Here is a 55,309-nt window from a genome sequence, read left to right on the forward strand (position 1 = left end):
GCGGGCGCCCGGGTGAACCGGGCCCGGCGCGGGCCCGGAGTCCCGCGACGGGCGGCCGAAGAGCTGGCTCCACGGGGCGTACTGGTGATACGCCCCGCGGGTCAGCCCCTTCCGGTCATCACCAGGGCCAGAGCGGTCACAGCCGTCAGCAGCTCCACCCACGGCGTCACTGTTCGGGCCACGCTGCGGACCTGGTTCCTGTCGACGGGCGCCTTCGGCCTTCTGTGCTGCACCTTGTGTGCGCCTTTCCTCGGACCACGAGACCCGCCGGCCGGCGAGACCCTGAGAGAGCCCTCGGGTGCGGCAGCGCTGCCAGCCCCGCCCGAGACCCCTGGGTGAGGCCCCGACGCGACAGGTTGACCCGACGTCAGCGCTGGTACGGCACAATGTGACTTTATCTGCGAAGCACCCGAATGCGGGGCATTTGGCAGATGAACGTCGGCGAGTCCCCTCCTCCGCAGGAGTGGAATCGCGGCCCGGACGTCTCAGGAGCCGCGCGGCGCGGGAGCGACGAAGCCGGTGTCGTAGGCGAAGATGACGGCCTGGACGCGGTCGCGGGGGGGGGCGAGGACTGGACGGATCCACCGGGCGCGGCTGCCGTCACCGGGCAGGCGACGGACACCGTGCATGCCCGGGGGAGCCGGGTGCGTAGCACCACGGTCGGACGCGGAACGATTCCGCTGACGCAACCGGATATATGCACCGATATGGACCGTAAATTCCCCGCCTCGAGGGTAGCCGGGAGATACGCCGTCTCCGGGAGAAACAAGACCCGAGCCCCCTTCCGCTTCGAGGCGGCCTTCGGTGAACCTTCTTGTCACGAAGGCCGGTTGCTCCGGTCTGCCCCGGACCCAGTCGGAAGAGCCTCACCGTGAACGATGTGCACACCACCCATTCCGGATCCGCAGAAGGCCCCGGTTGGTACGTGGACGACCGCTGCACCGACTGCGACGTCGCCCGGCAGCTCGCGCCGAGCCTGATCGGCGAGGCCGGCGGGCGCTCCGTGATCACCCGTCAGCCCGGCAGCGAGGAGGAGGAACGGCAGCTGTACGCGGCGGCGTTCGCCTGTCACACCCGTTCCGTCCGCACCTCCTCCGGCCGGCTGGATCCGGAGCTGGACCCTTTCCCCCTGCCCCTCGACGACACCGTGTACCTCTGCGGCCACAACTCCCCGCACACCGCCGCGGCCAACTCCTATCTCCTGCGGCGGCCTTCCGGGGCGCTGATGATGATCGACACCCCGCGGTGGAGCGAGCAGCTGGCCGCGCGCTTCGAGGGGCTCGGTCCCGTGACCGACGTCCTCCTCACCCACCGCGACCACGCGGCGCACGGCCCGCGCTACGCCGGGCGGTTCGGCGCCCGGCTGTGGGTCCACGAGGGCGACCTCGCCGCCGCTCCCGGCGCCGACCGCGTCCTGCGCGGCACGGAAGCGGTGGAGATCGCCGGCGGCGTGGTCGCCCACCCGCTTCCCGGCCACACCGAGGGGAGCGTGGTCTACGTCGCCGACGAGCGGTACTGCTTCAGCGGGGACAGCTTCTACTGGTCGCGCTCGGCGAGCGACATCGAGGTGGCGGAGAGCGTCACCTGGTACTCCATCAGGGAGCTGGCGGCGTCGCTGGCCCGGACCGCCGGCCGGCTGCGGTTCGAGTGGCTGCTGCCGGGCCACGGCGACCGCATGTTCCTGCCCGCCGCCGCCATGGCCGGAAGGATGAGGGACCTGACGGCGCGCACCCAGCGCATGGAGCAGCGGCCGGTCGACTTCACCGCGGTGCGGTGGTGAAGCGCGGGAGCTGACCTCCGGACCGGTCCCGCATCCGGTCCGCTGCTCTCCGTAACGCTGCTTTCCGTGACGCTGCTCGGGCCGAGCCCCTCGGTGTGCCTTGCCCGGCCGGGTTCGCTGGCGGAGAAGGCCGCGGCGGCGCACCATGAAACCGGCGGGCCGGAGAGGACCGCGCCCGCCGGTGGCCGGCAGAAGGAGGCCTGAGGTGCCGAGCGGGACGGATGGTGCGACGGACGGTGCGGGGACCACACGGGCCTGGGTCGTCGACCGCACGGCACCGGCCGCCGAGCACCCCCTGCGGCGCGTGGAGCGCCCCCTCGACCCCCTGGGGCCCGCCGGGCTGCTCGTCGAGGTGCGGGCCTGCGGCGTGTGCCGCACCGACCTGCACCTCGCCGAAGGGGACCTGGCGCCACGGGTGCCGCACTGCACCCCGGGCCACGAGGTCGTGGGCCGGGTGCTCGCCACGGGCCCCGGGGCCGGGGGCTTCGCCCGGGGCGACCGGGTGGGCATCGCCTGGCTGGCGGGCACGTGCGGGACCTGCCGGTACTGCGCGGCCGGCCGGGAGAACCTGTGCCCGCACTCGCGGTACACGGGATGGGACCTCCACGGCGGCTACGCGCAGCACGCCGTCGTCGACGCCCGTTACGCCTACCGCCTGCCCGAGGGCCTGCCGGACGAGGAGCTGGCGCCGCTGCTGTGTGCCGGGATCATCGGCTACCGGGCGCTGGAGCGCGCGGAACTGCCGTCCGGCGGGCGCCTCGGTGTCTACGGGTTCGGCGCCTCCGCTCACCTCACCGCCCAACTGGCCATGGCCAGGGGTGCGACGGTCCATGTGATGACCCGCGCCGAGGAGGCGCGGCGCCTGGCCCTCGGCCTCGGGGCCGCCTCCGCCGCGGGCGCGTACGACGCGCCGCCCGAGCCCCTCGACGCGGCGATCCTCTTCGCCCCGGTCGGTGACCTGGTCCCCGTCGCCCTGGCCGCCCTCGACCGCGGGGGCACGCTCGCCGTGGCCGGCATCCACCTGACGGACGTCCCGGCCCTGAACTACCAGCGGCACCTCTTCCAGGAGCGCACCCTGCGCAGCGTCACCGCCAACACCCGCGCCGACGGCCGCGCGTATCTTGCCGAGGTGGCGCGGCACCGCCCCGTCGTCCACGTCCAGCGCTATCCGCTGAGCAGGGCGGACGAGGCGCTCGCCGACCTGGCGGCGGACCGCGTCACCGGGGCGGCGGTGCTCATCGCGGACTGAGGTGCCGGGGCACGGCCTCCCCCGTGTCCTCCGGAAGCGGGGACACCGGCAGGTCCCGGGTCCGCCCGACGGGGGAGAGGAGCAGGACCAGCCCGGCGAGCGGGACCCCCGCGGTCGTGATCCACATGGCGGTGCGGATGCCGAGGGCGTCACCGAGCGCGCCGCCGAGCAGCGCTCCCAGCGGGATGGTCCCGTAGTTGAGGAACGCCGTGGTCGCGGTGAGGCGGCCGAGGAGTCCGGGCGGGCAGTAGCGCTGCTGGAAGCTCGCCTTGACGACGTTGCCGGCCACGACGCCGGCGGAGACGCAGAAGCCGCCCGCGACGTAGAGCAGGACGCCGGCCCCGCCCGTGGTCAGCGGGATGAGCAGCGCGCAGGCGGGCACGCCGAGTTCGAAGAGCAGCATCGCTCGTGCCGTGCCGGCCCGGGCGGCGACCCTGCGCGCGACGAAGGCCCCGGCGATGCCTCCGCTGCCGGCGGCCGCGACGACGGCGCCGACGGTTCCGGGAGCCAGCCCCACGGTGCGGACGAGGAAGACCACCAGTATCGACTGAAACCCCATCAGGGCCAGGTTGGAGGTGGCGCCGAACAGCGTCAGCGTGCGCAGCCAGGGGTCCCGCGCCACCAGCCGCAGGCCCTCGCCGATCTGACCGGTCAGGGAGCCGGGACGACGCGCCGCCCCGGTGGTGCGCGGCTCGCGGTGCCGGATGCCCGACAAGCACAGCAGGGACACGAGGAACGTCGCGGCGTTGGCGAACATCCCGTTGACCGCGCCGGCGAACTGGGCGATCAGGCCGCCGGAGCCGAGCCCGGCGATCTGTGCGGCGGACGCGCTGCCGTGCAGTTTGGCATTTCCCTCGGGCTGGTCGGCGGGCTCCAGGATGCTGGGCAGGTAGGCGCTGTAGGCGGTCTGGAAGAACACCGCGGCCGTGCCCGCCAGGAGCGCGACGGCCAGCAGCAGGCCCGTGCTCAGCTGCCCGGTCCGGGCGGCGACCGGGACACCGGCGAACAGGACGAGGGAGACCGCGGCGGCGCCCGTCATGACCGGCCTGCGCCGGCACCGGTCCACCCAGGCGCCCACCGGGAGGCCGATGATCAGCCACGGGGCCCAGGAGGCCGCGGTGAGCAGGCCGACTTCGAACGGGCCGGCGTGCAGGTCGGAGACGGCGATCAGCGGCATCGTCACCCCGGTGACGGACGCCCCGAACTTGCCGGCGGTCTCCCCGCACCACAGCAGCCGGAAGTCCCGGTGGCGCCGCAGGAGGCCGCCACGTCCGTCCCCGGTCATGCGGTGCCACGCTCCTTGCGGGGGAAGGACTGGAGCTGGATGACCACGGGGAGCGCCTCCGGGGCCTGCTCGGCGTCCGCGGCGGGGGTGTGGCGGGCGATGACGGCCATCAGGTCCGCGTTGAGCGCGGCCAGCTGATCGGGCGTCAGCCGAAGGGTGCTCCAGTCCGAGACCGTACCGGCGTTCCGCCACCGGTCGTCCCACTCTTCGGTGAAGTAGCGCGTGACCCTGCCGAAGTGCTGCTGCGTCAGTTCGTGCAGGTAGACCGAGAGCGCGCCACGGCTGTCGGGATCGTCGCGGAAGTCGGCGGTGTCGAGCCGGTTGGCCGTGGCGACCCTGCGCCACCAGCGCTCCCGTTTCGTGCCCCGCCCGGTCTCCTCCTCGATGAAGCCGTGTTCCGCGAGGTGGCGCAGGTGCCAGCTGACGGTGCCCGTGTTCTCCCCGAGACGCTCGGAGAGCCCCGTGGCGGTGGCGGGGCCGTCCAGGCTGAGCAGTTCGAAGATCCTCATCCGCAGCGGGTGGGCCAGGCCCCGCAAGCTGCGTGCGTCGATGCGGCGTTCGGGCCTCGCGGGTTGCGGGACGTGCTCGTGCTCGGGTTCTTCAGGCATGCCGGCATCGTAGGTTGCAGAGGGTTCTCTGCATAGAGGTCTCTGCAGAGAACCCTCTGCAACTACGGAGGTTCGCCCCCGGCGTCATCGCTCATGCGCCACCGGATAGGGCACGAACGTGCTGCTGTTCTCGTCGACGGCCAGGGCGCGGCCGAGCGGCGGTACGGCCCGTTGCGGGCAGTCGAGGCGTTCGCAGATGCGGCAGCCCATGCCGATGGGCGTGGCGGCGGAGGCGTTGCCCAGGTCGAGGCCGTCGGAGTAGACGAGCCGGCCGGCGTGCCGGATCTCGCAGCCCAGGCCGATGGCGAACGACTTGCCGGGCTCGCCCCAGCCGCCGCGCTGCCGGGTCACGGTGCGGGCGGTCCACAAGTAGCGCTGCCCGTCGGGCATGGCGGCGATCTGCACGTGGATCCGGCCGGGCGCGGCGAACGCCTCGTACACGTTCCACAGGGGGCAGGTGCCGCCCGCGCGGGAGAAGTGGAAGCCCGTGGCCGACTGCCGCTTGGACATGTTGCCGGCCCGGTCGACGCGGACGAAGGAGAAGGGCACGCCGCGCAGCCGCGGCCGCTGGAGGGTGCTCAGCCGGTGGCAGACGGTCTCGTAGCCGACCCCGAAGTGGTCGGCGAGCCGCTCGATGTCGTAGCGCAGCTCCTCGGCCGTCGTGTGGAAGGCGCGGTAGGGCAGGATCAGCGCGGCGGCCACGTAGTTGGCGATGCCGATCCGGGCGAGCGACCACACGGTGGAGTCCTCGGGGTAGTCCTCCGAGGCGAGGGCGGAGATCTCGCCGGCGCATTCGAGGAGGGCCAGCTGCGTGGCCATCCGGAAGGCCCGCTGGCCGGGGCGGAGCCGGCCGGAGAGGTGCAGGACCCGGCGCGCCGGGTCGTAGTGGTGCAGGCGGCCGGAGTCCGTGGCCAGTCGCACGGCGTGCCGTTCGGTGAGCCGCGCGGCGAGGGCCGGGAGCACGCCGCCGGGCCGGATGCCGAGGCCGGCGGCCAGGTCCTCGGCGGCGAGGTCGAGGTCGTGGAGGTAGTTCCGGCGGCGGTAGAAGAACTCCCGGACCTCCTCGTGCGGCGTGCGCGGCACGGCCGGGCCTCCGTCGCCGCCCCGGCCGTCCGCCGTCTCGGCCAGGCGCTCGGTCAGGGCCTGGTTGCGGCGGCCCAGGTCGAGCAGGACGGCGGCGACGGAGGGCAGCCGGGAGGCGAGTTCGGAGAGGTCCGACGGGGAGACCCGGGCGGCCGAGAGCTCCTCGGCGAGGGCTTCGCGCAGGTCGGCGACGACCCTGGCGGTGCCGAGCCCGGAGAAGAAGCCGGGTTCCACGCCGAACTCCTCGGTCAGGCGCAGCAGGACGGGCACGGTCAGCGGCCGGGAGTCGTGCTCCATCTGGTTGAGGTAGCTGGGGGAGATGGCCAGGACGCGGGCGAACTCGGCCTGGCTGAGCCGCCGCTCCTCGCGCAGCCTGCGCAGCCGTGCTCCCGCGTACGTCTTGCTCACCATCGGCTCCTGTCCGTGTGCGAGGAGGAAAACGAAGGGAGTTGAACCTTCGCAGACTTGGCGGAACGCGGGGAGAAGATTCGCAAGAATGAGCAGAAGGCCATGCTTGATGGCACTCAGTGCCACTGTCAGAGTCTTACTGCGGCCCGCAGGAACCAGCGGCGAAGCGCCCTTCGCGCACCGGTGAAGGCACGGCGGGCCATGACATCCGAGGGAGAGCGACTCCCTTAGCAGGATTGACAGAACGTCGACAGCAGGACCGACGGAACTTCGACGCGGTCCGGAACGCGACACCGGGAGACGATCATGGCTCAGGCACAGACGGCGGCGGAAGCACTGGCGGAGCGGTGGGCCGCCGACCCCCGCTGGCAGGGCATCGAGCGCACCTACGGCGCGGAGGACGTCATCCAGCTGTCCGGCAGCGTCCGCGAGGAGCACACCCTCGCCCGGCGCGGCGCCGAACGCCTCTGGCGGCAGCTCCACGACCGCGACTACGTCCACGCCCTCGGCGCGCTCACCGGCGGCCAGGCCGTCCAGATGGTCAGGGCCGGGCTGCAGGCGATCTACCTGTCCGGCTGGCAGGTCGCCGCCGACGCCAACCAGGCCGGGCACACCTACCCCGACCAGAGCCTGTACCCGGCCAACTCGGTGCCGCAGGTGGTGCGCCGCATCAACAACGCCCTGCTGCGGGCCGACCAGATCGCCACCGCCGAGGGCACCGACACCGGCGTCGACTGGCTCGCGCCGATCGTCGCGGACGCCGAGGCCGGCTTCGGCGGCCCCCTCAACGCCTTCGAGCTCACCAAGGCGATGATCGCCGCCGGGGCGGCCGGCATCCACTACGAGGACCAGCTCGCCTCCGAGAAGAAGTGCGGCCACCTGGGCGGCAAGGTCCTCGTCCCGACCGCCCAGCACATCCGCACCCTCAACGCGGCCCGGCTCGCCGCCGACATCGCCGGCGTCCCCACCCTGATCGTGGCCCGTACGGACGCGCTCGCCGCGAACCTGCTGACCAGCGACGTCGACGAGCGCGACGCACGGTTCTGCACCGGCGAGCGCACGGCGGAGGGCTTCTACCGGGTCGAGAACGGCATGGCCCCCGTGATCGCCCGCGGCCTGGCCTACGCGCCCTACGCGGACCTCATCTGGGTCGAGACCGGCACCCCGGACCTGGCCCAGGCCCGCGAGTTCGCCGAGGCCCTCCACGCCGAGCACCCCGGCAAGATGCTGGCCTACAACTGCTCGCCCTCCTTCAACTGGAAGGCGGCCCTGGACGACGACCGGATCGCCAAGTTCCAGCGCGAGCTCGGGGCGATGGGCTACCGCTTCCAGTTCATCACCCTGGCCGGCTTCCACTCCCTCAACCACGCGATGTTCGACCTCGCCCGCGGCTACGCCGAGCACGGCATGACGGCCTACGTCGACCTGCAGGAGCGCGAGTTCGCCTCCCAGGCCGACGGCTTCACCGCCGTCAAGCACCAGCGCGAGGTCGGCACCGGCTACTTCGACCTCGTCTCCACCGCCGTCAACCCCGCCTCCTCCACCACCGCGCTCACCGGCTCCACCGAGGAGGAGCAGTTCCACTAGGAACGCCCCGCGCACCCGCGTACCCGCCCGCCCGCCCGCGCTCATGACCAGGTGAGGGCCGGACGACCTCCCCGTCCGGCCCTCACCGCTCCGCAGATGGAGAGCCGCATGCCCCTCACCGAACTGACAGGCCGCGTCGAGGTCTCCGGCCCGCCGGGCCACCGCCACGACGAGATCCTCACGCCCGAAGCGCCGGACTTCCTCGGCCGCCTCGACGCGGCCTTCGCCGGGCGGCGCACCGAGCTGCTCAGGGAACGGCGCCGCCGCGCCCTGCTCCTCGCCTCCGGCGCCGCTCTCGACTTCCCGCTCGTGACCGCCGCCGTCCGCACCGACCGCGTCAGGCGCGTCGCGCCGCCCGCGCCCGGCCTCCCGGACCGCCGGGTGGAGATCACCGGCCCGCCGACGGAGGAAGGCGTCCGCGCGAACCGCGCCGTCGCCCTGCGGTACCTCGCCGGCCGGACGGAGGTGCGGTCATGACGGCACCCATCCGGCGGGTCGGGGTGGTCGGCGGCGGTCAGATGGGCGCCGGGATCGCCGAGGTCTGCGCTCGCGCCGGCCTCGACACCGTCGTCTGCGAGGCGGACGCGACCGCCGCCCGCGCCGCGCGCGACCGCGTGACGGCCTCCCTCGAACGCGCCGTCGGCAAGGGCAAGCTGGACCGTACGACCGCCGAGGACGCCCTGGCCCGTATCGTTTTCACCGGCAGCCTCGACGAACTGGCCGACCGCCGGCTCGTCATCGAGGCCGTCGTCGAGGACGCGGACGTGAAGACCGAGGTCTTCGCCGCCCTTGACAAGATCGTCGAAGACCCGGCGGCGATCCTCGCCACCAACACCTCCTCCATCCCCGTCATGCGGCTCGGCATGGCCACGCGGCGCGCCGACCGCGTGGTGGGCCTGCACTTCTTCAACCCCGTGCCCGTCCTGCCCCTGGTGGAGGTGGTGGCGTCCCTGCACACCGCGCCCGCAGCCGTCACCGCCGTCGAGGAGTTCGCCGCCGCGCTGGGCAAGTCCGTCGTCCGCTCGCAGGACCGGGCCGGGTTCGTCGTCAACGCGCTGCTCGTCCCGTACCTCCTCGCGGCCGTCCGCATGGCCGAGTCGGGCTTCGCCGGTGCCACCGACGTGGACGCCGCCATGGAGCTGGGGTGCGCCCACCCCATGGGCCCGCTCAAACTGGCCGACCTCATCGGGCTGGACACCGTCGCCTCCATCGCGGAAGCCCTCTACGAGGAGTTCAAGGAGCCCCTCTACGCCCCGCCCCCGCTGCTGCAGCGGATGGTCCAGGCGGGCCTCCTCGGGCGCAAGACGGGCCGGGGCTTCCACACCTACGCGGGGACCGGCCGCGGGTCCGGCCCGGTGCAGGCGCCCAAGGGCTGGATGAGGGCGTTGTGAGCGAGTTGTCCGATGACGTGGGCGGTCCGGCCGGCGATCCGGCTCATCACGAAGACGGGCGTGACGTGGAGACGCCGAAGCCCCCTCAGGTGGTGGGCGAGGCCGGACGGGTAGTCCGGGTCGGGGTGGATGCCCTTGCGGCGGGCCACGGCGTCGCGCCCTCGGCGGCGCGGGCGTCGGTGCGGCCCGTCAGCAGGAAGTCCGGGTCGCGGCGGGCGCCGGCGGCGGCCCGCACCCGCCGGACCATGTCGGTGCGCGGCACCGCGGCCTTGCCGTCGAGGTGGCCGCACCGCTTGGGGTTGACCTGGTCCTCCAGGTGCAGGCCGGCCAGGCCCGCGTCCTCCATCGAACGGCGCGACTGCGCGCAGCGGGCCCGCCCGCCGGCGGGCGGGCGCCTGGCCGTGGATCCCGACCGGCGCGCACTGGCGCCGTATCCGGCGGTGGGAGCCGGCTGAGACGGGCAGGGGCCCGTAGCCGTCACCAGGCCAGGAGCAGCAGTTCGCTCGTGAGGCCCGGCCCGAGGGCGAGGAGGAGGCCGGCGGAGCCCGTGGCGGGCGGTGCGGCGAGGGTCCTGCGGAGGACGTCGAGCACCGAGGCGGAGGATACGTTGCCGTACTCGGCCAGCGAGTCCCGGGAACGCGCGAGCGCCCCGGGCGGCAGACCGAGGCCGCGGTCCAGGGCCTCCATGATCTTCGGGCCGCCGGGGTGGCAGACCCAGGCGGCGACGTCCTCCGTGCTCAGCCCGTGGCCCGCGAGGAAGCCGTGGACCTCGCCGGGGAGGTGTTTCTCGGCGAAGCCGGGGACCTCGGGGGAGAGGAAGGCGGCGAAGCCGCCGGTGCCCACACGCATGCCCATGAGGTGTTCGGTCCCCGGGTGCAGTCGGCTGCGGGCCGCCACCAGCGCCGGGCCTGCCGCCTCCCGGGCCCGGTGGGCGCCGAGGACCACGACGGCGGCGGCCGCGTCGCCGAACAGGCTGGTGGCGACGAGGTTGGCGACGGACGTGTCCGCGTACTGGAAGTTCAGCGAACACAGCTCGACGGAGACCAGCACGGCCACGTCGTCGGGCCGGCCCCTCAGGTAGTCGTGCACCCGCGACAGACCCGCGGCACCTCCCGCGCAGCCGAGGCCGAGCAGCGGCATGCGGGCCACGTGACCGGGCAGGCCGGCCCGTTGGACGAGCTCGGCGTCGAAGGAGGGGACGGAGACCCCGGTGGTGGTCGTGGTGACGAGGGCCCCGACCTCGCCGGGCCGTACGCCCGCCGCGGCCAGGGCCTGTTCGAGGGCGTCGAGCCCGACCCGGCGGGCGGTGGCGGTCCACGTCGCGTTGTACTCGGTGAACGTGCGCGGCCGGCGGTACTCGGCCAGGGGCAGGGACAGATTGCGGTACGCGATGCCCGTGTGCGCGGCGATGCCGGTGAACTGCCGGCGCACGACCGCATCGGCGGAGAGGAACGCCTCGGCGAACACCGCGGCGATGTCCCCCTGCCGGTGCCGGTGCGGGGGCGCGGACACCGCCACGGAGGCCACCCGGGGAGCCGCCGGGCTCATGTCGCTCATCAGGCCTCCCAAGGGCGGTCGCGCCGGCGACCGCGTCTGCTCGGTACGGGACAGCCCACGGTGACGCGGGCCCGGCCCGTCCGGCAGGGCGTGAAGCCGGGAGTGAAAGCGCGTCATGCGGCGTGGAGGGCCTGCGGTGCTTTCGGAGGCCCGGGGAAGGCGATGGAACCCGGGGCGCGAGGGGTAGCCAAGTGGCCGTCAGTCGCGCCGTGGCCGGCGCACGTGCAGGAAACGAAGGAGTACCCATGGTCGGCAAGCGTGGCATCGGGATCGCTCTGTCCTCCCTCGCCCTGGTCGCTGCGAGCGCCGGAGGAGCACCGGTGGCCCAGGCCCATGGTGGTGGCCATGGTCATGCCGTGGACTGCTCGGGCCGGGAGGACATCACCTACACCCCCGGGCTCGGCCTCTCCAGCAGCCCTTCGACCGTCAGCGTCGACGGCACGTACCACTGCGCGGACGGCCCCGGGCACCTGGTCACGGCCACGTACCACACCGAGGGCACCACCGGAGGCAGTTGCCTGCTCCTCGCCGGGAACCGGTCGGAGGAGACCCTGCACTACGCGGACGGCGGCACGACCGTCATCGCGTACCGCTCCGGTCCCTCCGTCCGGCTCGTGGGCGTCAACACCGCGGTGCTCGACGGCGTGGTCGTCGCCGGACGCGGCAAGGGGTCGGTCGCCGAGAAGACCATCCACACGCTGCCCGCCGGCCTGCCGACCGACTGCGTGCTCGCCGGCGGCATCAAGCACACGATCGCCTTCACGCACCTGAGCGTTCACCCGTGACAGCGAGGACGCGGCCTCGGTCGCCGGCCGCGCCCAGCACCGGGTAGTCGTTGTAGCCGGTCTCGCCGCCCACGTACATCGAGTACTGCTCGCGCACCGGGTTCAGCGGCGCACCGGCACGCAGGCGCTCGACCAGGTCGGGGTTGGAGATGAAGCCGCGGCCCAGGGAGATCAGGTCGGCGCCCGAGGCCAGCAGGCGCTCGCCGGCGCTCCGCCCGCCGTCGGCGGGCAGGCCCGGGAACCGGCGCAGGTCGGGGTTGGCCATCAGCACGCCGGACCAGTCGCCGCGGATCCGCCGGTACAGGGCCTGGTCCGGGTCGGCGAACAGCACGTGCAGGTAGGCCAGTCCGAGGTCCGCGACGGCGTCGAGGAGGGCCGGGTAGATGCGGTGGGTGTCGCCCTCGTCGATGCCGTTGACCGTGTTCGCCGGGGAGATCCGCAGCCCCACCCGCTCAGGACCGATCGCGTCGGCCACGGCGCGCACCGTCTCCGCCGCGAAGCGGACGCGGCCCGCCACGGAGCCGCCGTAGGCGTCCGTGCGCCGGTTGGTGTTCTGTGCCATGAACTGGTGGAGGAGCATCCCGTTGGCGGCGTGCACCTCCACTCCGGCGAAGCCCGCCTCGACGGCGTTGCGGGCGGCCTGCGCGAAGTCGGCGACCGTGGAGCGGATGTCGCCGGCGGTCATCTCACGGGGCACGGCGGAAGGCCGGCGTCCGGCGGGCGTGTGGATGGTCTCCGGAAGCGCGAGCGGCGAGGGCGCGACCGGCACCAGCCCGCTGTTGTCCGGGTGACCGACCCGGCCGCCGTGCTGCAGCTGCAGGAACATCCGCCCGCCCGCGGCGCCCACCGCGTCCGTGACCCGCCGCCAGCCGGTCACGTGCTCCGGGCGGTGGATGGCGGGGATGTTCGCGTACGTCTGGCCCACGGCGTTCGGGGTGGTGCCCTCGGCGATGATCAGGCCGGCGGAGGCGCGCTGCGCGTAGTGGGTGGCCATGATCGGCAGCGGTACGCCGTCCGCACCGGCCCGGTTCCTCGTCAGAGGGGCCATGACCAGGCGGTTCGGCAGGTGCAGCGGGCCGAGGCGGAAGGGGGAGAAGAGACCGGTGTTCACGGGTGCGTTCGTCATGCCCGTACGGTAGAAGTTGTCACCAGTGTCAGGTTCAAGTCGGGAGGCGGCGTGCGGATCGGTGAACTGGCCCGGAGGACCGGTGTGAGCGAGCGGTCGCTGCGCTACTACGAGAAGCAGCGGTTGCTGACCGCCGAGCGGACCCCCGGCGGGCACCGGGAGTACGGAGAGTGGGCGGTCGACCGGGTCATCCGGATCCAGGTGCTCTTCGCCGCGGGGCTCAACAGCGCGAAGATCGGGGACTTGCTGCCGTGCATGCGCGACCCGGACGGCGGCCCGTCAAAACGGGCGACCGGGCGCCTGGTCGCCGAACTGGCCGGGGAGCGGGAGCGCATCGACCGGATGATCGCCGACCTGGTCCGCACCCGCGACATCCTCGACGAGGTGATCGACACGGCGTCGCAGCCGGGCCGGGAGACCGCCGCCGCGTGAGCGGCCGGCACGGCCCGTGGCCGCACGGCATCAGCCGTTCAGGTGTAATCCGGGCGCCGGGCGAGGGCGCGGGGCGGAACCGCCGGCAAGATCACCCCGTCATCCCCGCCACGAGACCAGGAGACGTGAACCATCGTGGGACAGAAGACGAGTTGGGCGCTGCGCACGGGTCTGAGCGCGGTCGGCGCACTGGCGCTCCTTGCGGCCGGTGTGCCTTCCGCGGAAGCGGGGTCGCGGGGCTGCAACCACCGGACGTGCATCTCCGTGCAGGGGGCGGGTCTCCACGTCGACTCGGTCTCGGCGTCGACGACGTGGAACGGTGACTTCACCGGGCACTTCCACATCTGGGGCGGCGGCCTGAACGCCAACAGCGCGACGGGCTACTGGGGGTACCACCAGCAGTACACGGTGCACGTGGGCCGCGACCTGCCGAACCGCTCGGTGGTGTGCGCGGAGGGCTGGGAGCACGTCAACGGCCGCCTCGAATCCCGTGGCCGCGCCTGCGAGGAGGTCCACTTCTAGCGCGTCCGGGCGCGTGCCGCCCCGCGGCCGCCGCTTCGGACCTCGTCCAGCACCGCCCGGATCACGTGGCGGGCGTTGCGGGCCATCGCCGGGTTCGTGCTCCGGTAGTACGGCAGCGCGATCAGGGCCTGCGAGAGGGTGCGGCCGCGTCCGCGGGCCCAGGTCGCGTCGTCCACGCCGAGCGCTTCGCGGAAGGCCTCCCGCGCGCCGGGCGGCAGCAGGTTCCACGCCGGGAACAAGTCGCAGGCCGGATCGCCCGCCCCCGCGCATCCGAAGTCGAGCACCGCGGAGAGCCTGCCTCCGTCCACCAGCAGGTTGCCCGGCATGAGGTCGGCGTGCAGCCATACCGGCGGCCCGTCCCAGGCGGGGGCCCGCAGGGCGTCCTCCCACACCGAGGTCACGGCGTCGCAGTCGACACCCTCCTGCGGGATCCCGCGCAGATCCCCGATCGCCGCCCGGGTCGCCTCGTCGAGCGAGGCGAGCGGCCCGCCGCGGTGGGCCGGCGGCGCCCCCGGCAGGGTGACGCTCCGCATCGCCGCCACGAACCCGGCCAAGTCCCGGGCCAGCAGCACGGGCTCGCTCAGCGCCCCCGCCACGGGGTTCTCACCCGTCAGCCACCGGTGCACCGACCAGGGCCACGGATACCCGTCGGCGGGCTCCCCGGCCCCGAGCACCTCGGGAATCGCCGCGGGCAGCCGGGGCGCGAGGCGGGGCAGCCACTCCTGCTCCAGCGACACGTCCGCGGCTCCGCCCCGCACCAGCGGCAGCCGTACGACCATGTCGTCGCCGAGCCGGTACATGGCGTTGACGGTGCCGCCGGACGGAAACCGTTCCACGGCCCGCCCCGCCCACTGCGGGAACTGCCCGGCGATCAGCCGTCGTACGAGGTTCTCGCCGATCGGGTGCTCGTCGGCGTGCATCTGCCCTGTGCTCACGGGCCACCATCCGATCGCCGGACGCCTCCGGGCGTCAAACGCTTTTCCCGCCCGTGCGCCGCGGCCCCGTACGTCAGCCCGTCTGCCGGGAGCGGTAGTGGTCGAACTGGGTCACACCGTTGTAGCCGTAGCTCTCCGGGTGCAGTTCGTGCAGCGCGACACCGGACCGGGGGAGCGGGCCGAGGAGGCCGGTCAGCAGTTCGCCGGCCCGGGCGATGAACGCGGCCTTCTCCGCGGCGCTGTTCGTGCCGGCGGTGAGGCTGCCCTCGACGTGCGCGTCGCGCTCGCCGGTCAGGGCCTTCCCGCCGACGAAGTAACTGCCGGAAGGCACCGGGTTGATGTGGACGATCGTGCGCGCCCGGTCCTTGCGCAGAACCGACACGGCCAGCTCGGTCAGCCCCTCGGCGAGGGCGTGCTGGACGTCGGCCGGGAGGCCGGGGTCGGTGACGGTGACCCGGAAGTACGGCATGTTCTTCTCCTCCGTGCGTACGTGGTCCGCTGCGGGTGCGCGGTCCGCCGCCGGCGGTCCCGGCGGCACGGAGCAAGCCTCACCGACCTGGCACGATTGATCCAACGCATGGAAGTCATACGCATATGAGGCCGGTGCATGTCCGTCAACCTCCCTCAACTGAGGGCTTTCCTCGCCGTCGTCGACACCGGCGGCTTCAGCGCGGCCGCCGCCGAACTGGGCATGAGCCAGTCGGCGGTGTCCCACGCCGTCGCCTCCCTGGAACGCGAACTGGCCGCCCCGCTCCTGGTCCGTGCCACCCCGGCCAGGACCACGGCGCTCGGGGAGCGGGTCCTGCCGCACGCCCGCATCGCGCTGTCGGCCGCCCGGTCCGTGGAGCGGATCGCGGCCGAGGCCGGCGGGGCCATGACCGGCGTCGTGCGGCTGGCCGCCACGCCGACGGTCTGCCAGGGCATGGTCCCCGGCCTGCTCCGGCACTGGCGGGAGGACCAGCCGCGGATCACGGTGCGGGTCTTCGAGGGCGACAGCGCCGAAGTGTCGGTGTGGCTGACCGACGGGACGGCCGACGCCGCGATCCTGATCGACCCGCCGCCCGGCCCCGGCGTCCTGCTCGCCACGGACCACTACCGGGCCCTGCTGTCCCGGGACCACCCCCTGGCGGGCGAGCCGTCCGTCGACATCCGGGACCTGGAGGACGACCGGTTCCTGATCTCGCCCAACGGCTGCGAAGCCCGCATCCGCACGATCCACGGGCTCGCCGGGCTGCGCTTCGACCCCACCCACCGGGTACGGGACCTGGCGACGCTGATCAGCATGGTGCAGGCCGGAATCGGCGTGACCGTCCTGTCCGAGGTCTCCCGCTCGTTCATCCCGCCCGACCTGGTCCTGCTGCCGCTGGAACCCCGCACCGCGCGCCGCCTCGTCCTGACGGGACCGCCCGCCCGCCCCTGGCACCCGGCGGTCCGCGCCCTGGCGGAGTCGGCGGCCGGCCACCTGGCCCGTACCGCTTGAGGGAGCGGCCGCCCGCCGCCGGACCTCCGAGCCGGGCGTGCGGGGGTCGCTTCCTCAGTGCAGGATCTTCTCCTTCGCCCGGCGGAACTCCTCGTCGGAGATGTCTCCCCGGGCACGGATCTCCGAGAGCTTCATGAGCTCGTCGGCCTCGCTCCTGCGGCCCGTGCCGCCCGCCGTCTCGCGGATGTACGAGTCCAGCGCGTCCTGCTGTGCCTGGAGGTGACGGCGTTCGCGTGCGCCCATGCTCCTGCCGCGGGCGCAGACGTAGACGAAGACGCCCAGGAAGGGCAGCAGGATGGTGAAGAGCAGCCAGCCGGTCTTGGCCCATCCGTTGAGCGCGTCGTCGCGGAAGATGTCGCCGATGACGCGGAACAGCAGGATGAACCACGCGACCCACAGGACGATCCAGAGGACGGTCCAGAAGGCGCCCAGGAGCGGGTAGTCGTAGGCGAGATAGACGTGTGCGTTCATGAGGGCTTCCCCTGTTTCTCCGTGCTGTTCACGGTGGAGGCGGCGCCGAGCACCGCGAGGACTGCCAGGACGAGGACGGCGATGCCGAGGACCAGGGCGACGACCGCCGCCGTGGGGTAGTTCCAGAGGAACAGGGCCAGGGCCGCCGCTGCGATGACGATGCCGGTGGTCCAGCGCCGGTGCGTCTCCAGCCAGTGGCCCGTGGCGCCGGTGCGCAGACCGGAGCGGGCCATGGCACGGCCGGTGGCACCGGTGGCCCGGGTGCTCGCCGAGCGGACGAACCGGGCGCCGCGCCCGGGGCCGTAGAGGTAGCCGGCCAGTGCGGTGATGACCGCCGCGACGAGCACCGTGCGGGTGCTGTTGCGCAGGAAGCGGACGAAGGTGTCGTAGATCGAGGCGGCCGCGTCCGCGGGCAGGACGGAGGGCGGGACGGAGTCCAGGTAGATGCGCCGTGCGACGACGAGTCCCACCAGGAGCAGCACCATCATCACGCCGATGCCGACGGCCGCGGTCATGAGGGCCACCCGGTGCGAGGGGGCCGCCCACACGGCGAGCGCGGCCAGGACGACCGCGGTGACGGGCAGCCACGTCCCGACGACGTCGAGCAGGCGCATGGTGCTCTGGGCGTCGTCGAGCTTGTCGGTCCGGAACAGGGTGATCGTCTTGTCGACGTCCGGGATGTTCGCGGCCTTCTCGTAGCCCTCCCCGACCAGCTTGTCCTTGACCTTGTCCACGACGGTGCCCAGGTCCAGGACGACCGCGTCGCCCTTCGCCTCCACGGCGCTGTTCCCCTCGCCGGTGAGCGTCTTGACGACGGCCGCGTGGGCCCGCCGGTTCGCCCCGTCCCACAGCTGCGCGAACTGGTCGCTCGTGATGACCTTGTCGACCACGTTGTGGACGGCTGTGGTGAGGGCGCTCTTGAGGGGGCCTGCGAGGAGGTGCGACTTGTCCACGATCCCCGGTGGGGCACCGGCCTTGGCGACCGCGTTGCCGAGGGCGTCCGTGATGCCCTTGATGTCGACGTTGTCGACGACCCGTGTGGTCAGCTTGTCGGTGACGGTCTTCTGCACGGCCGGGTCCTTGGCCAGTGGCGCGACGGTCTGGACGTACCGGTCGGTGTCCGAGACCTGGCTGTTCGCCCAGGCCGCCACCACGGCGAGCGGCGAGAGCACGAAGGCGAGCAGGAGCAGGACGGACGCCGCCGCGTAGCGCAGCCTCCGGTGGTGCAGGTCCTCGCGGTGGCGAAGGCGCGCGTAGTCACGGCGTTCGCTGGGGGTGAGGGGGCCGTCGCCGTACCCGGGGCCCTGAGGGCCGTGAGCGCGAGGCGGATCCATGGCCTGCTCCCTCCTCCGGCGGGCGGGTGCCGACCGGACCGGGCACGCGCCGAACGCTCGAAGGGCTGTTCCTACGCGCAGGCTGGCCGATGCGCGGCGGCGGTCGCATCACCCGCAGCGGGTGAACCGTGCGCCGTCCGTCACTCGGGCAGGCGGCGCATCTCCTCCACGCCCAGGCCGAGGTCCTGGAAGCGGGCGAGGAGCCCGTACAGGTGGGCCTCGTCCGTGACCGTGCCGTGGAACAGCGTCTGCCGGGGCAGCGGTTCCGCCTTCAGCTCCGGGAAGGCCTCGGTCAGGAGACGGGAGACGGCGCCCGTCACACGGAATTCGTAGCGCATGGTCGAACCGCTCCCACCGTCGGGGATCCACCAACGGTGACAGGGTGCGCCGCCCGCAGGCCACCGCCATCACCCGCAACAGGCGGCGACGGCGGCGCGTCAGAGGAGGTGCAGCTCCCTGCCCCGCTCGACGGCGTCGCGGCGCCGGGAGACGCTCAGCTTGCGGTAGACGCTGCGCAGGTGGGTCTTCACGGTGTTGACGGAGAGGGACAGTTCGGCGGCGATCTCGTCGGCGGACATCATCCTCTGCACGCACAGGAGCACCTCGCGTTCCCGGCTGCTGAGGGGCTGGGCCGGGCCCGGGGGCTCCGCGTCCCCGAGCGCGGTGAGCCAGGCGCCGCGGTGCTGCGCGGGACCGGTGCCGCCGGCGCCGTCCAGCAGGTGGCGCAGCCAGGGGCCGGCGTCACGGAAGGGGCGGCGCAGCCGCTCGGGCCGGGCGGTGTCCAGTGTCCGGCCGAGGAGGCGCTCGGCGGTCGCCCGGTCGCCGGCCAGGAGCGCGGCCCGGGCCCGCAGCAGCTGGACGCCCACGCGGTCCGGCAGGCTGAGGTCGGGGGAGTCCCCGGCGCGGGCCAGCAGGCGCAGGCAGCGGCCGGTGCGGCCGGCGGCGAGGTGGGCGCGGGCGAGGGCGACGAGGGGCGCGGGGCCGTCGGCCCGGGTGCCGTGCACGGCGGTGACGGCGGCCTCGTGATCCCCGCGGGCCAGTGCCGCGGCCGAGCGGGTGAGCGCGAGCCGCTGGGCGGGCCACGGCGCGTCGTCCGCTCCCGGGCGGGGGAGGACGGCGAGGGCCGTCTCCCAGTGCCCCCGGGCCAGTTCGAGACGGGACCGGAGCACGGCGGCCTCGGCCGCCAGGAGCGGATCCTCGTGCACGTCGGGGCGTTCGAGGGCCTGGCCGAGCCGGCGGTGGGCGGCTTCCAGGTCGTCCCGCTCGCACGCGACCGCGGCCAGGGCGACGTGGGCGGCACCGGTCCGGCGGTCCGGCGCGGCACCGCACTGGCCGGCGATCACCAGCGAGCGCAGTGCGTGGTCCTCGGCCGCGGTCAGGGCCCCGGCGGCGCTCTCGGCCAGGGCGAGCAGCCCGAGGGACATGTGCTGTACGGGGAGCGAGGCCGCCGTGGTGCAGGCACCGGCGGCCTCCGTGCCGAGACGGCGGGCCTCGGTGAGGTGCCCGCGGCCCAGGAACGCCCGGGCGAGCCCGAGGAGCCGCAGCGCCTCGATCTCGGGGTGGGCCCGGATCAGCTCGGGCGGCACCCGCCTCATCAGGTCGGAGACGGCACGCGCGGCTTCTTCGGCCGGTCCGGGCCGGCCGGTACCGCCGTCCTCGCCGTCCTCGCTCGCGTTCCCGTCCGCCCGGGGCTCGCACAACAGGTGCAGCAGCTCGTGGGTGAGCGCGACCTCCGGGTCCGGCTCGGCGCCGTTGCGGCGCAGGTGCCGTTCGGCCGCGGCGAGGCGCTCGCGGCAGCCGGCGCGGTCATGACGCGCCAGCCGGCAGGCGGCCGCCAGCAGGGCGGGTTCGGCACCGGGCACGGAGGGCGGCATACGGGAGAGGGCCCGCTCGGCCCGTTCGCCTTCCGGAGCCGTGAACAGGGCCCCGGCCAGCAAGTGGTGGACGGCCAGGGAAGCGGCGTACCGCCAGTCGCCGGCCTCCGCGGCCTGCTCCAGCGCCTCGGTGACGCGGCCCGCCCCGGCCAGCCAGCGGGCGGCACGGGCGTGGAGCCGCGGTACGAGGACGGGGTGCCGGATCCGCAGCTGGGCGCGGAGCACTTCGGTGAACAGCGGGTGGACCCGGCACCACGCCGTGCCGGGGACGGGTTCGACGAAGGCGTTCTCGCGGATCAGCCCGGCCAGGACCGCCTCGGCGTCCTTGCGCCCGGTCAGGGCGTTGACCAGGTCCGGGTGGAGGCGGTCGAGAACACTCGCGCGCAGCAGCAGTTCTCTGGTGGCGGCGGGCCGGGTGTCGAGCACTTCGGCGAGCAGGTAGCCGGAGACCGCCTCCTCGGTCCCGGTGAACGAGCGGGTGAAGCCGTCCGGATCGCCGCTGCGCTGCATGGCCAGGGCGCACAGCCTCAGGCCGGCGGCCCACCCTCCGGTGCGCCGCGTCAGGGCCCGGGCGACCCCGTCCCCCGGCCCGAGGCCGTGCCCGCGCAGCAGTGCGGCCGTCTCGTGCGCGGTGAAGGCCAGGTCGGCGCCGCGGACCTCCGTCAGCCGGTCCTCCGCGCGGTAGCGGTGGAGCGGCAGCAGGGGTTCCAGCCGGCTGGTCACGACCAGCCGCAGCATGGGCCCGCAGTGGTCGAGGAGGAATTCCAGGCCGGCCGGTACGCGCCGGCCCGTCACGTGCTCGAAGCCGTCGAGGACGAGGACCACGGGGCCGGGCAGGCGCTCCGTCGCGGCGGCGAGCCGGGTCAGCAGGGAAGTGCCGACGCTGCCGGGCCCGTCGGGCACGGCGATCCCGCCGGGCAGCCGGGGGAGCGCGCGCCCCAGGGCCTCCAGGACGTAGCTCCAGAAGACGCCCGGCGCCGCGTCGTCCGGGCCGAGCGTCAGCCACGCCACGGGCCCCGGGGGCCCGCCGTCCCGCGCCCATGCGGCGGCGAGGACGGTCTTCCCCGCCCCGGCAGGGCCGGTGACCAGCGTCAGCGGACCCTGTGCGCCGTCACCGAGCCTGCCGAGCAGCCGGGGCCGGGGGACGTGATGGCGAGGAGCGGCGGGCACCGAGAGCTTCGCTGCCAGCAGCGGGTCGCCCGACCAGGTCAGCGTCACCCTCCATCTTCACCACGCATGACGGGTGATCGCACACGGGCCCGTCCCGGGAGCCGGGCCGGGGCCGGACCGGCGACACACCCCCGCGCAAGGCGCCGGCAGGCCGCCGCGCGGTTCTAGAGTGCGGTCAAGTGGCCGCTCGCCCGTCACCGGGGCGCACCGGAAGGCGGAGAGGTGCAGGCGTGAAGCGATGGCGTGCCCTGATCGTGCTCGGGACGGCCCAGTTCCTGATGGTGCTGGACACCTCGGTGATGAACGTCTCGATCAGCAAACTGGTCGAGGACTTCGACACCGAGGTCACGGCTATCCAGGCCGTCATCACCCTCTACACCCTGGTCATGGCCGCCTTCATGATCACCGGCGGGAAGCTGGGCGACGCGTTCGGCCGCCGCCGGGCCTTCACCGTCGGGCTCGTCGTGTACGGAGCCGGGTCCGCCGTCACCTCCCTGGCGCCGTCCCTGTGGGTGCTGGCACTCGGCTGGTCGGTGGTCGAGGGGCTCGGTGCCACCCTCGTCCTCCCGGCGCTCGCGGCGCTCGTCGCGGGCGCGTACCGGGGCCGGGAGCGGTCGGTCGCCTACGGGGTCATCGGAGGGCTGGCCGGCGCCGGCATCGCGGTGGGGCCGCTGCTCGGCGGATGGGTGACCACGTACCTGACCTGGCGCCTGGTCTTCGCCGGCGAGGTCGTGCTGGTCATCGCCATGCTGTGCGTCGTCCGGTGGATCCCGGACGTTCCGCCGGAGCCGCGCACCGCACTGGACAAAGGAGGCGTCGCCCTGTCCTCGGCCGGGCTCGCCCTCGTCGTCCTGGGCGTCCTGCAGAGCAGCTCCTGGGGGTGGCTGAAGCCCCGGAACCCGCCCTTCACCCTCCTCGGCTTCTCCCCGACCGTGTTCGTCATCGCCGCGGGCGGCGTTCTGCTGTGGCTGTTCTGCTCCTGGGAGCGGCGGCAGCAGGGGCGGGGGAGGGAGCCCCTGGTGCGCCTGTCGCTGTTCGCGGTCGCGCCGCTGCGGTCCGGGCTGACCATGCTGCTCTGCCAGAACCTCGTCCTGCTCGGCCTGTTCTTCGTCATCCCGCTGTACCTCCAGGTCGTCCAGGGCCTCACCGCCTTCGAGACCGGGCTGCGCCTGCTGCCGGTGTCCGTGACCATGCTGCTGTCCGCCATGACCGGACCGGTGCTCAGCAGGATCGCCGCACCCCGGACGGTGGTGCGCTGGGGCCTGCTCGTGCTCGTCGTGGCGGCGGTGTGGCTCCTGGCCACGATCGAGCCCCGGATCGACAACCTCTCCTTCGGCCTGGCGATGGCCGTCCTCGGCCTGGGCATGGGGCTCCTCGCCTCCCAGCTGGGCAACGTCGTGCAGTCCAGCGTGGGGGAGGGCGAACGCAGCGAGGCCGGCGGCCTGCAGTACACCGCACAGAACCTCGGCTCGTCCCTGGGCACCGCGCTCATCGGCTCCCTGCTGATCGGCGCCCTGGTCCACGCCTTCACCACGCAGATCGAGGGCAACCCGAAGATCTCGGACGCGGCACGCCAAGAGGCCGGCATCGCCATGGAGGCGGGGGTCAGCTTCGTGAGCACGGACCAGGTGCGCGCCGCCGCCGAACGGGCCTCGCTGCCGCTGTCCGAGACCGACGCGCTCGTCGACTCCTACGCCACGGCGCAGCTGGACGCCCTCAAGGCCTCCGTGCTGGCCGCCGCGGCCATCACCCTGGGCGCGTTCCCGTTCACCCGCCGGCTGCCGGCGGAGCGGCTGACGCGGGAGGCGGGCCGGTGAAGGCGGTGCTGCGGCCCCTCGGCACGGCGACGGGCCTTGTCCTCGCCTATTACCTCCTGCCCATGGACCAGAGGTTCGAAGGGAGCGCGGCCGTGGGCCTCGTCCTCGGTCTGATGGCCGTGGCGGCCCTCTTCACCTGGCAGATCCGCTCGATCCTGCGGTCGCCCCGGCCCCGGCTGCGGGCGGTCGAGGCACTGGCCACCACGGTTCCGCTGTTCCTGCTGCTCTTCGCGGCCACGTACCACCTCATGGAGCAGGCCCGGCCGGGCGACTTCACCGCACCCCTCAGCCGGACCGACGCCCTGTACTTCGCCCTCACGGTGTTCAGCACCGTCGGCTTCGGCGACATCACGCCCCGCACGGAACCCGCACGGATCGCCACCATGGTGCAGATGGTGGGCGACATCCTTCTCGTCGGCGTCGCCGCCCACGTCGTCGTCGGGGCGGTCCAGTCCGCCCTCGGACGCGGGTCAGCTCCCGGACCGCCCCCGGGCTCCGGGAACGGCCGCGCCGGAAGGTAGGGCACGGCCGCCCGCCGTGAACGCGAGGCCCCACAGACGCCGCCAGTCCAGCCGCGGCCGCGCCGCCGGGACGCCCGGTCGGTGCCGGGGAACCCTCACCCGCAGCGCGCCGGGCTCCGACGTACAGCGCACGGGCGTGGGAAGCGTCAGCGCTTCGCCGTCGACACCGACCTGCACTTCGGGCCGGTCGGCGTCGATCACGAGCTCGCGCGAGGTGAGCGTGACCAGACCGGGTGCGTGCCGGCCGCGCAGCAGATCGGCCGCCTCGACGGCACTGTCGACCTTGACGCTGACGAGCCCCAGCACTCCGCCGTCGAGCCGGTCGCGCCGGCCCAGCCCTGCCCGGTCACCGACCCGGTACGGGTTGTTGCTCACCAGCACGGCCTGCGGGCCGTCGACGGTGACAGAACCGGCGCCGACCCGCAGTCGCGGACCGTGCTGACGGGTCAGCACGCCGGGCAGCAGCCGCATGAGGGTGCCGGCCTTGTCGTCGCGGTACGCGGGGCTCTGCACGACCCCCGCGTACGCGCCGAACGACGCGTTGTTGACGAAGACGCGCCCACCCACGCGCCCGAGGTCCACCCGCAGCTCCACCCCGTCGGTGAGCGCCTCCAGACTCCGCGACGGGTCCTCCCGGTCGAGCCCGAGGTCCAGGGCGAAGTGATTGCGCGTCCCGGCCGGCACCACCAGGAACGGCACCCCGTGCTCCGCCGCCACCCCCGCCACCAGCGCCTGCGTCCCGTCGCCCCCGGCCACCCCGAGCAGGTCCGCGCCCCGGGCGAGGGCGGCGCGGGCGAGGGCGGCGACATCCCCGGACCGGCCGGGGCCGAGCAGCACCACTTCCGCACCGAGCGCCTCCGCCTTCTCCCGCAGCCGGAAACGCCCCACCTTCCCGCCGCCCGAGCGCGGATTCATCAGGAGACAGGCGTGCCCGGGCGGCGGGACCGGACGGCCGGGGGCCGTGCCCGGGGCCGTGTCCGGCCGCAGCGCCGCCCAGCCCGCGGCGGCGGCCAGCACCCAGAGCCCCAGCACGACGAGGACGACCCAAAGGAGCCTCGCCGCGACGTACGACACGAGCACGGCCACCGGCGCCGCCGCGGCCAGCACGAGGGCGATGCCCCTCACGACGCCCCGGCGCGTCAGCGCCCACCACGCGGCCGCCGCCGACACGGCCGGCCCCGCCACCCCGACGGCCACCAGTCCCAGGCTCCTGAAACCCGCCACGCACAACAGGAGCACCACCGCGCCGGCGACCGCCACGAACGCCAGCCGCGCACTCCAGCGCTGCCGCGCCCCACCGCGGCCCGCGACACGATTCATGGGACCTCCAGCGCCCACGGCCCGGCCCCCTTCCGCCATGGTCGCCGCCCGCGCGGGGGGACACCCTCACCCGGAACGGGTGAGGCAGGCCCGGCCCGCCGGACCCACAGTGGGACTGATGAACGGCGGCGGACGCACCACCGAGGGCTCGCGGCCGGCCCCTGCGGCCGGGTCGGCGACGGTCCAGGCCCAGGCGCTGCTGCCGATGATCTGGGCCGATCCGCAGCACATGCCCGAGCAACTGGCCTTCTTCGCGGTGCGCCGGTTCGGCCCCCGGGCCGCCGCCTCCGTGGACCGCCGCAAGCGGAACAGGCCGGCGGCCGGGGACGACGAGCTCCGCCGGGAGGTCATCGCCCACGGAACGCACATGACGATCGCCGACGGCGCCGTGCTGGGCGGCCCGTTCATCGTCCTCATGCCCGTCAGCTTCGTCGCGGCGCTGCTCTCCCAGGCCCAGATGGTGCTCGAACTGGCCGTCCTCGCCGGAGAGGACCCCCGGAGCGAACGACGCGTGGCCGACCTGCTGGTCCTCCAGGACGTGTACCCGTCGACGGAGGCGGCCGCCGAGGCGCTGCGGAAGGCGAAGCGGCGCCCGCCCGGAGGCCGGGGCCGGATCCCCCGGCGGACACGGTGGTCGCTGGTCGTCCGGATGGCGGCGATCCTCGGCCTCGTGGGCGGCGGCGGCAAGCAGAGCACGTTCCGGCGGGTGGTGTCGACGGCCCCGATCGTCGCCCTGTTCCTCGTCGGCATGGTGCTGCCACTGATCTGGGTGCCCGCACTCGCGGTGATCTACCGCAAGAACACCCTGCGGCTGGGGGCGAAGGCCGTGCAGTACTACACTCCGGGCGCCGCGGGGGAACTGCTCAGGCACCGGAAGCGGCTTCCCCACATGCCCAGCACGGCCGGCGTCGCCGCCGTTCTGCGGGTGCTCGCCCTCGCGGCGGTGCCCTTCGCGGCGGCCGGCGCGGCCGCCTGGGCAGGGCTCCGGCTGGCCGGCGGGTTCTGGGGCACCTGTCTGATCGTCCTCGTCGCGGTCTCCCTGCTCGCGGCGTGCCTCTGGTTCGTGCGCCGCCGGCCGCGCCGGAGCGTCGACGACGAGGGAAGGAGCCCGCCGTGAAAGCCCCGGAACCCCGCCTGTCACCGCACGAACGCGCGGCGCGCGGCAAGGAGGCGCGCGGCCGGATGCCGCGCTCGGCCCATGCGGACCTGGAGCCCGGGGCCGGCCGGGCCGACCCGGTGGACGTTCTCGAACAGCAGAGCGCCGGCCGCGTGCCGGAACTCGTCCCCATCCGCTACGGCAGGATGCTGGAGTCGCCGCTCGCCTTCTACCGCGGCGCCGCCGCCATCATGGCGGCGGACCTCGGCGCCCGGCCCGGCACCGGGATCGAGGCCCAGCTGTGCGGGGACGCCCACCTGCTGAACTTCGGGCTCTTCGCCTCGCCCGAGCGTCACCTGGTCTTCGACGTCAACGACTTCGACGAGACCCTGCCGGGGCCGTGGGAGTGGGACGTCAAGCGGCTGGCCGCCAGCCTGGCGGTCGCCGGACGGGAGAACGGCTTCCCGGAGAAGCGGCGCAGGGACGTCGTCCACGGCACCGTGCGCTCGTACCGGGAGGCGATGCGCGGCTTTGCGGGGATGCGCAACCTCGACGTGTGGTACGTGCACTCCGACACCGAGCTCCTGAGCGAGCTGTTCGCCGAGCGGCTCGGCAAACAGGGGCGCCGCCGGATGTCCCGGGCCCTGGAGACCGCACGCCGCCGCGACCACCTGCACGCCTTCCACCAGCTCACCGAGGTCGTCGACGGCGCCCGGCGGATCGCCGCGGACCCGCCCCTGCTCGTCCCGCTGGGCGACCTGATGCCCGACGACAGCCGGGCCGAGCTCGAAGGGCGCCTCCGCGCGCTCGTCGAGCAGTACGGCCGGAGCCTCGCGTCCGACCGCCGGCACCTCCTGCACCAGTTCCGGATGGCCGACGCCGCGCGCAAGGTCGTGGGCGTCGGCAGCGTGGGCACCCGCTGCTGGATCGTGCTCATGCTCGGGCGCGACGAGGACGATCCGCTGATCCTGCAGGCCAAGGAGGCGGGCCCGTCGGTGCTGGCCCCGTTCGTGCGCCCGAGCCCGTACGCCAACGAGGGGCAGCGCGTGGTCTGCGGACAGCGCTTGATGCAGGCCGTCAGCGACATCCTCCTCGGCTGGGAGCGCGCCGAAGGGATCGACGGGCGGCGGCGCGACTTCTACGTCCGGCAGTTGCGCGACTGGAAGGGCAGCGCCCGGCCCGAGACGATGCCGCCCGGCCGGCTGCAGGCCTACGGGGAGCTGTGCGGCGCCACGCTGGCCCGCGCCCACGCGCGCTCCGGCGACCGGATCGCGATCGCCGCGTACCTGGGCGGCGGTGACGCCTTCGACCGGGCGCTGGCGGAGTTCGCCGAGGCCTACGCCGACCGGAACGAGCACGACTTCCGGGCACTCGCCGACGCCGCGGACCGCGGCCGCGTCGTGGCCCGGAGAGCCTGACGCGTCGGCCGGCCCGCGGTCACCGCCTCTTCCACTCGGGGAGAGGGCGCTCGCCGGGCAGCCCGCCGGCCACGCTCTCCCGCAGGGACGGCCGGCGTGACGCGGCCCTTTCGTACCACCGGCCGTACCGGTCGGCGAGAGGGACGGACGAGACGCCGTGGAGGAGGATGCCGAGCCCGACGGTGACGGCGATCGCGGTGCCCATGGGCCGGGCCCCGGGCACCTCCTCGGCCGCCACGACCAGCCCCAGGACGAGGGAGGGAAGACCGCGGGAGCCGAACCACGCGGTATAGGCCACGGTCGGGGGCCGCAGCCGGCTGCCCGCGAGCGCGAGGGCGGTGGGCAGCATGCGCACGACCGTCAGGCTCAGCACCGCGTAGGCGACGACGCGCCCGTTCAGGTCCGTCAGCGCGGGGCCGAGGAGCACCGCGCCGAAGACGAGGAAGCTCAGTGAGGCCAGGAGCGCCGCGAGGTGCTCCACCGACTCGAGAGTGTCGTCCTCGCCCTCCGGGACGGAACCCGGCGGCGGACCCGCGCGCAGGGCGGCCGCGAAGGCGAAGCCCGCCACCCACGCCGCCACGAAGGCGCTGCCGCCCGTGGCCGCCGCGAGCGCGCCCGCCCCGGCGGCGAGCGCGAGGGGAAGACTGCGGCGCCAGTCGTCGTCGACCCGGCCCGCGGCGCGCGACCTGCTCAGCAGCACCCCGCCGAGGCCCCCGGCCACCAGCCCCAGCAAGGGGCTGAGCAGCAGCACCTGACGGAGGATTCCCGTCACCCCCTGGTGGGAGGCGGACGTCCCGGGCAGCGCGGCGAGGAGGACGGCGAACACGGGCAGGACCAGGCACTCGTTCAGGCCGCACTCGGCATTGAGCCCGTGCCGCACGACCGCGGGGATGCGCGGGGCGAACACGGCGGTCTTGCTCACCGACGCGTCGGTGGGCGCGAGGATCACCCCCACCAGTGCCGGCTCCCATCCCGTGAGACCCGGCAGCAGCGCCCACGCGAGCAGACCACCGCCCGCGATCGTCAGCGGCAGTGCGACGGCGAGGAGACGGACGGGGAGGAACCAGCCGTTGCGGAACTCCTCCGACCGTACGGTGGCGGCGTCGGTGAACAGGACCAGCGCCAGGGCCGCTTCGGCGAGGGCGAGCACCGGCCCGGCGTCGTGCTCCGGGTCCAGCAGCCCGAGGCCGGCCGGGCCGACGAGCACCCCGGCGGCGGTGAACACCATCGGCGCCGACACGACGGTCCGGGCCAGGCGCCGGGAGACGAGCGCGTACCCACCGGTGACGGCGGCCACGGCGGCCACCGCCCATCCGCCGCCTCCGCTCACAGTCCCTCCTCCGGCCGGCCGTCGGCCACGGACGGACCCGTCCAGGAAGAGTGATCGGTCCGGTGCCCCGTGGGGCACCGGACACGCGGACGCTCACCCGATGGACGGACAGCGGAAGGACGTCACTCCCCGCCGGCCGGGTCCTCCTCCCCGTGGTCGAGGGCCAGGAGGGCGGCGCCGATCCACCCGGCCTCCGGGCCGAGCCGGGCGGGCACGACGGCCGGGACCTCGCGGTGGGCGGCGGCGGTGACGTAGCGGGCGAAGCTCGCACGGACGGGGTCCAGCAGGAGCTCGCCGGCTTCGGCCACGCCGCCGCCGATGACCACCAGCTCGACGTCGAAGAGGTTGACGAGCGTCGCGACGCCGATGCCGAGCCAGTGGCCGAGGCGCTCCAGCTGGGCCCGCGCCGCCGCGTCGCCGGCGCGGGCGGCCGCCGACACCGCCTCCCCGGTCACCCGGCCGGACCCGTCGGCGAGCGCGGCCAGCGCCCCGCCGGGTTCGGCCGCGGCCGCCGCGCTGCCGTAGCGCCCGAGGGCCCGCCCGGAGGCCAGCGGTTCGAGGCAGCCGATGGTCCCGCAGCCGCAGCGTTCGGTGCCGTGCGGGTCGACGATCATGTGCCCGATCTCCGTGGCGATCCCGGTGCGGCCCCGGAAGAGGCGACCGGCCAGGACGAGTCCTCCGCCGACACCGGTGCCCACGGTGATGAAGGCCATGTGAGCGGCGCTGTTCCCCATGCGGTACTCCGCCCAGCAGGCGGCGTTGGCGTCGTTCTCGACGACGGCCGGCAGCCCGGTGGACTCCCGGAGCAGCCGCCGGAGCGGCAGGTCGTGGTAGGCGGTGTTGGGGGCCGTCCGGATGCGCCCCTCGGGCCAGAGGACGAGGCCCGCCGCCCCCACGCCGACGGCGGCGATCCCCGGATTCCGGTGGCGCAGTCCCTCGATGAGGACGGCGACGGACTTGAGGATGGCCGCCTGGTCGGAGGGGCACGGCACGGCCGGGACGCGCTCGACGACACGGCCCTCCGCATCGGTCACTCCGGCCGCGATCTTCGTTCCTCCGATGTCGAGGCCGACGGCGAGCCGGCCGTCGCCGGGGAGCCGTGGGCGCATGGGGGCACTCCTACCGGGCATGGGGCACTCCTACGGGTGTTGGAGCCGGACGCCGGGACAGCCCTGCAGAGCGATCAGCGCGGCGCCGTGCGCACCACGGACGGCGTCCAGCGGTTTGGTGACGATCTGACAGTCCCTGCTGATCTGGAACGTGTACGCGGGGAACTTCCGCATCGCCTGCAGGAAGGAGTTCGCCGCCCGGCGCCCGGGCCCGCCGCGGATGAGGTCCCCCGCCGCGTAGACCACCACCCGGGTGGGCCCGAACAGGGTGAGGAGCGTGGCGATGCCGCGGGCTATCGAGGTGCCGGCCTTGCGGAAGGCCGCCAGTGCCTCGCGCGCCTGCACGTCGTCGCTGTCGGCGAGCGCGATCGCGGCCTCCAGCCCGTCCAGCTCCCGGCCGGTCCGCTCCTTGACCACGGCGGTCAGGGCCCGGTTCCCGACCTGGCTCTCGATGCACCCGCGCATCCCGCAGTCGCAGATGCGGCCCCTCGGCCACACCTGCAGGTGCCCGAACTCCACCGGGGCGGACAGCCGTTCTCCCCGGACGACCAGTCCGGCCCCCACGCCGTCGCGCACGAGGACGACCCCGAACGTCGCGTCGACGCGGCCCACGCCGAGGCTCTGCTCGTACGCGGCGAAGGCGTGCGCGTCGTTCTCCACCGAGGTGGCGCAGCCCAGCATGGAGGCGAGTTCCGCACCGAGGGGGACGTCCTCCCACTCGTACGGGGGAGGTTTCTCGTGCCGGTGGTCGTCCGGGCCGTTGACCAGGTGGAGCACCCTGCCCGTGTCCGGGTCGACGGGCCCGCCGACCTGGACCCCCACGCACACCCTGCTTCTGGGGAAGGCGCACCCCAGCCTGTCGTCGACGAGGTTCTCCGCGAGCTCGGCCACGCGCTTGACCACCTCTGCCGACTCCATGACCGTGAGGTGCCGACGGGAGCGCGCCAGAACCATGCCGTCGGCCCCGACGACGACTCCGGTGAGTTTGTACGGCTGGATCTCGATGCCGATCGCGTAGTGCTCGTGGTCGAGTTCGTACGAGCGCCGGAGGATCTGCCGCACTTTCACGTCGTGCACGTTCACGTTCATGTGCCACCTTGCGTCCGGTGGTGCGCCGAAGGAAAAGGGGGTCAGATGAAAGGGGTCAGGTGAAAGGGGTCAGGTGATGGAGCCGGGAGCCACGGCCTCCGGGTACCGCTGGACCGCGGAACGGATGGCGATGGGGGTCAGCGTGACGATCTCGCCGGTGTCGCCCTCCCCTTCCCCGTCTCCCTCCGCGTCCCGGGCGGCACGGCGCAGTTCCTCCGCCTGTCCGGCGGTCGCGCAGTCCCACAGCGCGCCGACGAGATCGATGTCGTCCGTGTCCTCGAATTCCTCGAAGGAAACCTGCTCGGTCATGAGGTGAAGGCTTCGATTGACGTAGGGAAGGTGGCGCACGCACTCGGTGAGGAACGCGGCCTTCAGCGCGGAATCGGCCGCCTGCGGATCCGGGAGGGGACGCAGATCCCGGTCGCGGAAGCTGCTCAGCGCCCGTGCCACCGTCTCCACCGCGAGTTCGTCGATATCGTCCCGCTGGAGACGGACGCGGGGGCTTTTTGCTGAGGAAATCGCGAGCAGCCAGAGACGAACGACGTGATATCCGTAAGCGGCCCAGCCGGCCCGGGACTCGAAGCGGGGGACACCGGCGCTGCGGGCGGCGCGGTCCGCGGCCGGTGCGGTGGACGCGGATCCGACGAGCCGCTGCAGCCGCTCCTCCACCACGTCCGGGGTCAGCTGGCTCTCGACGCCGGCCCGGACGGCCCGGAGGAATCGCTCGAACGCCGGGTGCACGTGCTGCGTGGCGACTCTGGTGGGCTTCGGCTGGGCCCTGCGTGTGGCGAGACCGTGATCATCCCTTGCGGACATGCGAACCTCCTTCTTCTTCCTCGTAGTTCTCCAGTGAGCTCCGCAGTGCGGCGATCGCGTGCCGCAGATTGCTGCGGACCGTGCTCGCCTTCACGCCGAGAAGCGCCGCGATCTCCTGTGCGGAGTAGCCGTCCAGGTGCAGGGCCAGGACCTGCCCCTGCCGGGGAGGCAGAGCGCGCAGGGCCTCCAGCACCCTTTCGTGTTCGTCCGGTTCCGACCGGGCTGCCGGGGGCGAGCCCGCGAGCTGTGCGGTCCGGGATTCCAGAACCAGGCGCCGGCGGTTGCGCTCGGCCTTCTTGCAGTACGCGTGCCACGCGGCCGTCCGGACCCAGCCCGCGGGGCTCTTGCAGTCCGCCCATGTGCGCAGGAGCTCCTGCATGGCGTCCTGCGTGGCGTCCTCGGCTTCCTCGAACGTCGCTCCGGCTCTCATCAGGCTGTGCACGACCCGTGGATACTCCGCCGTGAAGAAATCGGCGAAACCCGGCAACTCGGGGGGTAAGGCTCCGTGATCTCCTCGGGGATCTCCTTGGGGGCTCACGCAGCCACCTCCTCCGGGTCGGTCACACCCTTATAGGGCCGTGGCGGACCGGAAGTGTGCAAAGCCTTTGTCTTCGCCTGCGCCCTCGCCCGCGCCTTCGACTCCGCTCACGCCCATGCCCGCAGCACTTGCACGAGAACGATGCGTTCCGCCCCCTTCTGGATAACAACCCCGATGAAGGCGAGGCCCTCATGAGGCGCAATGCCGGCACACGGCACTCCGGCACCACCGGCACCGGCGGACCGGACCGTCACCCGAGCCCCACGGAGGTCGTGGCGCTTGTGAACGGGGTGACGGCGAGCATCGGAGGGACGTACGTGGTGACGTCATCCGTCCTGATCGCGGCGCTGGCCGGAGTGCTGGCGGCAATCGTGGTGGCCCTGCACCTCACGTCCGGTTCGTGACCGGAGCCTCCCGGAGGGCGCCGGCGAGGACCGAGGCCACGACCTTGCGCACGGCTCCGGCCTCCGGCCGGGGGCTCGTCCGGTCGGCGAACAGCAGGTGACCGGCACCGATCAGCGCGGGAGCGAGCGTGTCGACGTCCGCGCCGGCTGCGATACGGCCCCGTTCGCGCTCGGCGGCCAGGTACGAGGCGACCATGGCGGTGGCTTCCGTCAGCAACGGGACGCCGCCGCCCGGCCCGGGCCGCCGCAGCCGGGCGCGCAGGTCGTCCCGGAAGGTGATGAGGGCGACGATCGCCACGGCGACCGGACCGAACAGGTCCGTCAGCGCGGCGGCGAGGTTGCCGGCGACGGAGCCGGTGCCCGCGGCGCCGAGCAGGGCGGCGGACCGGCCGTCGATCCGGGCGATGCGGTCCCGCACGAGCTCGGCGAGGAAGGCGTCGAAGTCGGCGAAGTGCCGGTGCAGGACGCCCTTGGCGCAGCTTGCCTCGGTCGTGACGGCACGGCTGGTCAGCGCGCTGGGCCCGTCCCGGAGCAGGATGCGCTCGGCGGCGTCGAACAACTGCTCACGCGCATCGCGCAGGGCCACTCCGGTCGGCATGCGGCACGTCCTTTCCGTCTCTCGCCGGACCCTATCCGTTGACGGGGGGGCTGGCCCCCCCCTTGGGGGGCCCACCCCCACTTCACCGTCAGGGCGAACGCGCCCTTCAGAGCAGGAGCCGCACCAATACCGGGCGATGGCCGAGTCGTTCGGCACGGACGCCGAACGGTACGACCGGGCCCGGCCCCGCTACCCCGACGCCCTGGTGGAACGGATAGCCGCCGAGGCCGACAGCGTTCTCGACGCCGGCTGCGGCACCGGAATCGCCGCCCGGCAGTTCCGGGCGGCCGGCTGCAGGGTGCTGGGCGTCGAGCCCGACCCGCGGATGGCCGCGCAGGCCCGGCAACTCGGCGTGGACGTCGACGTGTCGGCCTTCGAAGCCTGGGACCCGGCCGGACGCGCCTTCGACGCCGTCGTCGCCGCCCAGGCCTGGCACTGGATCGACCCGGTCGCGGGAGCGGCCAAGGCCGCGCAGGCGCTGCGGAACGGCGGCCGGCTGGCGGCGTTCTGGAACGTGCCCCGGCTTCCGCCCGAGGTGACCGAAGCCTTCGTCGCGGCCTACCGCCGGGTCGCACCCGATGCGCCGCCCGGATTCCCGACGACGACGGAGCAGGCCCTGGACGCCTACCGGCGACTCGACGCCAAGGCCGCCGACGGGATACGCGAGAGCGGCGGATTCGGGGAGCCGGAGCACTGGAACTTCGACTGGGAGTGGACCTACACCCGGGACGCGTGGCTGGACCAGATGCCCACCCACGGCGCCCTCACCCGGCTCCCGCCCGGCAAAGTGGCGGAAGTGCTGGAGTGCGTCGGGGCCGCCGTCGACGCCATGGGCGGGAGTTTCGCCGTGCGTTACGCGACGGTGGCGGTCACCGCGGTGCGGCGCATCCCCTGATGCTTATCGGGTGATGCCTATCAGGCCACTGTGAGGACGAGGGACGCGACGGCCAGAGCCAAGTAGCCGCCGGGGAAAGCGATGTTGTGGAAGACGCGGGCGCGGACGTGCGCCGCGACGGCGCCGACGTAGAACAGGACCAGGCCGGCCGCGGCCGCGACACCGAGGAAAGGGACCCCGAGCAGCCCGAGCAGAAGCCCGGCGGCACCGGCGCCCTTGAGCGCGGCCAGCCACGGGAGCCAGGTCCGCGGGGTTCCCACCTCGGCCGCGTTGGCGAGGACGGACCCGGCTCTCATCAGGTCCGCCACGACGATCCCGGCGTTGGCCGCGATCGTGACGGCGGTGACGATCACGTAGGCGCTGAACACGGGTTGTCCTTTCGGCGGGGTGCGGAGCGGGAGCGCACCAAGCCTCGCCGCCCCCTCCACGCGGCGTCCAATGCCTGCGTCTATAACCTGATGGCATGGACGTCGACACCCGGTTGCTCCGCTCCTTCGTCGCCGTGGCGGAGGAGGGCAGCCTGACCCGGGCCGCGGAACGGCTGTTCGTGTCGCAGCCGGCACTGACGAGACAGATCAAGCAGCTGGAGGACCGGGTCGGCGTACGGCTGTTCACGCGCTCGCAGACCGGCATGGTCCTCACCGCACCGGGCAGGGTCCTGGCGGCGCGGGCGCCCGCGCTGCTGGCCGAGTGGGACCGGGCGCTGGGGGAGACGAAGGGCGCGGCCGGCAGGGCGGCCCGTGTTCTGCGGGTCGGCTTCCTGGCCAGCGCCGCCAACGAGGCCACCCCGCACATCATCGCGGAGTTCGCCCGGCGCCGGCCTGGCTGGCGGGTCGAGATGCGCCAGTCCTCGTGGGCGGACCCGAGCGCCGGCCTCGCCGACGGGGGCGTCGACGCCGCCCTGCTGCGGCTGCCCTTCCTCGGCCAGGACGCCGTACGGGTGGAGGTCCTCTTCAGCGAGCCCCGCTGGATCGCGCTGCCCGAGGCGCACCCCTTCGCCTCGCGCGAGCGGATCCCGTTCCGCGACCTGCGGGACGAGCCGTTCGTGGCGGCCCCGCACCGGACGGGCGCGTGGCGGGACTACTGGCTGGCCGCCGACGAACGCGACGGCCACCCCGCCCGCATCGGCGCCGTCACCGACCAGCCGGACGAATGGCTCAGCGCGATCGCCAATGGTTATGGGATCGCCCTCGCCCCCGAATCCGCCGCCCGTTACTATGCACGCCCGGGCGTGACGTACCGTCCCGTCACCGGCGTCAGCCCCAGTCTCGTCGGCGTCGCCTGGCCCCCCTCCGCGGACGCCGACCCCGTCGTCCAGGACTTCGTACGGTGCTGCCTGAGCAGCCGGCACGGGCCGCAGGGCGAGACCGCTTCCTTGCGCATTGACCAGGGTGAAACGGTGACCGCCGCCGGCGGTCCCGGCTATACGAGATCGAACGGCGCCGGGGCGTGTCCCTCCCAGATCCGGCGCGAGGCCTCTTCGGGATAGGGCACGGTCTTCGGTTCGCCTTCCAAGGCGCGGGTGAGCCGCTCGTCGGGGCGGTGCGCGGCCCATCCGGGGGCGCCGGTGGTGACGAAGCGGATCCACGCCTGCTGCAGCTCCCGCGAGACCGCGAGGGCCTCGGGCGTGGGCCGGTCGCCGAGGAGCCCCTTGCCGGTGGGGCTGTCCAGGGTGCCGAACGCCAGGGGGACGTCGAGGCTGTGGCAGGCGCCCAGCGCCCCGCCCATGGCCGGGGAGCTCAGCCGCAGTTCGAAGAGGTACGAGGTGCCGCCGGCCGCGGTGCCGGCGGCCCTCGACCAGGCCCTCCGCGGTACGTACGCAGGGCAGTTCAGACATGTCGGTTCCCCTCTCGGATCGCTCCTCCGAAGGGCTCCCACGTTATCGGCCAACTGTATTATGTCAACCGTATGAAAAAGCCGGGTAGACTGCGGAGGCCGGGAAGAGAGAGTGACGGAGAGGCTGACGATGCCGAAGCAGGTGGACCACCAGGAGCGCCGCGAGACGATCGCCCGGGCGCTGTGGCGGGTGGTCGAGCGGCGCGGCGCGGTGCATCTGACCATGCGCGAGGTCGCGCAGGAAGCGGGCCTCTCCCACGGGGCCGTGCAGCACTACTTCGCCTCCCGCGAGGCGATGCTCGCCTTCGCGATGGACTTCGCGGCCGAGCAGACCGCCCGGCGCGTCGGCCGGGGCGTCCAGGAGCTCGGCGACCGGCCGCACCCCCGCGACGTGCTCCGGCTGATGCTCACGGAGACGCTCCCCCTGCACGCCGACGCCCGCGCGACCAGCCGGATGAGCGCCGCCTACGTACTGGAGGCGTTGCACGACAAGAACGTCCACGCGCGGGCGCGCGACGGAATGCTCCAAGGGCGCGCCCTCGTCGAGCAGCTGGTCCGCCGGGCGATCGCCGACGGGTACATCGGCCCCGAGCGGGACCCGGCGGCGGAGACCGACCTGCTCCTCGCCCTCACCGGCTTCACCCCCCTGATCGAGCTGGACGTGATCCGGCCCCAGGACGCGCTCGCCGCCATCGACCAGTACCTGGACAGGCTGTTCGTCAAGGCGTGACTCCGGCTTCCGGCGCACGGCCGGAACGCGTCGGTGTGGTAAGCGGTGGCCGGTTCGCGTCCTCGTGCCCGGGTCCCGGGGCGCGACAGATTGGGCGGCGGCACACGGCAACCATCACGCGGCAGCTGAAGGAGACCGGACGTGACGCAGGGACACGAGCAGTATTCAGGGACCATCAACGATTTCATCAGCAAGATCACCACGTGGTACGAGGAGAACCACGACGATTTCAGGAAGCTGTACGACGAGGCGATCGCCCACGTGGTGCCGTGCCCGGTCGAGAAGTCGGACCCCGTGTACTTCGACTGGCAGAAGGGGAACATCGACACCCTCTGCCGGTTCTTCAGGGACTGGTACAACTGGGAGTCGGGCGTGAAGGACGGGCTGACCTACATCGAGAAGTTCAGCTGGCTCAACTACGAGAACCAGCACGGCATGTACTTCGTGACCTCCGGCCCGGGGCGCGAGATGACCGCCGACTTCACGCACCTGCAAGGCGTGCAGATGGACTCGGAGGATTCGAAGCCGCTCATCAAGAAGTGGATCGAGGAGCTCGGTCCGAAGCGCATGGACGACTACAAGGTCGAGGACTGGCAGAACTTCAACGCGTTCTTCATCCGGGAGATCAAGGAGGGCAGGCGGCCGGTCGAAGCCAAGGACGACCCGACCGTGGTGGTCGCCCCGGCCGACTGCGTCATCAACATGATCGTCGATGAGCTGGGGGAGCTGACGCGGATCCCGGTCAAGAACGTGACCATGAACGTCGGCCAGCTGCTCGACGAGTCCGTCTACGCCGGCAAGTTCATCGGTGGCACCGCGGTCTCGTGCATCTTGATGCCCGACAGCTACCACTGGTACCACGCCCCGGTGGCGGGCGAGGTGGTGGAGGCCCGCGACGACATCGGCGGCGCCTACTACGGGATCCGGAACTTCCCCGACCTGCTCGACAACGGGGACGTCGGCTACGGCTACGACTACGCCGACTTCATCGACTTCCGCCGGGGATACCTCATCATCAAGACGCTCTACCTGGACGCCTCCGGAGGACCGGCCGGCGAGGGCTACGTCGCGCAGGTGCCCGTCGGCCTCAACTCCATCGCGTCCGTGAACTTCCTGCCCAAATTCAAGGGCGAGCTCCCGGTCCCGGTGGACAAGGGGGAGCGGATCGGGAACTTCATGTACGGAGGGTCGCTGAACATCCTGCTGTTCGAGAAGGGCCGCTTCCCCGCGGTGCAACTGCTCCAGGGACAGCGCATCGGAGTGCTGGAGGACGACCCGGAGAAGACGGCCACGCGGTTCCCCCGCTCCCGCCACACGCAGCAACGGCGGCCCGGCCCCCTGGCTCCCTGACCCCGCGCCGAACGGAAGGCGAACCATGTCCGCAGACCTCGTCACCTCGATCCCGGCGAACCTCTTCAACTCCCGGTCCATAGACGTGAAGACGCGCTCCTACGCCGGGCACGTCCACATCGGCAGCACGGAGCACCCGGGGACCGCGAACCACCTCTTCTACTGGTTCTTCGAGAGCCAGACCTGCAACCCGCACGTCGCCGTCCACGACCAGCAGGAGCTGATCAGCGCGACGCCGCTGCTGATCTGGCTCAACGGCGGGCCCGGCGCCTCCTCGCTGCTGGGGCTCTTCCTGGAGAACGGGCCGCTGACCATCGGCGACGACGCCGCCGGGACGGTCTCGGTCACCTCCAGCACCTGGAACCAGGAGGCCCACGTCGTCTTCTGGGACCAGCCCGTCGGCACCGGATACAGCTACTCCGACGTCGGGGAGTACGTCCAGGACGAGAAGACCCTGGCCCGCATGTTCCGCGAGGGACTGGAGAAGTTCTTCGGCCTCCACCCGGAGTACGCGCAGTGCCCGCTGTATGTCTGCGGCGAGAGCTACGCCGGCAAGTACGTGCCGGCGATCGCCCTGGAGATCGACGAGCACAACCGCCGCAACGCGGACGGGCGGCGGATCAACCTCAAGGGGATATCCGTCGGCAACGGCTGGATCAGGCCCGAGCTGTCGATCCGCGTCCTGATCGACTACGCGTACACGACCGGGTTCCTCGGCATCAGCCAGAAGAAGTCCCTCTACGCGGCCTACGACGTGTACCAGGAGGCCCTCGCCAAGGGGAAGATGGCCAAGGCCACCAAGCTCGGCAACGACCTGGTGAACGCGGTCCTGGCCCACGGGGGGAACTTCGACCTCTACGACGTGCGGCGCTGGGACGACCTGCCCATGGGCGCGCTGCGCGCCTACCTGGGCAGCGAGGCCGTGAAGGACGCCCTGCACGTCCCCCAGGACGTCACCTGGGAGTGCGCCGACAACGACGGCCCGGTGGCCGAGTGGCTGGTGAACGACAACATGAGGGACTGCTCAGCGGACTACGCCGAGGTCCTCGCCGGGGGCTACAAGACCCTCCTCTACACCGGGAACTTCGACACCGCGTGCGGGTACCGGTCCACCGAGGAGATCCTCGACGACCTCATGGAGAAGAAGGGCGAGCACGAGCACGCGGAGTGGCGCAACGCTCCCCGGCTGATCTGGACGCAGGCGCAGGGCAACCCGAAGGGGTTCGTCCGCCGCCACGGGAACCTGACGCAGGTCAGCGTTCCCGGCTCCGGGCACCAGGTCCCGGCGTTCCAGCCGGAGATCTGCCGGGAGATGCTCTACAACTGGCTCTTCGACCGGCCCTTCCCCGGCTACGACCCCCAGCAGCTGCCCAAGCAGCGCAACGGCGCCGGCGCCCGGAAGGGATGAACCCGTCCGGCCGGCGGGCCCCCGGGCGACAGCCCTACCCGGGGGTCCGCGGGGTCACGGTCATGCGGATGTCGTCGGCCGCCCACAGGACGAACCGTTCGACCGGGGTCACCTCGTGTCCCGGCACGGGGCGGAACCGGAAGCGCTTGAGGAGCACGGCCAGCACCAGCTCGGCCGTGACCATGGCCAGGCCGGCGCCCTCACAGCTGCGCGGCCCGATCCCGAAGGGGACGTAGGCCAGCCGGGGCCGCCCGGCCTCCTCCTCCGGGCTGAAGCGCTCGGGCCTGAACCGCTCGGGCTCGGGCCAGTGCTGCGGGTTCATGTGGACGGCCCGGAAGGGGTAGAAGACCGTCGTTCCGGCGGGGATGTCGTAGCCGCCCAGGGCGAGGGGCTCGGTCGTCTCCCGCGCGCCGTAGGGGCCGGGCGGGTACAGCCGCATCGTCTCCTTCAGGACCATGTCCAGGTACGTGAGCCGTCGCAGGTCCGCATACGCGGGCGCGGGGCGGTCACCGAGCACGCGGTCCAGCTCGGCGGCGGCGCGTTCGGCGGCTTCGGGGTGCCGGCCCAGCAGGTGCAGGGTCCACGAGACGGCGACGCCGGTGGTGTGATGGGCGGCCAGCATCGCCACCATGACGGTGTCACGGATCCGCGCGGGCCGCTCACCCGCCTCGACGAGCGCCCCGATCAGGTCGCTCCGGTCCGTGCGGGGCCCGCGGCTGCCGGAGCGGTGGGCCGCGACGGCCCGGTCGACCGTCGTGCGCAGGTGGGCGAGGGACTGCCGGGCCCGCTCGGCGCGCTCCTCCTCCGAGCCCGCGGCCGGCACGTGGTAGAGCCGCCCCAGGTGTTCGGTGAGCACGTCCTCGAAGGCGGTGACGACGCCGGCGGGGTCGGCGACCTCGCCGCCCAGCGCGTACTCGCAGATCATCCGCAGGGACAGCGCGGTGAGGTCCTTCTGCAGTTCCACGGGTTCCTCGCCGGCCCGCCCGGCCCAGCGGTCGGCGAGTGCCGTCGCCAGCGCGGTGAACCGCGCGAAGTGCCGTTCGTGGGACGGCCGCCCCGCCAGCACCGACAGCAGCAGACGCCGCCACGGGCCGTGTTCACCGGCCGGCATCACCTGCAGGTTGCCCGTCTCGAACAACGGGGCGAGGAACGCGAAGAGCCGTTCCGGCCGCTTGTCGATGCGCGCCGTGGCCTCCAGCAGCACGGGGTCGGCGACCGACACGGCCGTGCCCGCCTCGGCTCCCGGGAGCTGGAAGCGCACGACGGGCCCGTACTCGGCGTGCAGCTGCAACTGGTAGGCGTGCAGGCCGCCCGCCGCGGCGATGGCACCGAGGCCACCGTCCTCCTGGCGCGCGGGACCGGGGATGTCCATGACGGATCCTCCTAGCCGTAGCCCTGTCCGGGGCCCGAGGGGCCGGGCGCCAAGTTACGCCGTGACCCAGGTGCCGGCCACCGCCACCGTGGTGACGCCGGGGCCGAAGGCGATGACCAGGCCCTTGGCTCCGGGGCGCGGCGGGGCGGCGAAGGTCTGCGCCAGGACGTCGAGGACGACGACGCTCGCGGTGTTGCCCCGCCGGGCGAGGGAGTTCTCGCTGAGCTCGAACATCGCGGGCGGAATGCCCAGCCCCTTGCTCACCTCGTACATGATCCGGGGGCCGCCCGTGTGGCTGACCAGGAAGTCGGGCTGCGGCGCGAGGACGGACGTGCCGGCGCGCAGCCACGCTTCGAGGAGCGGCATCGACCCGGCCACGACGCGGGATATCCGCGGGTCGGTGTCGAAGTGGAAGCCGAGTTCGTCGACGTCGTAGGAGATGTGCCGCAGCGTGTCCGGGGCGAGGTCCTCGTACGCGGCGTCGAGCCGCAGTCCGGGCCGGTCGTCGCGGACCACGCAGGCCGCTGCCGCATCGCCGAAGAGGGCGGTCGAGACGAACGAGGCGATGCGGTCGTCGCCCGGCTGGTAGGAGAGGGAGCACAGTTCGACCGCGACGATCAGGGTGACGGACCCCGGGTGGGCCAGGGACAGTTCCCGGGCGCGTGCGAGGGCGTAGGCCCCGCCGGCGCAGCCGGCCTGGGTGAAGGCCAGCCGCCGGGCGTCGCGCCGTAAGCCGAGCCGGCCCGCGATGTGCGCGTCCAGCCCGGGGAGGAGGTAGCCGGTGCAGGAGACCAGCAGGAGGTGGTCGACCTCGTCCGGCGCGGTGTCCGCTTCGGCGAGGGCGCGTTCCGCGGCGCTGACGCCCAGTTCGGTGCCGGCCGCGGCGTAGCGGCGCATGCGTTCGCCGAAGGTCCTCGGGCTCGTCACGGTGTCGAAGGGATCTATGAGCGATCTGGTGCGTACCGAGGTGTTGCGCATGAGGCCGAGGGCGGACCGGATCCTGGGGTGGCCGGCGTGCAGCTTCGCCATGTGGGCGACGACCTCGTCGAGGGTGGCGGAGTGCTCGGGCAGGCTCAAGGCGGGACGGCAGACGATGGACACGCTTCTCCTCGCTCCGGCTGACTTCGAAAGGATCAAGCTCCACCGCGAGCCAACCACGGGTGGTTCGGCCGCGTCACCTGAAGGAGTGTTACAAGATCCTTACGTCCGCGCGCTCGTGCACGGCGAAATGCGGTGGCGTGGTACGTGGCCGGCGGCTTGGATGCTCGGCGTGAACTCTGCGCAACATGATGATCGTCGTGAACTGCTGGCCCGGCTGGAGCGGTACTACGACGCGGTGCCCCGCTCGGGCGCCCGTACCGAGGACTTCGGGCCGCTGACCCTGTTCGTCCGCGAGGGCGAAGGCTGGCCCTTCTACGCACGCCCCGCTCCGGGCCGGTCCGGGGACGTGACCGCATGCGACGTGGCCCGGGTCCGCGCCCGCCAGCGGGAACTGGGCGTCCCGGAGAGCTTCGAGTGGGTCGCCGAGACCACGCCGTCGCTGCGGGCCGCGGCCGAGGAGGCGGGGCTCACGGTGCACGAGCACCCTCTGATGGCGCTCGGCCCGGACGCCCCGCTCCCCGCCGTGCCCGAGCCGGCCGCAGGGATGGAGCTGCGGACGGTCGGGCCGGACGACCCCGTGCTGCCGAGCGCGCTCGCCGTCCCCCACCTGGCCTTCGCCGAACCGGGCACCCGGGTCGGCGTGGCCGGCGCGGCGGAGCTGCGTGAGGCGGTGCGCGGCATCGCCGGGGACGGGTCGGTGGACCGGATGGCGGCCCGCATCGTGGCGGGGCTGACGTGCGTCGCCGCCGCGATCGAGGACGGCATGGCGGTGTCCGCCGGTCAGCACCAGCCGGTCGGTGCGGTCAGCGAGATCGTCGCGGTGGGGACCCTCCCGGCCGCGCGCCGCCGCGGCCTCGGGCAGGCGGTCACGGCGGCGCTGCTGGCCGACGCCCGGTCGCGGGGCGTGGAGACCGTCTTCCTGTCGGCGGGGGACGAGGACGTCGCCCGGATCTACGCCCGCGTCGGCTTCCGCCGTGTGGCCACGGCCCTGATCGCGGAGCCCGCCGCGTAGCGCGGAGGGGGCGCCCGGCTGATCGCCCGGTCCCGCCCCGGTCCCGCTGCCGGGGTCAGCCGAAGGGCCCGCGGAGGGCGGTGAGGACGGGTGCGGCGGCCAGGGCGAGGAGGGTCCAGGCGACGAGGACCCGGCGGGGGGTCCCGGCGCGGGAGGCGGGCGGGGCCGGCGGGAGGGCCGACCAGCAGCGTTCCGTCTCCCGTTGCTCCCGCACGCGTTGCGCCCGGGCCCGGGACCTCAGCAGGATCCCCGCCGCGGCGCCGCCGCCCGCCACGGCGGCCGGGGCCTGCCAGGGCACCGGGGCGAACAGCAGCAACCCGGCCGCGGCGAGGGCCGCCCACGCGGTGACGCAGGCCCAGGCGGCCAGGCGCCCGGAACGCGGCCGGTCGTCGCCGGCGCGGAGGTCCGCGACGGCGGGCAGGTACCAGGCGCTGCCCGCGAGGCAGACCGCCGTCGTTCCGACCGCCAGGACGGTGTGGGACATGGGTGCCCTCCCGAGGGTCAGTGCCGTGCCGTTTCGAGCGCGGCGACGTCGGCGTGGTGCAGGTCGAACGCGGGGGATTCGGAGCGGATGCGCGGCAGCGAACGGAAGTTGTGCCGCGGCGGCGGGCAGGACGTGGCCCACTCCAGGGAGCGGCCGTAGCCCCACGGGTCGTCGGCCTCGACCTTCTTGCCGTATTTGGCGGTCTTCCAGATGTTGTACATGAACGGAAGGAGCGACAGGCCCAGCAGGAAGGAGCTGATGGTCGAGATGGTGTTCAGCGCGGTGAAGCCGTCGGCGGCCAGGTAGTCCGCATAGCGGCGCGGCATGCCCTGGGCACCGAGCCAGTGCTGCACCAGGAACGTGCCGTGGAAACCCACCGTGAGCGTCCAGAACGTGACCTTGCCGAGGCGTTCGTCCAGCATCTTGCCCGTGAACTTCGGCCACCAGAAGTGGAATCCGGCGAACATGGCGTAGACGACCGTGCCGAAGAGCGTGTAGTGGAAGTGCGCGACGACGAAGTACGAGTCGGAGACGTGGAAGTCCAGCGGGGGCGCGGCCAGGATGACGCCGGTCAGGCCGCCGAAGACGAACGTGACCAGGAAGCCGGTGGCCCACAGCATCGGGGTCTCGAAGGACAGCGAGCCCTTCCACATGGTGCCGATCCAGTTGAAGAACTTCACACCGGTCGGGACCGCGATCAGGAAGGTCATGAAGGAGAAGAACGGCAGCAGCACGCCGCCCGTGACGTACATGTGGTGCGCCCACACCGTCACCGACAGGCCGGCGATCGAGATCGTGGCCGCGATCAGGCCCCAGTAGCCGAACATCGGCTTGCGGGAGAAGACCGGGACGACCTCGGAGATGATGCCGAAGAACGGCAGCGCCAGCACGTAGACCTCGGGGTGGCCGAAGAACCAGAAGAGGTGCTGCCACAGCAGCGCGCCGCCGTTGGCCGGGTCGAAGACGTGCGAGCCGAATTTGCGGTCCATCTCCAGGGCGAACAGCGCGGCCGCCAGCACCGGGAAGACGAGGAGGATCAGGACGGCGGTCAGCAGGACGTTCCACGTGAAGATCGGCATGCGGAACATCGTCATGCCGGGCGCGCGCATGCAGATGATGGTGGTGATGAAGTTGACGGCGCCGAGGATGGAGCCGAAGCCGGACAGGGCCACCCCCATGATCCACATGTCGGCGCCGACGCCGGGGGAGTGCACCGCGTCCGACAGCGGCGCGTACGCGAACCAGCCGAAGTCCGCGGCGCCCTGCGGGGTGAGGAAGCCGGCCGCCGCTATCAGGGAGCCGAAGAGGAAGAACCAGTAGGCCAGCATGTTCAGCCGGGGGAACGCCACGTCGGGCGCGCCGATCTGCAGCGGCATGAGCCAGTTCGCGAATCCGGTGAACAGCGGCATCGCGAACAGCAGCAGCATCACCGAGCCGTGCATCGTGAACGCCTGGTTGAACTGCTCGTTCGACAGGATCTGCGTGCCGGGGCGGGCGAGTTCCGCCCGCATGAGCAGGGCCATGAGGCCGCCGACGAGGAAGAACGCGAACGCCGAGACGAGGTAGAGCGTCCCGATCTTCTTGTGGTCGGTGGTCGTCAGCCAGTCCACCACCGCGCTGCGGGGCGCCCTGACGGCTCCTCCGCCGGCCGTGGGGTGCCCGTCCGCGGACACCCCTTCCTTCGTACCCACCGTGTCCACTGGTCGGGGACCTCCGTGCTCGTGCTGCTGAAGACGGCGGCCGGGAAGGGCTCTGTGTGAGGGGGAGCCGTTGCTCTTCCCGGCCGCCGTCACATGATCAGCCGCGCCGGCAGGGCACCGGAGGGGCCGGACAGGCCTTGGAACGAGGGCCGTTGGTCCCTGATTGCGGGGCCGCGGGCGTCCGGACGGCGCTGGAGGGCCAGAAGACCGTCACGGGGATGCCGCGGGCGCGGGCGAAGGCCACGAGGTGCGCCGTGGCGTCCCGCCCGTCGGACGGCGAACCGTCCCAGAGCGCCACCACCTGCCGGCAGGACTTGATGAGCTGCTCGTCGGCGCTCACGGAGGCGTCGCGGTCGGCCGGGTCGTACGGCAGCAGCCGCACGTGCTCGGCCAGCACCAGCAACTCCCCGGCCGCGGCCCGGTCGTACGCGGGAAGCGCGGCCGCGCCCGGCGCGGGCGCGGGCAGCAGGACGACGAGCTTGCGGCCCGCCTCCCGCACCGCCCGCCCCACCACCAGGGGCAGGCCCGCTCCGGCCCGCACCAGGACCGATGCCCCCGTGGTGCGGCGCTCCAGCAGATCGCGCAGGTCGGCGGCGAGCGACGTGCCCGCGGCCAGGTCCCGGTGCCCCACCACAGCGATCACCAGTCGACTCCGTTCACTCGATTCACTCGATGCAGGGACGGCACACCCGGCCGTCCCGCCAGGAGATCGTCCGGAGCGCCCGGCCGGAAAGGGCCGAACGGCCCTGATCACCGGGGCGGGTGGCCGTCCCGCACCTGCTGAGTGGACGGCCGGGACGCCACGGCGCAGCCTGGAGCTATGGGGTCGCTCATCCGCTCGCCTCCCCGGCCGGGAGCGGGCGCCCTCGGCCGGGGGCTGTTCCTGCTGGGGCAGTGCCTTCCGTTCGCGCTCGCCCTGATCGTGGTGGGCATCGAGTTCTCCCCCGCGCACTTCCTGTACACCGGCCCCCTCCTCGTCGCGACCCCGGCGCTGGCCGCCGTCACCATGGGCCCTCCGGGCACCCTCGCGGCGGCCGCACTCGCGGCGCTCGTGAGCGTGTGCACCGCGACGTACAACCAGGCCTGGGGCAGCCAGCAGGTCTACACCAACTTCCTGGCCCTCTTCCTGGTGTCGGCCGCGAGCGTCACGACGAGTAGCGCCGTGCGCACGCGCAGGCAGAACGAGCTGGACCAGGTGCGCCGCATCGCCACGACGGCCCAGGAGGTCATCCTGCGGCCCGTCCCCGACCGGCTCGGCACGGTCCGCGCGGCCAGCCTGTACCTGGCGGCCGAGAAGGGCGCGCAGATCGGCGGCGACCTGTACGAGGCCGTGCAGACCCGGTACGGGATCCGGCTGCTCGTGGGGGACGTCCGGGGAAAGGGCCTGCCCGCCGTGCGCGCCGCCGCGGCCGTGCTGGGCGCGTTCCGGGAGGCCGTGCACTACGAGGACGACCTGGCGGAGGTCATGGACCACTGCATGGCCTCGCTGCGGCGCGAGTGCGCCGTACCGGGCGCGTTCAGCGAGGAGGCGCTGGCGGAGGGCTTCGTCACCGCGCTCGTGGCCCAGGTGCCGGACGGGCCCGTCGTCGAAGTCGTCAACCGCGGCCATCCGCCCCCGCTCCTGCTGCACGAGGGCAAGGCGCGCGCCCTCATGCCCGCCTCCCCGCAGCCGCCGCTCGGCCTGGAGGACCTCATCATCGGCGTCTCCGAGGCGGAGACCTTCCCCTTCGGCCCCGGCGACCGCCTGCTCCTGCACACCGACGGCGTGATCGAGGCCCGTGACCACGACGACGGGTTCTTCCCCCTGGCCGAAGCCATGGAAGCGGTCCATACCCGCGCCCGCACCCCGCAGGAGTTCCTCGACCGGCTGCACGAGGCCCTGCTCCGGCACACCGAGGGCCGCATGGCCGACGACGCGGCGATGCTCCTCGTCGACCGGTGCGAGGACGCCGGTCATCCCGCCGGCGCGGTGGCCGACTGACCCGCCGCGTTCGTCCTCCTCCTCGCACGTGTACGGGGCCCGTACGGAAATCACCCGACTGCCCGGGCGACGATCAGGCCCGCCGCACCGGCGGCGTGCTGAGCTGGGAGCGCGCAGAGTCCGGGCGAGCGCCAGGGAGAGACCGTGACGGACGCCGACGACATCGACCGGCAGGACATCCGGGTGGCCGTCGTCATGAACGGCGGCGTGAGCCTGGCCGTGTGGATCGGCGGAGTCGCCGCCGAACTCCACCACCTGGCCATGGCCCGCCGGTGGGACCGGGCGGTCTACCGGCCGCTCCTCGACCTCCTGCACGCCGACGCACGGGTGGACGTCATCGCCGGTACCTCCGCCGGCGGCCTCAACGGCGCGTTCCTGGCCCTGGGCCTGGCCCGCGAACGGGACATCGGCTCCCTCTGCGGCCTGTGGCGGGACAAGGGCGACCTGACGGAGCTCCTGCAGCACCCGCTCCGCCGCCGGGTGCCCTCGCTCCTGAAGGGCGACTACTTCCTCGACGAGCTCCGCAAGGCCCTGCGCCGCGTCCTGGCGTCGCCTCCCCCCGCCGGCACCGGCAACGGGCAGCCCGCCGCCGACCGGCCCGTGGAGCTCATCCTCACGGGCACCCTCTGGCGCGGCCGCAAGAGCCCCTTCTGCGACGACATGGGCGTACGGATCACCGAGACCGACCACGACGCCCGGTTCCTGTTCACCACGGACGGCGTGGGCCCGGACCCGGCCGGCGACCTCCGCGAAGACGGGGTCGTCGACCGCCTCGCCGTCGCCGCACGCTGTTCCTCCTCCTTCCCGGCGGCGTTCGCACCGCAGTGGGTGAAGGTGTCCCTGGAGGAGGGCCCGGCCGAGGGGCCCTGGGTGTCGACGGCGGGCCGCGCCACCTTCCGCACCTCGCAGCACGTCGTCGACGGCGGCATCCTGCTCAACAAGCCGATCCGGCCCGCCCTGGAGGCCGTCTACCGCCAGTCCGCGCAACTGCAGGTCCGCCGGCTCCTGACCTACGTCGTCCCCGACCCGGGGGAGGAACCGGCAGCGGCCCCCTCCGCACCGGAACCCTCCGGGAGCGAGCCCCCGCCGCCCGACGCCCCCGACGTCCTCCTCGGCGTGCTGACCCGGCTGAGGGCCACCGACTCCGTCTCCCGCGAACTGACCGAGATCCGGGACCGCAACCGCGACGTCCGGCAGCGGCGCCGCGCCCGGGACCGCCTGGCGTCCGCCCTGACCGCCGGGGCGGAGACGCTGTCCGAGGCGGCCTGGCAGGGCTACGTGGAGGTCCGGGTGCAGTACGCCGCCGAGACCATCGCCCGGTGGACGGCCGCGGGCCAGCCCCCGGCGCGCGCGGACCGGTGGAGCGCACGGCAGATCGCGGACTGCCTGCGCCCCGTGCTCGACGACAGGCGCACGCAACCGGAATCGTTCATCCCGCGCGGGGACTCCACCGCCGGGGCGGTGAACCGGACCGGCGCCGAGTGGGACTGGGGGCAGACCACCGTCCGCAGGCTGCGGGACCTCACCGTCGACGTCCTCAAGAGGGCCGTCTGGCTCGCGCCGACGGGCTCACCGCAGCGCGCCGCGATCATCGCCCAACGCGAGCGCGCGAGCGAGCTGTTCAAGGACATCCAGGCCGACTGGAGCGACCTGGAGGCCCACTGGACCGCCGCGGGAGCCGGCCTGCCGCCCTGCACGTACGACACGCTCGGCCGGGCGACGCCGGACAGCCTCCGCGCCCTGACGGCATGGCTGCGCGAGGCCCTCGCCGACCGGGACGGCTCCGCGGAAGCCGGGTCGCCCGCCTTCGCGGCACGGCGGGAGCGGTGGTACGCCCAGGCACGGAACCTCGCCGGCTGCCTGGAGAACAGCGCGACCGCCCTGCGGGACGTCGCCCGCACCGGGAACGCCGTCGTCGACCTCGAGGGCACCGAGCGGGAACGCCTGCAAGCGCTGACAGGCTTCCTGCTCGGCCCGGACGGGACGGGCGTCCTGCCCCGGATGCTCCGCCTGGACGTCGTGCAGGAGGCGTACGGCGGTGCTCACGGCGACGCCGAACAGGAGGTCGAGCTGGTCCAGGTCTCGTCGCACCACCCCGATCTGGTCACGGGCAAGCAACTGCACCACTTCGGCGCCTTCTACCGCGCGTCGTGGCGGGTCAACGACTGGATCCACGGCCGCCTGGACGGCGCGGCGCACCTGGTGCGGATCCTGCTGTCGGCCGAGCGGCTGCGGCAGGTATGGGCCCGTGAGGAGGCCGGCGCCGCGGCCGGCGCGGCCGACCGCCTCGTGGAGATGCTCCGCGACTGCGCCCTCGACGGCGCCGAACCGGACGACCGGGCCTGGCTGGAAGAGATCTGGCGGCAGCAATACGCCTCCGCCTGCAAGGACTTCGTCCGGGAACGGATCGTCCCCGCCGCGCCGGCCCCCGCGGCCGCGGGCGGCGGCGTGCAGGACGACCCCCGGCTGGGCCTGTGCGTCGAGGCCGTCACCCGTGCCCTCCACACCCGGATCCTCCGGCAGGAGCTGCCCGCACTGGCCGACGCGGTCCGCGCGGAGGGCGACGGCAGGCCCGCGGGCAGCACCAAGTGGCTCGCGGGGTACGACGCGGCGACGGCCGGCGCCGAAGCGGCCGGCCGGACCGTCCCGCCGACGGCGGTGTGGCAGCTGTGGGGGAGCGCCCACCTGATCGGCAGCCAGCGGATCGGCGAGGAGGCCGGCGGCGACCTCCTCGCCAACACGGCGGCGCAGGCCGCCGCCGTCACCGCCGGCGCCTTCGGCACGCTGTCGCGCGTCAAGGCGGTCGGCGCGGTGCTCGGCGCGCTCCGCGGCTACACCCTCGCCGTGTGGGCCATGGTCCGGTTCCTGACCCGCCCCGACAACTTCGGCAACCGCGTGGTGCAGCTGACCGTGGCCGCCGGGGCCGTCCTGCTGGCCGTGGCCCTGTTCGTCCCCGGCCTGCCGGTGGTCTTCACGCTGGCCGGAGTGCTCCTGCTCCTCGCGGGCTGGTCGGCCGCCGCGCTGCTGACCCGTGACACGCGCCGCGTGGGCCGCAGACTGGCCGTCGCCACGGGGCTGGTCGCCCTCGTCGCCGCGGGCTACGTCTACACCCGCCTGCACGACGCGCACGCGCGGGAAGGACTGTGGAGCCTGGCGGTCAAACTCGGCGCCGCGCTCCTCGTCGTCCTCCTGGGCATCTTCCTCGCCCGCACCCCCGAGCCCCGGTCCGCCGCGCGGCACCGGAACGAATGAGGGCCCCGCAGCGGCCCTTCCGGCCCGCTGCGAGCAGCGGCCTTCAGCCGATGGTGATCTCCAGTTCGCCGGTCCCGGTGACCCGGGCGGAGAGGGCGGTGAGGTCGGCGACCGTGGCGTCCGCGTCGAGCTCGTCCGGGTGGTGCGTCGTCGTCAGGGCGATCGTCGCCATGCCGGCCGCGCGTCCGGCGGTCAGACCCGCAGGCGCGTCCTCGACGACGACGCAGCGGGCCGGGTCGAAACCGAGGCGCTCGGCCGCCAGGAGGAACGGCTCCGGGTGGGGCTTGTAGCGGGTGATGTCGTCGTCCGACGTGATGAGGAACTTGGGGTGGATGCCCACCTGGTTGAGGCGGGTCTCGGCCACGCGCCGGCTGCTGGAGGTCACCACGGCCCAGCGGTCCTGCGGCAGCGAGGCCAGCAGCGCGACGGCGCCCGGCACGGGCACGACGCCGCCGGCGAGCGCGTCGGCCACCTCCGCGTCGACCAGGCGGCGGAGCCCTTCGGCGACCTGATCCGCGGGCAGGAGGGCGGCGGCGATCTCGGCGGCCGGGCGGCCGTGCACCTCGACGCGGGCCATGGCCTCTTCGAGCGTCATGCCGTACGACTCGACCCACCGGCTCCAGACGCGCTTGACCGACCGCAGGGAGGAAACGAGCGTCTCGTCGCTGTCGAACAGGAGGGCATCCGCCGTGCATCGCATGGCTGGGAGCGTACATGGCGTGACCATGCGGACGAGGCGGCGGGGCGGCCCCCGTCCGTCCGGCGCGCAGCAACAATCCGCTGGGCGGATCCCGGCACCACCGGGCACAGTTCCCCCATGAACGGACGAGGACTGGATCACGACGGGACGATCGCGCGCGAAGGTTCCCCGGACCGCGTGGCAGCGGCGTTCGTCCCCGTCGTGGACGCTGCGCGCGCTCGCATCGCCGGGACCTTCGACCGCACCCGGCTGCACAGCGCCTACCTCTACGGCAGCATCCCGCGCGGTACGGCCGTCCCCGGCGTCTCCGACCTCGACCTCCTGCTCGCCCTCCACGGCGAGCCCGCCGGCAGCGACCGCGCCGACGCCGCGTCGATCGAGGCGGCGCTCGACCGGGCCTTCCCCGAAATCGACGGCGCCGGCGTCCTGCTGTTCAGCACGCGTACGCTGCTGAGCGACCTCGAACGCCACGACCTCGGCTTCTTCGTCGCCTGCCTGTGCACCCCGCTGCTCGGCACCGACCTCGCCGCGCAACTACCCCGCTACCGCCCCACGTCCCTGCTCGCCCGTGAGACGAACGGCGACCTCGCCCTCGTGCTCCCGCGCTGGCGCACCCGCGCCGCCGAGGCGGCCACGGACGCCGAACGCAGGACCCTCGGCCGCGGCGTCGCCCGGCGCCTCGTACGCACCGGATTCACCCTGGTCATGCCCCGCTGGGGCGGCTGGACCAGCGATCTCGGCGAGTCCGCCGCGCTCTTCGGCCGCTGCTACCCGGAGCGCGCCGAGCAGATGCGCGTCGCCGCGGCCACGGGGCGCAGCCCCTCGGCCGACCCGGAGGTGCTCGCGATGCTCATCGACGATCTGGGCCCCTGGCTGGCCGCCGAATACACCGCCGTGCACGGGGAGAAGGCGCCGCGTCCGTGAACGGCCCGCATGCGGGCCGGGGCGGTGAGCGCGGCGCGTGACATTGTCCGCGTCGTGTTCCGGGACGGTAACGGGCTGAGGCGTGCGCGGGGCCGGGCCCGTACAGGGTGGCGAAGGCTCCGGGTCGGTCCGGGGCCCATGAGTGGGGGGAACCCTCATGTTCCGCAAGCACACCGCACTGATCGTGTCGTCGGCCGCCGTCGGAGCGCTGCTGCTCACCGGCTGCGGGGGCGGCGACGGCGACGACTCCGCCGCACCGGCCGGCCAGGCGTCCGCCGTCGCCGGCGGCAAGGCGGCCGCGGAGGCCCTGGACTTCCGCAGCGGTACCGCGAAGGCGAACAACGCCCCGGCCATGTCGGGGGACTGGGCGAACGAGCCGGGGAAGCCCGCGGTGAAGCCGGAGGCGACGCGATGGGTGCAGCTCACCGCGTCCAAGGCCGGTGCGCTGGACCCGGTGGTGGTCAACGGCGCGGGCTTCACCCTCTACCGCTTCGACAAGGACAGTGCGAATCCGTCGAAGTCCACCTGCAACGGCGCGTGCGCGACCACCTGGCCGCCGGTCCTGGTGGCACCCGGCGGCAAGGTCTTCCTCGACGGGGTCGACAAGGCGAAGGTCGGGGTGGTCAAGCGCGACGACGGCACCCGTCAGGTCACGGTCGGCGGTTGGCCCGTCTACCGCTTCAGCAAGGACACCGAGCCGGGACAGACCAACGGGCAGGGCGTCGGTGGCACGTGGTTCGGTGTGACGCCCGACGGCAAGAAGGCCGGCCAGGGAGCGGGCGGGAGCGGTGGCGGTGCCCAGGCCGGGCCCGCCACCAGCGCCGTCCTCTTCGACGAGCGCAACTTCGGCGAACCGGCCCAGGGCCTGGCGGGCAAGGGCTGCCAGAACGTCGCGCGCGACAACGTGGCGTCGTCCCTGCAGGCCCGCGGCAGCCTGAAGATCTGGTCCGAACGCAACTGCACCGGCAGGTCCAAGGTCGTGACCGGTGATGTCGCCGATCTCGCCGCGATCGGCTTCGACAACGACGTGTCCTCGGTCTTCTTCGGCTGAGCGGCCGGCCGGCCGCGGGACTGCCGGCCGCGGACGAAGGGCACCCCGGGGCGGGGCCGGCCGGCGCTCACACGGCCGCCTGCTTCGCCCCGGCAGCGGTGGTCCCCAGGAGCTCGTGGAGCAGGCGGGTGGCGGGGAGCGACTCGTGCAAATAGACGTGTTCTCCGCGCTGTTCGACGGCCGAGAGCAGGGCGTGGAAGGTCGCCTTCGCTTCTTCGGGGCGGCCGGCGTGGTACTGGGCCTGGCCGAGGAGCCCCAGGTGGAGGGGGTGGCGCAGGCGGGTGCTGGAGCGGCGCAGTTCGGCCAGGGAAGCCTGCATCAGGGCGAGTCCGTCCTCTTCGAGGCCCGAGTGGGTCAGGCCCCACCCTTCGAGCACGCCCAGCATCCCCTTCCAGTAGAGCAGCCCGTGTTCGCCCGCCACGCGGACGCCCTCGGCGCCGGAGGAGCGCGCCTGCTGGGCGTCGCCCTCCCAGGCCGCCACGACCGCGTCCACGTAGAGGGCGAAGGACCGGTCGGAGGGCCTGCTGTCGTACTCGGTCAGGTGCAGCAACTGGTGGCGGCGGGCCCTGGCGGTCCGCCGGTTGCCGAGGAGCCAGTGGGTGAACGTGTTGTACGAGCGGCACGAGACGCGCGGGTCGTGCTGGAAGGTGCGCGCCAGCGAGTGGCCTTCGCCGGCGTAGCGGTCCGCCATGTCGACGCCGTGCTCCAGTTCGGCCAGTGCCTGCGACAGGCGGCCGCGGACGTGCAGGACGATGCCCTCGCCGTACGCGGCGCCGAGCACCGCCACGGGTGCCTCGGTCCGTCCCGCGAGGTCCCGCAGCAGGCCGGAGAACCGCCGGGAGGCGTCGTAGCGGCCGGTGACCAGATAGGCGGCGCACAGCGCCCACAGCACCGACGGGTCCTCGGGGGCCTGGGCGGCCGAGCTCAGGGCCCGGCCGTGCGCGAGCGCCCGCTCGGCCTCGGGGTGCCCGTAGCCCCGGGTGGTGGCCAGTACTTGACCGAGCTGGACGTGCAGCCGCCGTTCCAGGGGCACGACCGTGGGGTCGTCCTGGGGGAGCAGGTCGACCAGCTGCACCGCCCGGCGCAGCCAGGTCTCCACGCGCTCGTACGCCAGTTGCTGCTCCGCCTGCTCGGCGGCGCGCAGCAGCCGGGGGAGCGCCTCCGCCGGGGCGATGGTGCTTCTCGCGTGCCACGTGTGGTGGGCGATGCGCTCGGCGCTCGTGTCCTCCGCGCGGCCCTGCCTGCGGGTGCTCAGCGCTTCGGCGACCCTGGCGTGCAGCCGCTGCCGGTCCTCGCGCGTGAGCTCGTCGATGAGCGTCTCCTGGACCAGGGCATGGGCGAACAGGAGCCGCCCCGGATGCTGGAGGTCCTCGCCGAGCAGCCCGGCGCGGATGGCCGACTCCATCGCCCCGGTGACGGGTTCGTCCCCGGTGGCGGTGCGCTCCAGCAGGTCGGTGTCGACCTCGGCGCCGATGACGGCGCACAGCCGCAGTACCCGCAGGACGGGTTCGGGCAGCGCGGCGAACCGCTGGTGCAGCACCTCGCGCACACCGGTGGGCACGCGCGTCAGCAGCACCTCGACCGCGTCCGGGCTGCGCAGGCTCCGGGCGTCCCCCAGGAGGGAGAGGAGCTGCATGACGAAGTACGGGTTGCCCTCGCTGCGCCGGTGCAGCGCCTCGACGACCTCGGCGTCCACGCCTGGTCCGGCCTGGGCCACGACTAAGTCGGCGACGGCCTGCCGGGAGAGCCCGTCGAGCCGCAGGGTCTCCGTCCGGGGGCCGCGCAGGATCTCGGAGAGCATGCGGCGCAGCGTGGCGTCGGATTCGACCTCGAACTCGCGGGCGGTGAGGACGATCGCGAGCGGGTGGCCGTGGCAGCGGGTGCTCAGCTGCCTGAGCAGGTCGAGGGAGGGCGCGTCGGCCCAGTGCAGGTCCTCCAGGAACAGGAACAGCGGGCTCTGGGCGGCCAGGGCGAGCAGGACTTCGCAGACCGCGTCGTGGGTGAGGAACCGGGCCTGGCCCCAGTCCGCTTCGTTGCCCGGGGCGCGGCCGGGGCCGCCCGACCACTCGGGCATGAGCGGCGAGAGCAGATGGCAGAAAGGTTTCGTTGCGGCCTGGAAGGCGTCCGGGCGGCTGACGGACAGCCGCCGGAGCACCTGCGTCCACAGCCAGTAGGGCGGCACGCCCTCGCTGCGGAAGCAGTAGCTCCAGATGACTTCCAGCCCCTCGCCGTCGCGGCCGCTGCCGGCGGCCTCCAGCCGCGGGGCGAGTTCGAAGAGCAGCCGGGTCTTGCCGACTCCGGCGGGGCCGAGGACTCCGGCCACGTGCCCCCGGCCGGCCAGGGCGCTCGCCGCCGCGGTCGTCAGCCGCTCCAGCTCCTC

Annotated in this window: 53 protein-coding genes and 2 pseudogenes (1 of these 55 running past the window's edge); 25 read left to right on the top strand and 30 right to left on the bottom strand. The window is 73.5% G+C overall.

From position 1 onward, the window contains the following. Nucleotides 1-485 precede the first annotated feature (485 nt). A complete protein-coding gene (locus ACOTKD_RS33475; RefSeq protein ID WP_424892763.1) occupies nt 486-629 on the bottom strand; it encodes a hypothetical protein in 144 nt (47 codons plus the stop codon). 242 nt (nt 630-871) lie between these two features. On the opposite strand from ACOTKD_RS33475, the gene ACOTKD_RS33480 reads away from it, so the two are divergent. The 3 genes from ACOTKD_RS33480 (at nt 872) to ACOTKD_RS33490 (ending at nt 3,029) form a co-directional block, all read left to right on the top strand. Continuing rightward, on the top strand, nt 872-1,780 hold the full coding sequence (locus ACOTKD_RS33480) for a 4Fe-4S domain-containing protein (RefSeq protein ID WP_424892764.1): 909 nt from the start codon (nt 872-874) through the stop codon (nt 1,778-1,780). A 66-nt stretch (nt 1,781-1,846) separates the two neighbouring features. Then, nucleotides 1,847-1,984: a hypothetical protein gene (locus ACOTKD_RS33485; protein ID WP_424892765.1), complete on the top strand. Its 138-nt coding sequence runs from the start codon at nt 1,847-1,849 to the stop codon at nt 1,982-1,984. A 1-nt stretch (nt 1,985) separates the two neighbouring features. Beyond that, nucleotides 1,986-3,029: a zinc-binding alcohol dehydrogenase family protein gene (locus ACOTKD_RS33490; RefSeq protein WP_424892766.1), complete on the top strand. Its 1,044-nt coding sequence runs from the start codon at nt 1,986-1,988 to the stop codon at nt 3,027-3,029. Here ACOTKD_RS33490 and ACOTKD_RS33495 read toward each other — a convergent pair. The 3 genes from ACOTKD_RS33495 to ACOTKD_RS33505 all read right to left on the bottom strand — a co-directional run bounded on the left by ACOTKD_RS33495 (nt 3,016) and on the right by ACOTKD_RS33505 (nt 6,413). Continuing rightward, entirely contained in the window at nt 3,016-4,314 is a 1,299-nt protein-coding gene (locus ACOTKD_RS33495; protein ID WP_424892767.1) for an MFS transporter, read from the bottom strand. The genes ACOTKD_RS33490 and ACOTKD_RS33495 overlap by 14 nt on opposite strands. After that, nucleotides 4,311-4,922 (bottom strand): helix-turn-helix domain-containing protein, encoded by a 612-nt coding sequence (locus tag ACOTKD_RS33500; protein WP_424892768.1) that lies wholly within the window; start codon nt 4,920-4,922, stop codon nt 4,311-4,313. The genes ACOTKD_RS33495 and ACOTKD_RS33500 overlap by 4 nt, the downstream gene beginning before the upstream one ends. An 84-nt stretch (nt 4,923-5,006) precedes the next feature. Then, the gene (locus tag ACOTKD_RS33505) at nt 5,007-6,413 is read right to left on the bottom strand and encodes a short-chain fatty acyl-CoA regulator family protein (protein WP_424892769.1); all 1,407 of its coding nucleotides are present in this window, start codon (nt 6,411-6,413) and stop codon (nt 5,007-5,009) included. A gap of 306 nt (nt 6,414-6,719) precedes the next feature. Between ACOTKD_RS33505 and aceA the strand changes: the two genes are divergently transcribed. From aceA to ACOTKD_RS33520, 3 genes and pseudogenes are all read left to right on the top strand, one after another. Continuing rightward, nucleotides 6,720-8,000: an isocitrate lyase gene (aceA, locus tag ACOTKD_RS33510; protein ID WP_424892770.1), complete on the top strand. Its 1,281-nt coding sequence runs from the start codon at nt 6,720-6,722 to the stop codon at nt 7,998-8,000. A gap of 108 nt (nt 8,001-8,108) precedes the next feature. Beyond that, a pseudogene (locus ACOTKD_RS33515) lies at nt 8,109-8,402 on the top strand (malate synthase A); the annotation flags it as partial. A gap of 71 nt (nt 8,403-8,473) precedes the next feature. Continuing rightward, complete coding sequence (locus ACOTKD_RS33520; RefSeq protein ID WP_424892771.1) at nt 8,474-9,391, top strand: 3-hydroxybutyryl-CoA dehydrogenase; 918 nt, start codon at nt 8,474-8,476, stop codon at nt 9,389-9,391. On the opposite strand, the gene ACOTKD_RS33525 is transcribed toward ACOTKD_RS33520, so the two are convergent. The 3 genes and pseudogenes from ACOTKD_RS33525 to ACOTKD_RS33535 form a co-directional block, all read right to left on the bottom strand. Beyond that, complete coding sequence (locus ACOTKD_RS33525; protein WP_424892772.1) at nt 9,325-9,540, bottom strand: citrate/2-methylcitrate synthase; 216 nt, start codon at nt 9,538-9,540, stop codon at nt 9,325-9,327. The two genes, ACOTKD_RS33520 and ACOTKD_RS33525, sit on opposite strands and share 67 nt — an antisense overlap. Before the next feature lie 8 nt (nt 9,541-9,548). Continuing rightward, a pseudogene (locus ACOTKD_RS33530) lies at nt 9,549-9,740 on the bottom strand (methylisocitrate lyase); the annotation flags it as partial. Nucleotides 9,741-9,868: 128 nt separating this feature from the next. Beyond that, nucleotides 9,869-10,948, bottom strand: a complete 1,080-nt coding sequence (locus tag ACOTKD_RS33535) for a type III polyketide synthase (protein WP_424892773.1) — start codon at nt 10,946-10,948, stop codon at nt 9,869-9,871. A gap of 245 nt (nt 10,949-11,193) precedes the next feature. On the opposite strand from ACOTKD_RS33535, the gene ACOTKD_RS33540 reads away from it, so the two are divergent. Continuing rightward, nucleotides 11,194-11,733, top strand: a complete 540-nt coding sequence (locus tag ACOTKD_RS33540; protein WP_424892774.1) for a hypothetical protein — start codon at nt 11,194-11,196, stop codon at nt 11,731-11,733. Here ACOTKD_RS33540 and ACOTKD_RS33545 read toward each other — a convergent pair. Next, on the bottom strand, nt 11,708-12,859 hold the full coding sequence (locus ACOTKD_RS33545) for an alkene reductase (protein WP_424892775.1): 1,152 nt from the start codon (nt 12,857-12,859) through the stop codon (nt 11,708-11,710). The two genes, ACOTKD_RS33540 and ACOTKD_RS33545, sit on opposite strands and share 26 nt — an antisense overlap. A 51-nt stretch (nt 12,860-12,910) precedes the next feature. Here ACOTKD_RS33545 and ACOTKD_RS33550 point away from each other — a divergent pair, with 51 nt between their 5' ends. Further along, nucleotides 12,911-13,291, top strand: coding sequence for a MerR family transcriptional regulator (locus ACOTKD_RS33550; protein ID WP_424892776.1), 381 nt, complete (start codon nt 12,911-12,913; stop codon nt 13,289-13,291). A gap of 135 nt (nt 13,292-13,426) precedes the next feature. Further along, nucleotides 13,427-13,813, top strand: coding sequence for a hypothetical protein (locus ACOTKD_RS33555; protein ID WP_424892777.1), 387 nt, complete (start codon nt 13,427-13,429; stop codon nt 13,811-13,813). Here the strand turns inward: ACOTKD_RS33555 and ACOTKD_RS33560 are convergent. Both ACOTKD_RS33560 and ACOTKD_RS33565 read right to left on the bottom strand, forming a co-directional pair. After that, complete coding sequence (locus ACOTKD_RS33560) at nt 13,810-14,733, bottom strand: aminoglycoside phosphotransferase family protein (RefSeq protein ID WP_424892823.1); 924 nt, start codon at nt 14,731-14,733, stop codon at nt 13,810-13,812. The genes ACOTKD_RS33555 and ACOTKD_RS33560 overlap by 4 nt on opposite strands. A gap of 88 nt (nt 14,734-14,821) precedes the next feature. Then, nucleotides 14,822-15,217, bottom strand: coding sequence for a tautomerase family protein (locus tag ACOTKD_RS33565; RefSeq protein ID WP_424892778.1), 396 nt, complete (start codon nt 15,215-15,217; stop codon nt 14,822-14,824). Nucleotides 15,218-15,355: 138 nt separating this feature from the next. Here ACOTKD_RS33565 and ACOTKD_RS33570 point away from each other — a divergent pair, with 138 nt between their 5' ends. Next, nucleotides 15,356-16,228, top strand: coding sequence for a LysR family transcriptional regulator (locus tag ACOTKD_RS33570; RefSeq protein WP_424892779.1), 873 nt, complete (start codon nt 15,356-15,358; stop codon nt 16,226-16,228). 54 nt (nt 16,229-16,282) lie between these two features. On the opposite strand, the gene ACOTKD_RS33575 is transcribed toward ACOTKD_RS33570, so the two are convergent. The 4 genes from ACOTKD_RS33575 to ACOTKD_RS33590 all read right to left on the bottom strand — a co-directional run bounded on the left by ACOTKD_RS33575 (nt 16,283) and on the right by ACOTKD_RS33590 (nt 21,125). Then, a complete protein-coding gene (locus ACOTKD_RS33575; protein WP_424892780.1) occupies nt 16,283-16,699 on the bottom strand; it encodes an SHOCT domain-containing protein in 417 nt (138 codons plus the stop codon). After that, nucleotides 16,696-18,033 carry a hypothetical protein gene (locus tag ACOTKD_RS33580; protein ID WP_424892781.1) on the bottom strand — a complete coding sequence of 446 codons (1,338 nt, stop codon included), beginning with the start codon at nt 18,031-18,033 and terminating at the stop codon, nt 16,696-16,698. Before ACOTKD_RS33580 ends, ACOTKD_RS33575 begins: the two co-directional genes overlap by 4 nt. Before the next feature lie 140 nt (nt 18,034-18,173). After that, on the bottom strand, nt 18,174-18,371 hold the full coding sequence (locus ACOTKD_RS33585; RefSeq protein WP_424892782.1) for a hypothetical protein: 198 nt from the start codon (nt 18,369-18,371) through the stop codon (nt 18,174-18,176). A gap of 99 nt (nt 18,372-18,470) precedes the next feature. After that, nucleotides 18,471-21,125 (bottom strand): LuxR C-terminal-related transcriptional regulator, encoded by a 2,655-nt coding sequence (locus tag ACOTKD_RS33590; protein ID WP_424892783.1) that lies wholly within the window; start codon nt 21,123-21,125, stop codon nt 18,471-18,473. A 182-nt stretch (nt 21,126-21,307) separates the two neighbouring features. Here ACOTKD_RS33590 and ACOTKD_RS33595 point away from each other — a divergent pair, with 182 nt between their 5' ends. Further along, nucleotides 21,308-22,894: an MFS transporter gene (locus tag ACOTKD_RS33595; protein ID WP_424892784.1), complete on the top strand. Its 1,587-nt coding sequence runs from the start codon at nt 21,308-21,310 to the stop codon at nt 22,892-22,894. Continuing rightward, complete coding sequence (locus tag ACOTKD_RS33600; RefSeq protein ID WP_424892785.1) at nt 22,891-23,415, top strand: potassium channel family protein; 525 nt, start codon at nt 22,891-22,893, stop codon at nt 23,413-23,415. The genes ACOTKD_RS33595 and ACOTKD_RS33600 overlap by 4 nt, the downstream gene beginning before the upstream one ends. Here ACOTKD_RS33600 and ACOTKD_RS33605 read toward each other — a convergent pair. Then, nucleotides 23,365-24,735, bottom strand: coding sequence for a diacylglycerol/lipid kinase family protein (locus ACOTKD_RS33605; protein WP_424892786.1), 1,371 nt, complete (start codon nt 24,733-24,735; stop codon nt 23,365-23,367). The genes ACOTKD_RS33600 and ACOTKD_RS33605 overlap by 51 nt on opposite strands. A gap of 118 nt (nt 24,736-24,853) precedes the next feature. Here ACOTKD_RS33605 and ACOTKD_RS33610 point away from each other — a divergent pair, with 118 nt between their 5' ends. Both ACOTKD_RS33610 and ACOTKD_RS33615 read left to right on the top strand, forming a co-directional pair. Continuing rightward, entirely contained in the window at nt 24,854-25,852 is a 999-nt protein-coding gene (locus ACOTKD_RS33610; protein ID WP_424892787.1) for a hypothetical protein, read from the top strand. Next, complete coding sequence (locus ACOTKD_RS33615) at nt 25,849-27,249, top strand: DUF2252 domain-containing protein (protein ID WP_424892788.1); 1,401 nt, start codon at nt 25,849-25,851, stop codon at nt 27,247-27,249. The genes ACOTKD_RS33610 and ACOTKD_RS33615 overlap by 4 nt, the downstream gene beginning before the upstream one ends. A gap of 19 nt (nt 27,250-27,268) precedes the next feature. Here ACOTKD_RS33615 and ACOTKD_RS33620 read toward each other — a convergent pair whose 3' ends face one another. The 5 genes from ACOTKD_RS33620 to ACOTKD_RS33640 form a co-directional block, all read right to left on the bottom strand. Beyond that, on the bottom strand, nt 27,269-28,579 hold the full coding sequence (locus tag ACOTKD_RS33620; protein WP_424892789.1) for a cation:proton antiporter: 1,311 nt from the start codon (nt 28,577-28,579) through the stop codon (nt 27,269-27,271). A 122-nt stretch (nt 28,580-28,701) separates the two neighbouring features. Beyond that, complete coding sequence (locus ACOTKD_RS33625; RefSeq protein WP_424892790.1) at nt 28,702-29,688, bottom strand: ROK family protein; 987 nt, start codon at nt 29,686-29,688, stop codon at nt 28,702-28,704. Nucleotides 29,689-29,718: 30 nt separating this feature from the next. Then, nucleotides 29,719-30,777, bottom strand: coding sequence for an ROK family protein (locus ACOTKD_RS33630; protein WP_424892791.1), 1,059 nt, complete (start codon nt 30,775-30,777; stop codon nt 29,719-29,721). A gap of 69 nt (nt 30,778-30,846) precedes the next feature. Next, nucleotides 30,847-31,593 (bottom strand): hypothetical protein, encoded by a 747-nt coding sequence (locus tag ACOTKD_RS33635; protein WP_424892792.1) that lies wholly within the window; start codon nt 31,591-31,593, stop codon nt 30,847-30,849. Further along, entirely contained in the window at nt 31,577-32,131 is a 555-nt protein-coding gene (locus ACOTKD_RS33640) for an RNA polymerase sigma factor (protein ID WP_424892793.1), read from the bottom strand. Before ACOTKD_RS33640 ends, ACOTKD_RS33635 begins: the two co-directional genes overlap by 17 nt. A 191-nt stretch (nt 32,132-32,322) precedes the next feature. Between ACOTKD_RS33640 and ACOTKD_RS33645 the strand changes: the two genes are divergently transcribed. Continuing rightward, nucleotides 32,323-32,535, top strand: a complete 213-nt coding sequence (locus tag ACOTKD_RS33645; protein WP_424892794.1) for a hypothetical protein — start codon at nt 32,323-32,325, stop codon at nt 32,533-32,535. Here the strand turns inward: ACOTKD_RS33645 and ACOTKD_RS33650 are convergent. Next, a complete protein-coding gene (locus ACOTKD_RS33650) occupies nt 32,519-33,133 on the bottom strand; it encodes a TetR/AcrR family transcriptional regulator (RefSeq protein ID WP_424892795.1) in 615 nt (204 codons plus the stop codon). The two genes, ACOTKD_RS33645 and ACOTKD_RS33650, sit on opposite strands and share 17 nt — an antisense overlap. A gap of 136 nt (nt 33,134-33,269) precedes the next feature. Between ACOTKD_RS33650 and ACOTKD_RS33655 the strand changes: the two genes are divergently transcribed. Beyond that, entirely contained in the window at nt 33,270-34,028 is a 759-nt protein-coding gene (locus ACOTKD_RS33655; RefSeq protein WP_424892796.1) for a class I SAM-dependent methyltransferase, read from the top strand. Nucleotides 34,029-34,048: 20 nt separating this feature from the next. Here the strand turns inward: ACOTKD_RS33655 and ACOTKD_RS33660 are convergent, their stop codons facing one another. After that, on the bottom strand, nt 34,049-34,396 hold the full coding sequence (locus tag ACOTKD_RS33660) for a DoxX family protein (protein ID WP_424892797.1): 348 nt from the start codon (nt 34,394-34,396) through the stop codon (nt 34,049-34,051). 95 nt (nt 34,397-34,491) lie between these two features. Between ACOTKD_RS33660 and ACOTKD_RS33665 the strand changes: the two genes are divergently transcribed. Continuing rightward, nucleotides 34,492-35,517, top strand: coding sequence for a LysR family transcriptional regulator (locus ACOTKD_RS33665; RefSeq protein ID WP_424892798.1), 1,026 nt, complete (start codon nt 34,492-34,494; stop codon nt 35,515-35,517). On the opposite strand, the gene ACOTKD_RS33670 is transcribed toward ACOTKD_RS33665, so the two are convergent. Further along, entirely contained in the window at nt 35,451-35,906 is a 456-nt protein-coding gene (locus ACOTKD_RS33670; protein WP_424892799.1) for a hypothetical protein, read from the bottom strand. The two genes, ACOTKD_RS33665 and ACOTKD_RS33670, sit on opposite strands and share 67 nt — an antisense overlap. A gap of 88 nt (nt 35,907-35,994) precedes the next feature. On the opposite strand from ACOTKD_RS33670, the gene ACOTKD_RS33675 reads away from it, so the two are divergent. The 3 genes from ACOTKD_RS33675 (at nt 35,995) to ACOTKD_RS33685 (ending at nt 39,352) form a co-directional block, all read left to right on the top strand. Then, nucleotides 35,995-36,594 carry a TetR/AcrR family transcriptional regulator gene (locus tag ACOTKD_RS33675; protein WP_424892800.1) on the top strand — a complete coding sequence of 200 codons (600 nt, stop codon included), beginning with the start codon at nt 35,995-35,997 and terminating at the stop codon, nt 36,592-36,594. 141 nt (nt 36,595-36,735) lie between these two features. Next, the gene (locus ACOTKD_RS33680) at nt 36,736-37,944 is read left to right on the top strand and encodes a phosphatidylserine decarboxylase (RefSeq protein WP_424892801.1); all 1,209 of its coding nucleotides are present in this window, start codon (nt 36,736-36,738) and stop codon (nt 37,942-37,944) included. Nucleotides 37,945-37,969: 25 nt separating this feature from the next. After that, the gene (locus tag ACOTKD_RS33685; protein WP_424892802.1) at nt 37,970-39,352 is read left to right on the top strand and encodes a S10 family serine carboxypeptidase-like protein; all 1,383 of its coding nucleotides are present in this window, start codon (nt 37,970-37,972) and stop codon (nt 39,350-39,352) included. Nucleotides 39,353-39,386: 34 nt separating this feature from the next. Here ACOTKD_RS33685 and ACOTKD_RS33690 read toward each other — a convergent pair whose 3' ends face one another. Both ACOTKD_RS33690 and ACOTKD_RS33695 read right to left on the bottom strand, forming a co-directional pair. Beyond that, nucleotides 39,387-40,724 (bottom strand): cytochrome P450, encoded by a 1,338-nt coding sequence (locus ACOTKD_RS33690; RefSeq protein WP_424892804.1) that lies wholly within the window; start codon nt 40,722-40,724, stop codon nt 39,387-39,389. A gap of 54 nt (nt 40,725-40,778) precedes the next feature. Continuing rightward, entirely contained in the window at nt 40,779-41,825 is a 1,047-nt protein-coding gene (locus ACOTKD_RS33695; RefSeq protein ID WP_424892805.1) for a type III polyketide synthase, read from the bottom strand. 169 nt (nt 41,826-41,994) lie between these two features. Between ACOTKD_RS33695 and ACOTKD_RS33700 the strand changes: the two genes are divergently transcribed. After that, nucleotides 41,995-42,837 carry a GNAT family N-acetyltransferase gene (locus ACOTKD_RS33700; protein WP_424892806.1) on the top strand — a complete coding sequence of 281 codons (843 nt, stop codon included), beginning with the start codon at nt 41,995-41,997 and terminating at the stop codon, nt 42,835-42,837. A 55-nt stretch (nt 42,838-42,892) separates the two neighbouring features. On the opposite strand, the gene ACOTKD_RS33705 is transcribed toward ACOTKD_RS33700, so the two are convergent. The 3 genes from ACOTKD_RS33705 to ACOTKD_RS33715 all read right to left on the bottom strand — a co-directional run bounded on the left by ACOTKD_RS33705 (nt 42,893) and on the right by ACOTKD_RS33715 (nt 45,664). Next, the gene (locus ACOTKD_RS33705; protein ID WP_424892807.1) at nt 42,893-43,321 is read right to left on the bottom strand and encodes a hypothetical protein; all 429 of its coding nucleotides are present in this window, start codon (nt 43,319-43,321) and stop codon (nt 42,893-42,895) included. A 17-nt stretch (nt 43,322-43,338) separates the two neighbouring features. Continuing rightward, nucleotides 43,339-45,021: a cytochrome c oxidase subunit I gene (ctaD, locus tag ACOTKD_RS33710; RefSeq protein ID WP_424892808.1), complete on the bottom strand. Its 1,683-nt coding sequence runs from the start codon at nt 45,019-45,021 to the stop codon at nt 43,339-43,341. Between the two features lie 97 nt (nt 45,022-45,118). Continuing rightward, a complete protein-coding gene (locus ACOTKD_RS33715; protein WP_424892809.1) occupies nt 45,119-45,664 on the bottom strand; it encodes a hypothetical protein in 546 nt (181 codons plus the stop codon). A 177-nt stretch (nt 45,665-45,841) separates the two neighbouring features. Here ACOTKD_RS33715 and ACOTKD_RS33720 point away from each other — a divergent pair, with 177 nt between their 5' ends. Both ACOTKD_RS33720 and ACOTKD_RS33725 read left to right on the top strand, forming a co-directional pair. Continuing rightward, nucleotides 45,842-47,002: a PP2C family protein-serine/threonine phosphatase gene (locus tag ACOTKD_RS33720; protein ID WP_424892810.1), complete on the top strand. Its 1,161-nt coding sequence runs from the start codon at nt 45,842-45,844 to the stop codon at nt 47,000-47,002. Between the two features lie 144 nt (nt 47,003-47,146). Then, nucleotides 47,147-50,254 carry a patatin-like protein gene (locus tag ACOTKD_RS33725; protein WP_424892811.1) on the top strand — a complete coding sequence of 1,036 codons (3,108 nt, stop codon included), beginning with the start codon at nt 47,147-47,149 and terminating at the stop codon, nt 50,252-50,254. Between the two features lie 43 nt (nt 50,255-50,297). Here the strand turns inward: ACOTKD_RS33725 and ACOTKD_RS33730 are convergent, their stop codons facing one another. Beyond that, on the bottom strand, nt 50,298-50,954 hold the full coding sequence (locus ACOTKD_RS33730; protein ID WP_424892812.1) for an HAD-IA family hydrolase: 657 nt from the start codon (nt 50,952-50,954) through the stop codon (nt 50,298-50,300). Nucleotides 50,955-51,071: 117 nt separating this feature from the next. Between ACOTKD_RS33730 and ACOTKD_RS33735 the strand changes: the two genes are divergently transcribed. Next, a complete protein-coding gene (locus ACOTKD_RS33735) occupies nt 51,072-51,878 on the top strand; it encodes a nucleotidyltransferase (RefSeq protein ID WP_424892813.1) in 807 nt (268 codons plus the stop codon). 157 nt (nt 51,879-52,035) lie between these two features. Continuing rightward, on the top strand, nt 52,036-52,929 hold the full coding sequence (locus ACOTKD_RS33740; RefSeq protein ID WP_424892814.1) for a hypothetical protein: 894 nt from the start codon (nt 52,036-52,038) through the stop codon (nt 52,927-52,929). A 67-nt stretch (nt 52,930-52,996) separates the two neighbouring features. Here ACOTKD_RS33740 and ACOTKD_RS33745 read toward each other — a convergent pair whose 3' ends face one another. Beyond that, on the bottom strand, nt 52,997-55,309 hold the 3' portion of the coding sequence (locus ACOTKD_RS33745) for a BTAD domain-containing putative transcriptional regulator (RefSeq protein ID WP_424892815.1). 1,134 nt of this gene lie beyond the right edge of the window; the window shows 2,313 of its 3,447 coding nt (coding positions 1,135-3,447); its start codon lies off the right edge, out of view — the gene reads right to left on this strand; it ends in the stop codon at nt 52,997-52,999.

Source organism: Streptomyces sp. XH2 (genome assembly GCF_049725035.1).
GTDB lineage: Bacteria > Actinomycetota > Actinomycetes > Streptomycetales > Streptomycetaceae > Streptomyces > Streptomyces roseoverticillatus.

Bases quoted from the DNA above. Each gene is read 5' to 3' on its own strand.
- ACOTKD_RS33650 (WP_424892795.1), bottom strand. From the start codon at position 33,133: ATGCCGACCGGAGTGGCCCTGCGCGATGCGCGTGAGCAGTTGTTCGAC.
- ACOTKD_RS33500 (WP_424892768.1), bottom strand. From the start codon at position 4,922: ATGCCTGAAGAACCCGAGCACGAGCACGTCCCGCAACCCGCGAGGCCC.
- ACOTKD_RS33605 (WP_424892786.1), bottom strand. From the start codon at position 24,735: ATGAATCGTGTCGCGGGCCGCGGTGGGGCGCGGCAGCGCTGGAGTGCG.
- ACOTKD_RS33655 (WP_424892796.1), top strand. From the start codon at position 33,270: ATGGCCGAGTCGTTCGGCACGGACGCCGAACGGTACGACCGGGCCCGG.
- ACOTKD_RS33740 (WP_424892814.1), top strand. From the start codon at position 52,036: ATGTTCCGCAAGCACACCGCACTGATCGTGTCGTCGGCCGCCGTCGGA.
- aceA (WP_424892770.1), top strand. From the start codon at position 6,720: ATGGCTCAGGCACAGACGGCGGCGGAAGCACTGGCGGAGCGGTGGGCC.
- ACOTKD_RS33720 (WP_424892810.1), top strand. From the start codon at position 45,842: ATGGGGTCGCTCATCCGCTCGCCTCCCCGGCCGGGAGCGGGCGCCCTC.
- ACOTKD_RS33665 (WP_424892798.1), top strand. From the start codon at position 34,492: ATGGACGTCGACACCCGGTTGCTCCGCTCCTTCGTCGCCGTGGCGGAG.
- ACOTKD_RS33570 (WP_424892779.1), top strand. From the start codon at position 15,356: ATGTCCGTCAACCTCCCTCAACTGAGGGCTTTCCTCGCCGTCGTCGAC.
- ACOTKD_RS33730 (WP_424892812.1), bottom strand. From the start codon at position 50,954: ATGCGATGCACGGCGGATGCCCTCCTGTTCGACAGCGACGAGACGCTC.
- ACOTKD_RS33735 (WP_424892813.1), top strand. From the start codon at position 51,072: ATGAACGGACGAGGACTGGATCACGACGGGACGATCGCGCGCGAAGGT.
- ACOTKD_RS33645 (WP_424892794.1), top strand. From the start codon at position 32,323: ATGAGGCGCAATGCCGGCACACGGCACTCCGGCACCACCGGCACCGGC.
- ACOTKD_RS33635 (WP_424892792.1), bottom strand. From the start codon at position 31,593: ATGTCCGCAAGGGATGATCACGGTCTCGCCACACGCAGGGCCCAGCCG.
- ACOTKD_RS33565 (WP_424892778.1), bottom strand. From the start codon at position 15,217: ATGCCGTACTTCCGGGTCACCGTCACCGACCCCGGCCTCCCGGCCGAC.
- ACOTKD_RS33690 (WP_424892804.1), bottom strand. From the start codon at position 40,724: ATGGACATCCCCGGTCCCGCGCGCCAGGAGGACGGTGGCCTCGGTGCC.
- ACOTKD_RS33585 (WP_424892782.1), bottom strand. From the start codon at position 18,371: ATGCGCTACGAATTCCGTGTGACGGGCGCCGTCTCCCGTCTCCTGACC.
- ACOTKD_RS33625 (WP_424892790.1), bottom strand. From the start codon at position 29,688: ATGCGCCCACGGCTCCCCGGCGACGGCCGGCTCGCCGTCGGCCTCGAC.
- ACOTKD_RS33535 (WP_424892773.1), bottom strand. From the start codon at position 10,948: ATGAGCGACATGAGCCCGGCGGCTCCCCGGGTGGCCTCCGTGGCGGTG.
- ACOTKD_RS33495 (WP_424892767.1), bottom strand. From the start codon at position 4,314: ATGACCGGGGACGGACGTGGCGGCCTCCTGCGGCGCCACCGGGACTTC.
- ACOTKD_RS33610 (WP_424892787.1), top strand. From the start codon at position 24,854: ATGAACGGCGGCGGACGCACCACCGAGGGCTCGCGGCCGGCCCCTGCG.
- ACOTKD_RS33475 (WP_424892763.1), bottom strand. From the start codon at position 629: ATGCACGGTGTCCGTCGCCTGCCCGGTGACGGCAGCCGCGCCCGGTGG.
- ACOTKD_RS33560 (WP_424892823.1), bottom strand. From the start codon at position 14,733: ATGCACGCCGACGAGCACCCGATCGGCGAGAACCTCGTACGACGGCTG.
- ACOTKD_RS33705 (WP_424892807.1), bottom strand. From the start codon at position 43,321: ATGTCCCACACCGTCCTGGCGGTCGGAACGACGGCGGTCTGCCTCGCG.
- ACOTKD_RS33630 (WP_424892791.1), bottom strand. From the start codon at position 30,777: ATGAACGTGAACGTGCACGACGTGAAAGTGCGGCAGATCCTCCGGCGC.
- ACOTKD_RS33575 (WP_424892780.1), bottom strand. From the start codon at position 16,699: ATGAACGCACACGTCTATCTCGCCTACGACTACCCGCTCCTGGGCGCC.
- ACOTKD_RS33675 (WP_424892800.1), top strand. From the start codon at position 35,995: ATGCCGAAGCAGGTGGACCACCAGGAGCGCCGCGAGACGATCGCCCGG.
- ACOTKD_RS33685 (WP_424892802.1), top strand. From the start codon at position 37,970: ATGTCCGCAGACCTCGTCACCTCGATCCCGGCGAACCTCTTCAACTCC.
- ACOTKD_RS33540 (WP_424892774.1), top strand. From the start codon at position 11,194: ATGGTCGGCAAGCGTGGCATCGGGATCGCTCTGTCCTCCCTCGCCCTG.
- ACOTKD_RS33580 (WP_424892781.1), bottom strand. From the start codon at position 18,033: ATGGATCCGCCTCGCGCTCACGGCCCTCAGGGCCCCGGGTACGGCGAC.
- ACOTKD_RS33520 (WP_424892771.1), top strand. From the start codon at position 8,474: ATGACGGCACCCATCCGGCGGGTCGGGGTGGTCGGCGGCGGTCAGATG.
- ACOTKD_RS33545 (WP_424892775.1), bottom strand. From the start codon at position 12,859: ATGACGAACGCACCCGTGAACACCGGTCTCTTCTCCCCCTTCCGCCTC.